At 69.7% G+C, this 44014-nt stretch carries 49 protein-coding genes and 1 tRNA gene; 21 read left to right on the top strand and 29 right to left on the bottom strand.

What is annotated here, in order from left to right; translation table 11 throughout:
* Positions 1-126 precede the first annotated feature (126 nt).
* The gene (locus ACTZQ5_RS02870) at positions 127-471 is read left to right on the top strand and encodes a helix-turn-helix transcriptional regulator (protein ID WP_443583641.1); all 345 of its coding nucleotides are present in this window, start codon (positions 127-129) and stop codon (positions 469-471) included.
* Here the strand turns inward: ACTZQ5_RS02870 and ACTZQ5_RS02875 are convergent.
* Together ACTZQ5_RS02875 and ACTZQ5_RS02880 are read right to left on the bottom strand one after the other, a co-directional pair.
* Positions 452-1489 (bottom strand): ferritin-like domain-containing protein, encoded by a 1038-nt coding sequence (locus tag ACTZQ5_RS02875; protein ID WP_443583642.1) that lies wholly within the window; start codon positions 1487-1489, stop codon positions 452-454. The genes ACTZQ5_RS02870 and ACTZQ5_RS02875 overlap by 20 nt on opposite strands.
* A 17-nt stretch (positions 1490-1506) precedes the next feature.
* Positions 1507-2508: a ferritin-like domain-containing protein gene (locus ACTZQ5_RS02880; protein WP_443583643.1), complete on the bottom strand. Its 1002-nt coding sequence runs from the start codon at positions 2506-2508 to the stop codon at positions 1507-1509.
* A gap of 207 nt (positions 2509-2715) precedes the next feature.
* Between ACTZQ5_RS02880 and ACTZQ5_RS02885 the strand changes: the two genes are divergently transcribed.
* The gene (locus tag ACTZQ5_RS02885) at positions 2716-3300 is read left to right on the top strand and encodes a sigma-70 family RNA polymerase sigma factor (protein WP_443583644.1); all 585 of its coding nucleotides are present in this window, start codon (positions 2716-2718) and stop codon (positions 3298-3300) included.
* A complete protein-coding gene (locus ACTZQ5_RS02890; protein ID WP_443583645.1) occupies positions 3290-4048 on the top strand; it encodes an anti-sigma factor in 759 nt (252 codons plus the stop codon). Before ACTZQ5_RS02885 ends, ACTZQ5_RS02890 begins: the two co-directional genes overlap by 11 nt.
* A 34-nt stretch (positions 4049-4082) precedes the next feature.
* Here ACTZQ5_RS02890 and ACTZQ5_RS02895 read toward each other — a convergent pair whose 3' ends face one another.
* The 4 genes from ACTZQ5_RS02895 to ACTZQ5_RS02910 form a co-directional block, all read right to left on the bottom strand.
* The gene (locus ACTZQ5_RS02895; RefSeq protein ID WP_443583646.1) at positions 4083-4967 is read right to left on the bottom strand and encodes a MipA/OmpV family protein; all 885 of its coding nucleotides are present in this window, start codon (positions 4965-4967) and stop codon (positions 4083-4085) included.
* 67 nt (positions 4968-5034) lie between these two features.
* The gene (locus ACTZQ5_RS02900) at positions 5035-5478 is read right to left on the bottom strand and encodes a DUF2141 domain-containing protein (protein ID WP_443583647.1); all 444 of its coding nucleotides are present in this window, start codon (positions 5476-5478) and stop codon (positions 5035-5037) included.
* Positions 5390-6199: a sterol desaturase family protein gene (locus ACTZQ5_RS02905; RefSeq protein WP_443583648.1), complete on the bottom strand. Its 810-nt coding sequence runs from the start codon at positions 6197-6199 to the stop codon at positions 5390-5392. The genes ACTZQ5_RS02900 and ACTZQ5_RS02905 overlap by 89 nt, the downstream gene beginning before the upstream one ends.
* A gap of 187 nt (positions 6200-6386) precedes the next feature.
* The gene (locus ACTZQ5_RS02910) at positions 6387-6893 is read right to left on the bottom strand and encodes a GNAT family N-acetyltransferase (RefSeq protein ID WP_443583649.1); all 507 of its coding nucleotides are present in this window, start codon (positions 6891-6893) and stop codon (positions 6387-6389) included.
* Positions 6894-7150: 257 nt separating this feature from the next.
* Here ACTZQ5_RS02910 and ACTZQ5_RS02915 point away from each other — a divergent pair, with 257 nt between their 5' ends.
* From ACTZQ5_RS02915 to ACTZQ5_RS02935, 5 genes are all read left to right on the top strand, one after another.
* Positions 7151-7621, top strand: coding sequence for a DUF3885 domain-containing protein (locus ACTZQ5_RS02915; RefSeq protein WP_443583708.1), 471 nt, complete (start codon positions 7151-7153; stop codon positions 7619-7621).
* Between the two features lie 157 nt (positions 7622-7778).
* Entirely contained in the window at positions 7779-8945 is a 1167-nt protein-coding gene (crtY, locus tag ACTZQ5_RS02920; RefSeq protein WP_443583650.1) for a lycopene beta-cyclase CrtY, read from the top strand.
* Positions 8946-8994: 49 nt separating this feature from the next.
* Positions 8995-10470 carry a phytoene desaturase gene (locus ACTZQ5_RS02925; protein WP_443583651.1) on the top strand — a complete coding sequence of 492 codons (1476 nt, stop codon included), beginning with the start codon at positions 8995-8997 and terminating at the stop codon, positions 10468-10470.
* A gap of 159 nt (positions 10471-10629) precedes the next feature.
* Complete coding sequence (locus ACTZQ5_RS02930) at positions 10630-11211, top strand: LOG family protein (protein WP_443583652.1); 582 nt, start codon at positions 10630-10632, stop codon at positions 11209-11211.
* On the top strand, positions 11201-12151 hold the full coding sequence (locus ACTZQ5_RS02935) for a phytoene/squalene synthase family protein (protein WP_443583709.1): 951 nt from the start codon (positions 11201-11203) through the stop codon (positions 12149-12151). The genes ACTZQ5_RS02930 and ACTZQ5_RS02935 overlap by 11 nt, the downstream gene beginning before the upstream one ends.
* Positions 12152-12313: 162 nt before the next feature.
* On the opposite strand, the gene ACTZQ5_RS02940 is transcribed toward ACTZQ5_RS02935, so the two are convergent.
* Complete coding sequence (locus ACTZQ5_RS02940) at positions 12314-13219, bottom strand: prephenate/arogenate dehydrogenase family protein (protein ID WP_443583653.1); 906 nt, start codon at positions 13217-13219, stop codon at positions 12314-12316.
* Positions 13219-14313 (bottom strand): histidinol-phosphate transaminase, encoded by a 1095-nt coding sequence (hisC, locus tag ACTZQ5_RS02945; protein WP_443583654.1) that lies wholly within the window; start codon positions 14311-14313, stop codon positions 13219-13221. Before hisC ends, ACTZQ5_RS02940 begins: the two co-directional genes overlap by 1 nt.
* A 77-nt stretch (positions 14314-14390) precedes the next feature.
* On the opposite strand from hisC, the gene metX reads away from it, so the two are divergent.
* The 4 genes from metX to ACTZQ5_RS02965 all read left to right on the top strand — a co-directional run bounded on the left by metX (position 14391) and on the right by ACTZQ5_RS02965 (position 17028).
* Positions 14391-15521 carry a homoserine O-acetyltransferase MetX gene (metX, locus tag ACTZQ5_RS02950; protein ID WP_443583655.1) on the top strand — a complete coding sequence of 377 codons (1131 nt, stop codon included), beginning with the start codon at positions 14391-14393 and terminating at the stop codon, positions 15519-15521.
* Positions 15518-15949 (top strand): GNAT family N-acetyltransferase, encoded by a 432-nt coding sequence (locus ACTZQ5_RS02955; protein ID WP_443583656.1) that lies wholly within the window; start codon positions 15518-15520, stop codon positions 15947-15949. Before metX ends, ACTZQ5_RS02955 begins: the two co-directional genes overlap by 4 nt.
* Positions 15946-16533, top strand: coding sequence for a methionine biosynthesis protein MetW (metW, locus tag ACTZQ5_RS02960; RefSeq protein WP_443583657.1), 588 nt, complete (start codon positions 15946-15948; stop codon positions 16531-16533). The genes ACTZQ5_RS02955 and metW overlap by 4 nt, the downstream gene beginning before the upstream one ends.
* A gap of 90 nt (positions 16534-16623) precedes the next feature.
* Positions 16624-17028: a response regulator gene (locus tag ACTZQ5_RS02965; RefSeq protein ID WP_443583658.1), complete on the top strand. Its 405-nt coding sequence runs from the start codon at positions 16624-16626 to the stop codon at positions 17026-17028.
* A gap of 74 nt (positions 17029-17102) precedes the next feature.
* Here ACTZQ5_RS02965 and ACTZQ5_RS02970 read toward each other — a convergent pair whose 3' ends face one another.
* The 6 genes from ACTZQ5_RS02970 to ACTZQ5_RS02995 form a co-directional block, all read right to left on the bottom strand.
* A complete protein-coding gene (locus tag ACTZQ5_RS02970; protein WP_443583659.1) occupies positions 17103-18650 on the bottom strand; it encodes a sensor histidine kinase in 1548 nt (515 codons plus the stop codon).
* Positions 18651-18682: 32 nt separating this feature from the next.
* Complete coding sequence (gene ssb, locus ACTZQ5_RS02975) at positions 18683-19261, bottom strand: single-stranded DNA-binding protein (RefSeq protein WP_443583660.1); 579 nt, start codon at positions 19259-19261, stop codon at positions 18683-18685.
* Between the two features lie 20 nt (positions 19262-19281).
* Complete coding sequence (gene feoB / locus ACTZQ5_RS02980; RefSeq protein ID WP_443583661.1) at positions 19282-21138, bottom strand: ferrous iron transporter B; 1857 nt, start codon at positions 21136-21138, stop codon at positions 19282-19284.
* Positions 21139-21142: 4 nt separating this feature from the next.
* Positions 21143-21418: a FeoA family protein gene (locus ACTZQ5_RS02985; RefSeq protein ID WP_443583662.1), complete on the bottom strand. Its 276-nt coding sequence runs from the start codon at positions 21416-21418 to the stop codon at positions 21143-21145.
* A gap of 135 nt (positions 21419-21553) precedes the next feature.
* Positions 21554-22207 carry a COQ9 family protein gene (locus ACTZQ5_RS02990; RefSeq protein WP_443583663.1) on the bottom strand — a complete coding sequence of 218 codons (654 nt, stop codon included), beginning with the start codon at positions 22205-22207 and terminating at the stop codon, positions 21554-21556.
* Positions 22204-23154: a DMT family transporter gene (locus ACTZQ5_RS02995; protein ID WP_443583664.1), complete on the bottom strand. Its 951-nt coding sequence runs from the start codon at positions 23152-23154 to the stop codon at positions 22204-22206. Before ACTZQ5_RS02995 ends, ACTZQ5_RS02990 begins: the two co-directional genes overlap by 4 nt.
* A gap of 51 nt (positions 23155-23205) precedes the next feature.
* Between ACTZQ5_RS02995 and ACTZQ5_RS03000 the strand changes: the two genes are divergently transcribed.
* Entirely contained in the window at positions 23206-24279 is a 1074-nt protein-coding gene (locus ACTZQ5_RS03000) for an alkene reductase (protein ID WP_443583665.1), read from the top strand.
* A gap of 190 nt (positions 24280-24469) precedes the next feature.
* On the opposite strand, the gene ACTZQ5_RS03005 is transcribed toward ACTZQ5_RS03000, so the two are convergent.
* From ACTZQ5_RS03005 to recQ, 3 genes are read right to left on the bottom strand one after another with little or no spacing between them, the layout of a single operon-like run.
* Entirely contained in the window at positions 24470-24898 is a 429-nt protein-coding gene (locus ACTZQ5_RS03005) for a hypothetical protein (RefSeq protein ID WP_443583666.1), read from the bottom strand.
* 5 nt (positions 24899-24903) lie between these two features.
* Positions 24904-25338 carry a protein tyrosine phosphatase family protein gene (locus tag ACTZQ5_RS03010; protein WP_443583667.1) on the bottom strand — a complete coding sequence of 145 codons (435 nt, stop codon included), beginning with the start codon at positions 25336-25338 and terminating at the stop codon, positions 24904-24906.
* Between the two features lie 31 nt (positions 25339-25369).
* Positions 25370-27148 (bottom strand): DNA helicase RecQ, encoded by a 1779-nt coding sequence (gene recQ / locus ACTZQ5_RS03015; protein WP_443583668.1) that lies wholly within the window; start codon positions 27146-27148, stop codon positions 25370-25372.
* 144 nt (positions 27149-27292) lie between these two features.
* Here recQ and ACTZQ5_RS03020 point away from each other — a divergent pair, with 144 nt between their 5' ends.
* On the top strand, positions 27293-28183 hold the full coding sequence (locus ACTZQ5_RS03020; protein WP_443583669.1) for a hypothetical protein: 891 nt from the start codon (positions 27293-27295) through the stop codon (positions 28181-28183).
* Between the two features lie 4 nt (positions 28184-28187).
* Here the strand turns inward: ACTZQ5_RS03020 and ACTZQ5_RS03025 are convergent, their stop codons facing one another.
* Positions 28188-30035, bottom strand: coding sequence for an ABCB family ABC transporter ATP-binding protein/permease (locus tag ACTZQ5_RS03025; RefSeq protein ID WP_443583710.1), 1848 nt, complete (start codon positions 30033-30035; stop codon positions 28188-28190).
* Positions 30036-30132: 97 nt separating this feature from the next.
* Here ACTZQ5_RS03025 and ACTZQ5_RS03030 point away from each other — a divergent pair, with 97 nt between their 5' ends.
* On the top strand, positions 30133-30363 hold the full coding sequence (locus ACTZQ5_RS03030) for a hypothetical protein (RefSeq protein ID WP_443583670.1): 231 nt from the start codon (positions 30133-30135) through the stop codon (positions 30361-30363).
* 43 nt (positions 30364-30406) lie between these two features.
* Here the strand turns inward: ACTZQ5_RS03030 and ACTZQ5_RS03035 are convergent, their stop codons facing one another.
* The 4 genes from ACTZQ5_RS03035 to ftsE are packed head-to-tail and all read right to left on the bottom strand — an operon-like array spanning position 30407 to position 33243.
* Positions 30407-31123 (bottom strand): lysophospholipid acyltransferase family protein, encoded by a 717-nt coding sequence (locus ACTZQ5_RS03035; protein WP_443583671.1) that lies wholly within the window; start codon positions 31121-31123, stop codon positions 30407-30409.
* Positions 31120-31656 (bottom strand): YdcF family protein, encoded by a 537-nt coding sequence (locus tag ACTZQ5_RS03040; protein WP_443583672.1) that lies wholly within the window; start codon positions 31654-31656, stop codon positions 31120-31122. The genes ACTZQ5_RS03035 and ACTZQ5_RS03040 overlap by 4 nt, the downstream gene beginning before the upstream one ends.
* A complete protein-coding gene (locus ACTZQ5_RS03045; RefSeq protein ID WP_443583673.1) occupies positions 31653-32540 on the bottom strand; it encodes a cell division protein FtsX in 888 nt (295 codons plus the stop codon). Before ACTZQ5_RS03045 ends, ACTZQ5_RS03040 begins: the two co-directional genes overlap by 4 nt.
* Complete coding sequence (gene ftsE, locus ACTZQ5_RS03050; protein ID WP_443583674.1) at positions 32533-33243, bottom strand: cell division ATP-binding protein FtsE; 711 nt, start codon at positions 33241-33243, stop codon at positions 32533-32535. Before ftsE ends, ACTZQ5_RS03045 begins: the two co-directional genes overlap by 8 nt.
* Before the next feature lie 173 nt (positions 33244-33416).
* On the opposite strand from ftsE, the gene ACTZQ5_RS03055 reads away from it, so the two are divergent.
* Positions 33417-34172, top strand: a complete 756-nt coding sequence (locus ACTZQ5_RS03055) for an MJ0042-type zinc finger domain-containing protein (RefSeq protein WP_443583675.1) — start codon at positions 33417-33419, stop codon at positions 34170-34172.
* Here ACTZQ5_RS03055 and ACTZQ5_RS03060 read toward each other — a convergent pair.
* Positions 34144-35511, bottom strand: coding sequence for an MATE family efflux transporter (locus ACTZQ5_RS03060; protein WP_443583676.1), 1368 nt, complete (start codon positions 35509-35511; stop codon positions 34144-34146). The two genes, ACTZQ5_RS03055 and ACTZQ5_RS03060, sit on opposite strands and share 29 nt — an antisense overlap.
* A 132-nt stretch (positions 35512-35643) precedes the next feature.
* On the opposite strand from ACTZQ5_RS03060, the gene ACTZQ5_RS03065 reads away from it, so the two are divergent.
* From ACTZQ5_RS03065 to ACTZQ5_RS03075, 3 genes are all read left to right on the top strand, one after another.
* Positions 35644-35730, top strand: a tRNA-Leu gene (locus ACTZQ5_RS03065).
* Between the two features lie 109 nt (positions 35731-35839).
* Positions 35840-36832, top strand: coding sequence for a hypothetical protein (locus tag ACTZQ5_RS03070; protein WP_443583677.1), 993 nt, complete (start codon positions 35840-35842; stop codon positions 36830-36832).
* On the top strand, positions 36829-37155 hold the full coding sequence (locus ACTZQ5_RS03075; protein ID WP_443583678.1) for a hypothetical protein: 327 nt from the start codon (positions 36829-36831) through the stop codon (positions 37153-37155). Before ACTZQ5_RS03070 ends, ACTZQ5_RS03075 begins: the two co-directional genes overlap by 4 nt.
* Positions 37156-37216: 61 nt before the next feature.
* On the opposite strand, the gene ruvA is transcribed toward ACTZQ5_RS03075, so the two are convergent.
* The 4 genes from ruvA to ACTZQ5_RS03095 form a co-directional block, all read right to left on the bottom strand.
* Positions 37217-37816 carry a Holliday junction branch migration protein RuvA gene (ruvA, locus tag ACTZQ5_RS03080; RefSeq protein WP_443583679.1) on the bottom strand — a complete coding sequence of 200 codons (600 nt, stop codon included), beginning with the start codon at positions 37814-37816 and terminating at the stop codon, positions 37217-37219.
* Entirely contained in the window at positions 37813-38334 is a 522-nt protein-coding gene (gene ruvC, locus ACTZQ5_RS03085) for a crossover junction endodeoxyribonuclease RuvC (RefSeq protein ID WP_443583680.1), read from the bottom strand. The genes ruvA and ruvC overlap by 4 nt, the downstream gene beginning before the upstream one ends.
* A 154-nt stretch (positions 38335-38488) precedes the next feature.
* Complete coding sequence (locus tag ACTZQ5_RS03090) at positions 38489-39232, bottom strand: YebC/PmpR family DNA-binding transcriptional regulator (protein WP_443583681.1); 744 nt, start codon at positions 39230-39232, stop codon at positions 38489-38491.
* A 71-nt stretch (positions 39233-39303) separates the two neighbouring features.
* On the bottom strand, positions 39304-39834 hold the full coding sequence (locus ACTZQ5_RS03095) for a DUF1003 domain-containing protein (protein ID WP_443583682.1): 531 nt from the start codon (positions 39832-39834) through the stop codon (positions 39304-39306).
* A 130-nt stretch (positions 39835-39964) separates the two neighbouring features.
* On the opposite strand from ACTZQ5_RS03095, the gene ACTZQ5_RS03100 reads away from it, so the two are divergent.
* On the top strand, positions 39965-41431 hold the full coding sequence (locus ACTZQ5_RS03100) for an ATP-binding protein (RefSeq protein WP_443583683.1): 1467 nt from the start codon (positions 39965-39967) through the stop codon (positions 41429-41431).
* 39 nt (positions 41432-41470) lie between these two features.
* Here the strand turns inward: ACTZQ5_RS03100 and ACTZQ5_RS03105 are convergent, their stop codons facing one another.
* Positions 41471-41737: a DUF2312 domain-containing protein gene (locus tag ACTZQ5_RS03105; protein ID WP_443583684.1), complete on the bottom strand. Its 267-nt coding sequence runs from the start codon at positions 41735-41737 to the stop codon at positions 41471-41473.
* A gap of 136 nt (positions 41738-41873) precedes the next feature.
* Complete coding sequence (locus ACTZQ5_RS03110; RefSeq protein ID WP_443583685.1) at positions 41874-42251, bottom strand: DUF1244 domain-containing protein; 378 nt, start codon at positions 42249-42251, stop codon at positions 41874-41876.
* A gap of 78 nt (positions 42252-42329) precedes the next feature.
* Here ACTZQ5_RS03110 and pyk point away from each other — a divergent pair, with 78 nt between their 5' ends.
* Entirely contained in the window at positions 42330-43784 is a 1455-nt protein-coding gene (gene pyk / locus ACTZQ5_RS03115) for a pyruvate kinase (protein ID WP_443583686.1), read from the top strand.
* The last annotated feature ends 230 nt before the right edge of the window (positions 43785-44014 follow it).

The raw sequence follows: 44014 nt of genomic DNA on the forward strand, positions 1-44014 counted from the left end.
AATCGGCCGGTCGGAGGCGATGAGCGGCACGATGGACGCGTCTGCCGCCCGTTTCGCAGGCACGCCGGCGCCTTGACACGCTGCTGCCATGGCATGGCAGGATGCCGGACGGGAGGACGATGGCCGATGTCTCGCGCGCAGCGACTGCTCGATCTGATCCAGGCGCTGCGCCGGCATCGCCGCCCGGTGGCGGGCGCGGTGCTGGCCGCCGATCTCGGCGTGTCGCTGCGCACGGTGTATCGCGACATCGAGACGCTGAAGGCGCAGGGCGCCGATATCGAGGGCGAGGCGGGCCTGGGCTATGTGCTGAGGCCGGGCTTCCTGCTGCCGCCGCTCATGTTCTCCGAGGAGGAGATCGAGGCGCTGGTGCTCGGCTCGCGATGGCCGCTATCGGGCCGGCTGAGACGCCGAAGGCTGGAGGGACTATGCCCCTCCAGCCGTGAAGGTGTGGTTAGCCCAGGCCGACGGTGAACGCCGGATTGGGATTGTTGGTGCCGTTCGGGAAGAACCCGCCCTTGGTGCGGTTGGCGCCGCTGACGTTCAGATAGGCAATGTTGTGCACCTGTTGCGAGGTGCGGCTGTAGGCGATCGCATTGGTGTCAGCGGGCACGATGTTCGACACCGCGGTGGCGAGGACGCCGATGTTGGTGCCGGCGATGCCCTGGTCGTCGTCACCCGATCCGTCGAGCAGGTCGCGCGCGTCGGAGATCTTGGTGGTGGCGGTGATGAGGTCCCGATTGCTGACGCCGCGGGTGTAGAGCGCGGTGCGCACCAGCCCCGCGTGATAGGCCTCCGCCGCCAGGATTCCGGCCGCCGCGTCGAGATACATCGCCGAGATCGACGGCGAGGCGCCCTTGTAGGCGGTGACGCCGATATCCTCGAAGATATAGGCGGCGAGCAGGAAGTTGGTCGGGCTGGCATAAGGATCGAACGTGTCGCTCGCCCCGACCACCCCGGCGGCGCGGGCGGCGGCGGTGAAGGCGCCCGTCGCGGTGCCGGAAATGTCGATCGCCGGCTGTGCCACCGCGGACAAGCCCAGCGCATTGCGCAGGTAGATGACGTGCGCATTCTCGTCGCCCGCGATCTCGCGCGCGTACTGGCCGATCAGCGGATCGCCCGAGAAATCGACCGCGCGCGGGAAGCCGGCGCCGGAGCCCGTGACGACCGCGCCTTGCGTGCCGGTGCCGGTGAGGACGGCCGGTGACAGGCCGGCGCCAAAGGCGGCGTAGCTGTAGAATTGCGCCTCGAGATATTCGAGGTTGAGCGCGAAGTTGAGGATGGCGACGTCGGTGCTGGCCGTGGTCGGCGTGGGCGTCGGGGTCGGAAACGGCGTCGACATGGCGCCGTCGTCGTCACCGCAGGCGGCGAGCAGCGAGAGCCCGCCGACGGCGGCGGCGCCGCCGGCTGCGGCCTTGATGAAGGCCCGGCGCGCATTGCGGCGGGCGATGGTCGCGTCGACGATGTCGAGGACCGAGCTGTCCTGGGTCATGGTGCGTCCTCTTCCGATCAGTTCGCTGCGCTCGCGCGGAGCGCGGTGTTGCCGTTGTTGATGCCGTTGGGGAAGAATCCACCCGCGGTGACCGACTTCGGATTGAGGTAGACGACGTTGAGCACCTGCGCCGGCGTGCGGCTGAAGGCGAGGCCGCTGGGATCGAGCGGCGCGATGTTGGCGACGATGCCGGTCGCGTTGGTCGTCGGCGAGATGCCCTGGTCGAGATCGGAGGAGCCGTCCACCGAATCGCGCAGGTTGGAGATGGTGTCGGCGGTGGTGCGCAGCGACGGGGTGTTGAGCCCGCGCGCATAGAGCGCGGTGCGGACGAGCGCGGCGTGATACGCCTCTACCGCCAGGATGCCGGCGGCCGCCTCCAGATACAGCTTGTTGTTGAACAGCGCGCCGGCTGCGCCCTTGTAGGCGGTGACGCCGACGTCTTCGAAGACGAAGGCGGCGAGCAGGAAGCTGTTGTCGTCCGCATAGGGATCGAAGCCGGTGATGGCCGGGCTGGCGGCGGCTGCCGCGGCGGCGAAGGCACCGCCGGCCGACCCCGAGATGTTGATCTGCGGCATCGCGGCGGTCGAGGCGGCGCTGCCGATCGCGGTGCGCAGGAAGGTCACGTGCGCGACCTCGTCGGCCGCGATCTCGCGCGCATAGGCGGCGATCGCCGGATCGCTGAACTGCACCTGGCGGGCCGAGCCGGCGCCGGTGCCGGTGACCACCGCGCCCTGCGTGCCGACGCCGCCGGTCAGCAGGTTGTTGGGCAGGCCCTGGCCGGTGGCGGCATAGCTGTAGAATTGCGCCTCGAGATATTCGAGGTTGAGCGCGAAGTTGAGCACGTCGATCTCGGAGGGGCCGGTGGACTGCGCCTCCGCCTCGCTCGCCATCGACATCGCCGCCGCGCCGGCCGCGGTCACTGCCGCGACACCCATGGCGTTCTTGAAGAATGCGCGACGATCGTCGCGCCGCCTGGCGCGCGCGTCGAACGCCTCGATGATCTGGTCCGCCTGCGTCATCGTCAGCAACCTCCCACAACCTAATTCCGTCAAACGCCGCCGCCGTGCCACTGCACAGACCGACCCGGTTAACTTCGATCAGGTACGCGCAGACCCGGCAAAGGATGCGGAGGATGAAAAAGAAAAGCGCCGAACATCCGATCGAACCTGGATCAAACCGGCAAGATCGCAACCGGTTGTTGCCCGATGGTGCAAGTGACGTTAGCCATGGACGCCGTGTCCGCGACCGACCCCAACCCGGCCGATGCTGCCCGCGCCGCCCTGGTGGACGCCCTGATCCGCACCGGCGAAGAGGATCGCGACGCATTTCGTGCGGTGTACCAATCGACATCGGCGAAGCTTTTCGGGATCTGCCTGCGTATCTGCGACGACAGGCAGGGTGCCGAGGACGTGCTGCACGACGTATATCTCACCATCTGGAACCGCGCGGGCGCCTATCGACCGGGGCGGGCGAGCCCGATTTCCTGGCTGGCGACGATCGCGCGCAACCGGGCGATCGACTGGCGCCGGCGGCAGGGGCGCAGCCAGGCCGCGCCGGTCGAGGCGGCCGACGCGCTGCCCGATGCTGCGCCGGTGCAGGACGACGTGCTGCTGGCGGAGGAGGCGCGCGCCCGGCTGCACCTGTGCCTGGATGCGATCGAGGGGCGGCAACGCGCGGCGATCCGCAGCGCGTTCTTCGGCGGGCTGACCTATGCCGAACTCGCCGAACGGCAGGCGGTGCCGCTGGGGACGATGAAGAGCTGGGTGCGGCGCGGGTTGCTGGCGCTGCGGAGGTGCCTGGATGCCGCCTGATCCCGCCCTGCCCGATCCAGCGGGGACCGATCCCGACCTCGCCGCCGCGGAGCTGGCGCTGGGGCTGCTCGACGGCGCCGAGCGCGAGGCGGCGTTGCGGCGGCTGGCGCGCGAGCCCGGCTTCGCCATCGCGGTGGAATGGTGGCAGGCGCGGCTGGCGGCGCTGTTCGCGGCCTGGCCCGGGGTGGAGGCGCCGGCCGCGGTGGCGCGGCGGATCGAGGCGACGCTGGATGCGCGCGGCCGCGCGGCGAACGACGATGCCGCGCCGGTGGCTGCGCAGCGGGCGGCACGCTGGCGGGGCGTGGCGATCGGTGCCGCCATGGCCGCCTGCCTGTTGCTGGCGGTGACCGCGACGCTGCTGCTGCGCCCCCCGCCCGCTCCGGTGCGCGTGCCGGTGCCGGTGCCGGTCGCAGCGCCGCCGCCGCTGCTCGCCGCGATCGTGCCGAGCGGCGGCGGTGCGCCGATCGCGGCCGCCTACGATCGCACCGCCGGCACGGTGCGGATCGCGGGCGCGGTGGCCGCGCCGGCCGGGCGGGTGGCGGAGCTGTGGGCGATCCGGGGTGCCGAGCCGCCGCGCTCGCTCGGGCTGCTGCCGACAGCGGGCGCGGCGCGTATCGCCGTCTCGCCGGCGCTGCGCCCGGTGCTGGCGGCGGACACGGTGCTCGCCGTCTCGATCGAACCGGCCGGCGGATCGCCGACCGGCCTGCCGACCGGACCGGTGGTGGCGACGGGCAAGCTGAGCGGTTAGGCCCCCCTCCCCACGCAGGAGGGGACGCCCGGCGTCAGAAGGTGTAGGCGATCCCGACCGCGCCGAGCCACTGGTTCTTCGAACCGGCGATGCTGACCAGCGGGCTGTCGGCGAAGTCGTTGAGCATGCGGCGGTAGGTGGCGCCGGCGACGACCTTCCACCCCTGCAGCAGGTTGCCGGTCAGCGAATAGGTGGCGAGGCCGCCCAGCGTATAGTTCTTCCACCCGCCGCGCGCGTAATAGGTCGGCAGGCCGCTCGCGACCGTCTGCTGCGGCGATACCGAGAAGTAGGTGGTGGCATAGCCGCGGCCGGCGCGCTCCGCGGAGGCGAACAGGCCGACCGCCGCCTTGGTGCTGAGCGGCGTCAGATAGTTGACGCTCGGCTGCCAGATGCCGCTGTCGTGCGCGCCCGCCACGTCGTGGCGGTAGCTGACGGTCACCGACAGTTTGTCATAGGGGCTGGTGATGACGCCGGTCTTGCCGATGCCGACATAGCCGCCGAGCTCGATCGCGGTATCCACCTCGCCCAGCGCGCGGACGCGGCGATCGTCGATGCTCTTGACGCTGTTGCGGTTGAAGTTGACGACGCCGATCGGCCCGGCCTGCAGGTCCCACACCGGCCCCGGCTGGTTGCGGATGAGATCGACGCTGAGCCGGTTGCCGGCGAGGGTGAAGGCATAGCCCTTGACCGAGCCGATCGCCGCAGGCGCGGGCACGAAGCGATAATCGTTCGAGCCTTCGTAATCGGTCAGGTAGACGCCGGCGACACCCGCGGTGATCGTATCGCGGTCGACGTCGAGCTGCGCTGCGGTGGCGGCCGAACCGGTGTCGGGCGGCAGCCCCTGCGCATCCTGGGCGAAGGCGGGTGCAGCGACAGTGGCAGCCGCAACGGCCAGCGGCAGGAAAAACTTGGACGACAAAGGGTTGGCTCCGAACCTGTTACGTCGCCGTAACGCGGCGCGATCCCTTATGGCTCCACCGTTCGGACTAGAGGATGTAACGCATCGTGATCTGTTGCCGGTTTGCATCACCCGTCACCGCGAACCGGGCGGCGGCGAAGCGCGGCGGGCCGAAGCGGATCGCGGGATTGCGCGAAAAGCCGAAGCCTTCGCGCGGGATGCCGGCGAAGGTATCGAGCTTGGCATTGCCGTTCTCGTCATGGATCACCGCCACCGCGTAATTGCCCAGCGGCAGGCCGTCGAAATGCATGGCGTGCGCGCCGGCGGGCACCGAACGGGTGATGGCATCGGCATCGTCGACGCAGGCGGGGAAATTATCCGGATCGGCGGTCAGGCAGACGCGCAGCAGCCCCTTGGCCGAGCGCATATGGTCGACGCCGACGTCAAGCCGCGCGATCGGCGCCGCGCCGAGCACCAGCGCCGCCGCCGGCAGCAGCGCCGCCAGCCGGGCCACGCGCCGCCGCCCGGGCATGCGAGCGCGCGAAATCACCGACCCCCCGGTCGGTGCCGCACAGGCGATCCCAGAAGCGGAAATAGAGCCCATAGTTACACCCGTATTGCTCATGGTGGCGTTGATGATGGCTTGCGGTAATCAGCCATGCCCCCAATGGCCCCCGCCACATGAACCGCGGGAAAACCTCCCACCCCATATGATTGGTCACACCCATAACGGTCATCACCGCCAGCACGAAGCCCAGAGCGCCGACGTGGATCGGAATCAGCAGCACCAGTAGCGGAATTGCCACAGCCCCGGTCACCGCCTCGATCGGGTGGAACGCCATCGCCGCCCAGGCGGTCGGCGGGCGGCTGGCGTGATGCACCGCATGCGCCGCCTTGAACACCGCGGGCCGGTGCATCCAGCGATGCGTCCAGTAGAACCAGGTGTCGTGGAGGACCAGATAGGCGAGCACCGACACCGGCAGGTACCATAGCGGCCGGGCGTGCACGTTCTCGTAGATGCGCGTCCAGCCATGCGCCTTCCACCCCCAGGCGAGGACGCCGGCGGGAATGCCGTAGATCGCGGCGGAGGCGAGGCTCCAGGCGATCTCGCGCCGCATCTGCGCATCGAGGCCACGGTAGAGGCCGGGATGCCGCACCCGCGTCGCCGCCGCGAACGCGCCCGAGACGATGAGGTAGCGGACCCCGACGATCAGCGTCATCGCCAGGGCGGACAAGGTGATGGCGAGCAGCATGGGTGCGGTATAAAGGAAACGGGCCGGCGGGGGCAGGTGTTTATTGGGCGAGGCCAAAAGGCTCCGCGGCCTTTGCACGGACAGGAGCTTCGATATTCCTCCCCCGCCAGGGGGAGGTGGCGCCGCGAAGCGGTGACGGAGGGGGAGGTAAGCGACCAACATCTGGATCGTTACACATCGGCGCCGTTCACCGCTCCAGCACCACGACCGTCCGGCCATTGTACGCCGCATCGCGCACCGGCCGGTAGCCGAGCTTCGCCGCGAGCCGCAGCGAGGCTGCGTTGGCGGGATCGATGATGCAGGTGGTGCGCGCGATGCCCTGCGCCGCCGCCCAGGCGAGGATCGCGGTCAGCGCCTCCCCGGCATAGCCCCGGCCGTGCGCGGCGGGGGCGAGCACCCAGTTCGCTTCGGGCAGCATCAGCGGCGGATCGATCGCGCGCCGTGCCTCCATCAGCCCGCCCTCGCCCACGATTGTGCCGGCGGCATCGCGCCACACCCAGCTGCCATAACCGAACGCCTGCCATTGCCCGATCGAACGCAGCAGCCGCAGCCACACCTCTTCACGGCTCCGCGCCACGCCGCCGATCATCGTGTAGACCGCGGGTTCGGCCCACATCGCCGCCAGCGCGTCGAGATGCTCGGGGTGGTGCGCGACGAGCGAGAGGCGATCGGTGGTGAGGGTGGGCGCGGTCATGGCGAGCAGGCTAGGAGCGGCAGGAAGGGATTGGAACGGTGCACGGTCGCGGGGTGGCCTGGCAAAGCGGCTTTCGGGTGAGTGAAGCGTGTATGGCGCTACACAATCCCAATTGGAATCATGAAGAGCAATGACCGGTTTTGGGGGTTAGCGGACGTTCATTGTAAGTAGCAGCGATGACCAGAGACCGCGCCCCTGCCGAACAGTTTCGACGCGATTGGGCGCGGTGTCATCCGACGTGCCTGCCACTCGGATGGATGCTCCGTAGCTGCGCGAGAGCGCCGTGGGTCCGGTTTCACGCTCTCCCCAATTCGAAGAGATACGCAGACGATCAAGTCGAGCGAAGCATCATCCTTTCGCGAGCAAATGCTTTGGCCGACTGGTTGCTCGGCGAGGACGAGTGGTGTTGGGTCATCGAGGGCGACCCTGATGATCTGATGGCGGGAGGCGAGGTGGCGCTCTCGGGCCGAGAAACCGATGATCCCGACGATCCCGTCTGGAGATTTTACGTCCGCCACGAACGTTGGCGGGCGGGAGCGAGCAACGCAAAGCTGCTGTCGATTGCCGACGATGAGCCTCGGCGTGCGGTTTGGATGAGGTGCGACAACGGTGCGGTGTTCGCCCCTTATGACGGCGGCTTCGACCTGTTTCCGGCCTCGTGGGAAGCCGTTCACCAGTTGAAGGCAGCATGGCCCGAGTGGCTTTCCGATCATCCTGCGGGGCTGTGAGGTTTGCTCTGAAACGTCCGCTATTGGGCGGCAGCGGAACGGCCGCCAGGTATGACAGCGGACCGAACGTCATCGACAAACGTGATCGATCCACCCGCCTACCCGGCCCAGAAATCCCGGTTCTCGCCCGCTCCGCTTTCGGCTAGGCGCTTCAACGATGGGTAGGACGATCCCTTGCGACGTGGCGATCGTCGGCGGCGGGCTGGCCGGTGGGCTGATCGCGCTGGCGCTCAAGGCGAAGCGGCCCGATTGCGACGTGCGCGTCATCGAATCGGGGGCGGCGTTCGGCGGCGATCATGTCTGGTCGTTCTTCGGCAGCGACGTGGAGAGCGCGGACCGCTGGCTGGTCGCGCCGCTGGTGGTGCATGGCTGGCGCGGCTATGACGTCGCCTTTCCCCGGCTGAAGCGGCAGGTCGACGCGACCTATTATTCGCTGACCAGCGAACGGCTGGACGCGGTGCTGCGCGAACGGCTGCCGGCGCAGGCGGTGATGACGGGGCGCAAGGTGCTCGCCGCCTCCGCCACCGCGGTGGTGCTCGCCGACGGCGACCGGGTGGAGGCGGGCGGCGTGATCGATTGCCGCGGGCCGGGCGACCTCGCCACGCTGGACCTCGGCTGGCAGAAATTCGTCGGGCAGGAGCTGGCGCTGCGCGAGCCGCACGGGGCCGGCGGGCCGACGGTGATGGACGCGACGGTCGCGCAGATCGACGGCTATCGCTTCGTCTACTGCCTGCCCTTCGCCGAGCGGACGATGTTCGTCGAGGATACCTATTACAGCGACACGCCCGACCTGGACGGCGCCGCGATCGGCGCGCGCATCGCCGATTATGCCGCGCAGCGGGGCTGGCAGGTGGAGGCCATCGTCCGCGGCGAGGCGGGGGTGCTGCCGATCACGCTGGGCGGCGATTTCGACGCCTATTGGCGCTCGACCGGCGGCAACATCGCCAAGGCGGGGATGCGCGCCGGGCTGTTCCAGCCGGCGACGGGCTATTCGCTGCCCGATGCGGTGCGGCTGGCGGTACGGATCGCCGGCCTGACCGACCTGTCGGGCGGGGCGCTCGCCCGCTTCACCCACGATCATGCGGCGGCGGCGTGGAAGCGCGGCGCCTTCTACCGGATGCTGAACGCGATGATGTTCCGCGCCGGCGATCCGGCGGAACGCTGGCGCATCATCGAGCGCTTCTACCGGCTGGACCCGACGCTCATCACCCGTTTCTATGCCGGGCGATCGAGCCTGAGGGACAAGGCGCGGATCCTGACCGGCAAGCCGCCGGTGCCGGTCGGTGCCGCGATCAGGGTATTGCGGACGACGCAATGGCGGTGACGGTGTGGCCGGGGACGGTGTGGCGATGACGAAACAGGGAATGGACAGCATGCAATCGGCAATCGTCATCGGTTCGGGCTTCGGCGGTTTGGCGCTGGCGATCCGGCTGCAATCGGCAGGCGTGCAGACGACGATCGTCGAGGCGCGCGACAAGCCGGGCGGCCGCGCCTATTATTGGGAGCGTGACGGCTTCACCTTCGATGCCGGGCCGACCGTCATCACCGATCCCGCCTGCCTGAAGGAATTGTGGGCGCTGACCGGGCGCGACATGGCGGAGGACGTGACGCTGGAGCCGGTGTCCCCCTTCTACCGGCTCAACTGGGCGGACGGCACCAACTTCGACTATTCGAACGACGAGCCTGCGTTGCAGCGCGAGATCGGCAAGCTCAACCCCGCCGACGTCGCCGGCTACCACCGCTTCCTGGAATATGCGGAAGGGGTGTATCGCGAGGGCTACGAGAAGCTGGGGCACGTCGCCTTCCTCGACTTCGCCTCGATGGTGAAGGCGGCGCCGGCACTGGCCAAATACCAGGCGTGGCGATCGGTCTATTCGATCGTGTCCAAATATGTCGCCAACGAGAAATTGCGCGAGGCGCTGAGTTTCCACACCCTGCTGGTCGGCGGCAATCCGATGACGACCAGCGCGATCTATGCGCTGATCCACAAGCTGGAGCGCGACGGCGGCGTCTGGTTCGCGCGCGGCGGCACCAACCGGCTGGTGGCGGGCATGGTGGCGCAGTTCCAGCGGATCGGCGGCACGCTGCGGCTCGGCGATCCGGTGACCGCGATCGAGACGCTGGGCGACCGCGTCACCGGCATCACGACGCAAAGCGGCTGGTCGCAGACCGCCGACGCGGTGGCGGCGAACAGCGACATCATGCACACCTATCGCGACCTGCTGTCGACGTCGCGCAGTGCGCAGCGGACGCGCGGCAGCCTCGAAAAGAAGCGCTATTCGCCGTCGCTGTTCGTGGTGCATTTCGGCATCAAGGGCGCGTGGCCCGGCATTCCGCACCACATGATCCTGTTCGGCCCGCGCTACAAAGGGCTGCTGGAGGATATCTACGACCATGGCGTGCTGGCGCAGGATTTCTCGCTGTACCTGCACCATCCGACGGTGACCGACCCAAGCCTGGCGCCCGAGGGGCATTCGACCTTCTACGCGCTGGCGCCGGTACCGCACATGGGCAAGTTCCCGGTCGACTGGGACGAGGTCGGCCCGATCCTGGAAAAGCGCATCCTCGACGAGGTCGGGCGGCGGCTGATCCCCGACATCCACGAGCGGATCGTCACCAAGTTCAGCTATGCGCCGAGCGATTTCGCCACCGACCTCAACGCGCACATGGGATCGGCGTTCAGCCTGGAGCCGATCCTGACGCAGAGCGCCTATTTCCGCGTCCACAACCGCGACGACCATATCCCCAACCTGTATTTCGTGGGGGCCGGCACGCATCCGGGCGCGGGGATTCCGGGCGTGGTCGGCAGTGCGAAGGCGACCGCGGCGTTGATGCTGGGCGGGCGGTAGGCTGTCCTGCCGTCATCCCGACGAACGTCGGGACCCATGGTTGCGTGCGGCTGGTGGTGCGCGCCGACGCTCGCCGGCCGGGTCCATGGATCCCGGCATTCGCCGGTATGACGAGGGGAAGGCTTGTCCCTCTCCAGATGCTGGCGTAGCGCCGGCGCCATGAAACGCCTCGCCATCTATTGCGGCTCCGCGACGCCGGCCGACCCCGTCTACATCGAATCCGCCCGCGCGATCGGGCGCACCCTTGCCACACGCGGCATCGGCGTCGTCTATGGCGGCGGCCGGCTGGGGCTGATGGGGGCGATCGCCGACAGCGCGCTGGAGGCGGGCGGCGAGGTGATCGGCGTGATCCCGCAGGCGCTGGTCGATGCGGAGGTGGCGCACCGCGGCCTCACCGAACTGCACGTCGTCGCCGGCATGCACGCGCGCAAGGCGGCGTTCACCGATCTCGCCGACGGCTTCGTCACCATCCCCGGCGGCACCGGCACGATGGACGAATTGTGGGAAGCCTTGTCCTGGGCGCAGCTTGGCTATCATGCCGATCCGGTCGGGCTGCTCAACGTCGCGGGCTATTACGATCACCTGATCGCCTTTTGGGAGAAGTCGGCGGAGGTCGGCTTCCTGCGGCCGCAGCATCGCGACCTGCTGATCGTCGACGATACGCTGGACGGGCTGCTCGCCAAGATGGACGCCCACGTGCCGACGCAGCCGATCGTGCGGATGAAGACGTCTGACCTCTAGCGCCCCCTCGCCCAGCCGCGACGCGATCGTCGCCACCGCACATGAATCGATCGCGCGCGGATCGAAGAGCTTTGCGGCGGCGAGCCTGTTGTTCGATCCGCGCACCCGCGAACGGGCGTGGCTGCTCTATGCCTGGTGCCGCGCCTGCGACGATATCGCCGACGGGCAGGATCATGGCCACGACCTGCGCGCGGTGGACGATGCGCCGCGGCGGATCGCGGCGATGGCGACGCTGACCGAAGGCGCGCTGGCGGGAGAGACGATCGGCGTTCCGGCGTTCGACGCGCTGCGCATCGTCGCGGGCGAGACCGGGCTGCCGGCGCGGTTCGCGCGCGACCTGATCCAGGGCTTCCGGTTGGACGGCGAGGGCTGGCGGCCGTGGTCGGAGGACGACCTGTACCGTTATTGCTACCATGTCGCCGGCGTCGTCGGCTGCATGATGGCGGTCATCATGGGCGTGGCGCCGGACGACGAGGCGGTGCTCGACCGCGCCTGCGACCTCGGCATGGCGTTCCAGCTCGCCAATATCGCGCGCGACGTGGACGAGGATGCGCGCGGCGGGCGCTGCTACCTGCCCGGCGCGTGGCTGGCGGAAAAGGGCATCCCTGCGGATGCGGTCGCGGCGCCGGAGCATCGCGAGGCGATCGCCGACCTCGCCCGGCGGCTGACGGATCGCGCCGCGGCGTTCGAGGCGAGCGCGCGGCAGGGGACGCGGGCGCTGTCGTTCCGCTCGGCCTGGGCGGTGCTGGCGGCGGCGGCGATCTATGGCGCGATCGGGCGCAAGGTCGCACGCCTGGGCCCGCGGGCGTGGGATGCGCGGGTGACGACGTCGAAGGCGGACAAGCTGCGCTTCATCGCGCGGGCGGCGGTGGAAGCGCGGGGGCGGGGGGCGTTGCCGTTCGTGGCGCGGGATGCGGGGTTGTGGACGCGCCCTCGTTAGCGAATCGCCCTCACCCTTCGGCCGCTTCGCGGCCTCTTCCCTCTCCCAACGGGCGCGTCGGGTAAACAGCGCTCCGCGCTGTTTAGGCCATGCCGGGGGCATGGCCGACCCGCCGCGGGAGGGAGCGGCGTAGCCGCGGAAGGGTGAGGGTGTCCCCTCCCCTCAATGACTCCGGCCGAAGTCGGGCTTGGCGTCGTCCTGGCCCTGTTCGATGATCGAGCGGCGGATCGCGCGGGTGCGGGTGAAGAGGTCGAATAATTGGTCGCCGTCGCCCCAGCGGATCGCGCGCTGCAGCATGGTGACGTCCTCGGTCAGGCGCTGCAGGATCTCCAGCACCGCCTCGCGATTGTTGAGGAACACGTCGCGCCACATCGTCGGGTCGGAGGCGGCGATGCGGGTGAAGTCGCGGAAACCGCCGGCAGAGAATTTGATGACCTCGCTCTGGGTCACCTCCTCGAGGTCGCTGGCGGTGCCGACGATCGAATAGGCGATCAGGTGCGGCACGTGGCTGGTGACCGCGAGGACGAGATCGTGGTGCCGGGGCGTCATCACCTCGACCGCGGCGCCCAGCGCTTCCCAGAAGGCGCGCAGGCGGGCGACGGGGGCTTCGGGCGTCCCCTCCTCGGGCGTCAGGATGCACCAGCGGCCGCGGAACAGCGTCGCGAAGCCCGCCTCCGGCCCGCTGTGCTCGGTGCCGGCGACGGGGTGGCCGGGGACGATCGTCGCGTGCGGCAGCACGGCGCGCAACGCGGCGAGCACGCTCTCCTTGGAGCCGCCGACGTCGCTGACGATCGCGTCCGCAGGCAGATCGTCGGCGAATTCGGCGGCGACCGCGCCCATCGCACCGACGGGGACGCAGAGCATGACGAGATCGGCGTCGATCACCGCCGCGCCGGCGCTGTCGGCGATATCGTCGGCAAGGTCGATGCGGGTCGCGATGGCGCGTACCTCCGGCGAGAAGTCATAGCCGGTGATCCGCACCGTCGGCATCGCCTGCCGCACCGCGCGCGCGACCGACGAGCCGATGAGGCCGAGGCCGATGATCGTGACGCGTGCGAAGGGGAGCATCAGCCGGCCCGGTCGGTCTCGGCGCGCAATACGGCGACGACGTCGCGCATCTCGGCTTCGGTGCCGATGGTGATGCGCAGGCCGTGGGGCAGGCCCTGCCCGGGCAGCCAGCGCGTCGCATAGCCCGCCGCCATCAGCGCCTTGTAGGCGTCTTCCGCGGTCAGCCGCCCTTCGAACAGGACGAGCACGAAATTGGCCTTGCTCGGCACCGCGCGCAGGCCGGGTAGCGCGTCGACCTGTTCGCTGAACCACGCGCGCCATTGCCGGTTGTGTTCGCGGCTGTGCGCGACGAACCCGGCGTCGCCGAGCGCGGCGATCGCGGCGGCCTGCGCGCCGATGCTGAACGCGAAGGGCGCGCGGATGCGGTGCATCGCGGCGATGATCTCAGCGCCGGCATAGCCCCAGCCGACGCGTTCGGAGGCGAGGCCGAAGATCTTCGAGAACGTGCGCGTCACCAGCACGTTGGGCTGGCTGCGGGCGAGTTCCAGCCCGCCGTCGTCATCCTCGGGATCGAGATATTCGGTGTACGCCTGGTCGAGGACGAGCAACACCGATTTGGGCAGGCCGGCGTGGAGGCGCGCGATCTCTTCGCGGGTCGAATAGGTGCCGGTCGGGTTGTTGGGGTTGGCGACGAACACGACTTTGGTCTGCTCGGTCACCGCGGCGAGGATCGCGTCGACATCGGTCGCATAGTCGCGGTCCGGCACCACGACCGGCGTCGCGCCGACGCGGCGCGTCGCGATCTCGTACACCGCGAAGCCGTAGCGGACGTGGATGATCTCGTCCCCCGGCCCGGCGAAGGTGCCGGCGGCGAGGTGCAATACCTCGTCCGATCCGGTGCCGTAGATCAGCCGGTCCGCCTCGACGCCGTAATGCGCCGCCAATGCGGCGCGCAGGTCGACCGCGGCGGCATCCGGATAGCGTTCGAGATGCGTCGCGGCGTCGCGATAGGCGGCGCGTGCACCCTCGGGCGTGCCGAAAGGGTTTTCGTTCGACGACAGCTTGGCGACCTTGCGGCCGTCCTCGCTGGTGGCGCGGCCGGGGACATAAGGCGCGATGCCGAGAATCCACGGCTTGGGGGCAGGTGCGGTCATGGCTGCGGCCATAGCGGCCGCGACCGAACGTTGACAACTTGCTTCCGCGCCGCGCGGGCCGTAGCGGACGCATCACGATGACCGACGACCAGCGCTTCGGATGTGGCCGCCACGTGACGCTGCCGGGGCCGCTGCGGCTCGACGGCGGCGTGCTGCTGTCGCCGGTCGAGATCGCGTACGAAACCTATGGCACGCTGGCCGCCGACGGCGGCAATGCGATCCTGATCTGCCATGCGCTGACCGGCGACCAGCATGTCGCATCCGCGCATCCGCGCACCGGCAAGCCCGGCTGGTGGACGCGCATGGTCGGCCCGGGCAAGCCGATCGATCCGGCGCGCGATTTCGTGATCTGTTCGAACGTGCTGGGCAGTTGCATGGGATCGTCCGGCCCGGCGAGCATCAACCCGGCGACGGGGCGGCCGTGGGGCATGGCGTTTCCGGTCATCACCATCCGCGACATGGTGCGCGCGCAGGCGCTGCTGCTCGACCATCTCGGCGTCGGCCGATTGAAGGCGGTGGTCGGCGGGTCGATGGGCGGCATGCAGGCGCTCTCCTGGCCCGCGACCTTCCCGGATCGCGTGGCGGCGGCGGTGGTGATCGCCTCGACCGCGCGCCACACCGCGCAGAACATCGCCTTCCACGAGGTCGGGCGGCAGGCGATCATGGCCGATCCGACCTGGGCCGGCGGCGATTATTACGGCGGCGAACCGCCGGCCGCCGGCCTCGCCGTCGCGCGGATGGCGGCGCATATCACCTACCTCTCCGAAGCGGGGCTGACCGAGAAGTTCGGCCGGCGGTTGCAGGCGCGGCCAGGAAAGCAGGATGGGGCCAAGAGCTTCGGCTTCGACGCGGATTTCCAGGTGGAAAGCTATCTGCGCCACCAGGGATTGAGCTTCGTCGACCGGTTCGATGCCAACAGCTACCTCTATATCACCCGCGCGATGGACTATTTCGACCTTGCCGAGGAGCATGGCGGCCTGCTCGCCAACGCCTTCCGCGCCAGCGCCGCGCGCTTCTGCCTGGTCAGTTTCGATACCGACTGGCTGTATCCGACGATCGAATCGCGCAGCATCGTGGCGGCGCTCAACGCGGCGGGCGCGCCGGTCAGCTTCGTCGAGCTGTCCAGCCCCTATGGCCACGACGCCTTCCTGCTCGAAGCGCCGGAGATGAACCGGGTGGTCGACGGCTTCCTGAAGGGGGGACGATGATCGCACTGGACGACGACCGGGCGCGGCTCGACGTGGCGCGTATCCACGGCTGGCTGGCATCGAGCTATTGGTCGCCGGGGATCGACCGTGCGCTGGTGGAGCGCGCAATCGCCGGGTCGCACTGCCTCGGCGCCTATGCGGATGGCGGGCAGGTCGGCTTCGCGCGGGCGATCACCGATCACGCCACCTTCGCCTGGATCGCCGATGTGTGGGTGGACGAGGGCGCGCGCGGCCGCGGGCTGGGCCGGCGCATGGTCGGCTGGTTCGTCGACCATCCGCGCTTCGCCGGCATCCGCCGCATCGGCCTGGTCACCGCCGACGCGCACGGCGTCTACGAAGCGCTGGGGTTCCACGCCCCGCTGCGGCCGGACCGCTATATGGAGCGGCTGTCGCCGGACGCGGCGGCGCAGCTGCGGGCGGCACCATGAGCCTGCGGCCCGACCTGGCGGTGATCGCCAGCCACGTCGCCACCGGTGCGCGCGTGCTGGATATCGGCTGCGGCGACGGCGCGCTGATGGCGGCGCTGCGCGACACCCGCGGCTGCGACGCGCGCGGGCTGGAGATCGATGCGGGCAACGTCGCGGCGGCGGTGGCGCGCGGGCTGTCGGTGATCCAGGGCGATGCCGACGTCGATCTCGCCGCCTATCCCGACAAAAGCTTCGACTATGCGATCCTCAGCCAGACGCTGCAGACCGCGCGGGCGCCCGACGTGGTACTGGAGCATCTGCTGCGCATCGGCCGGCGGGCGTTCGTCAGCTTTCCCAATTTCGCGCAATGGCGCGTGCGCCTGTCGCTGCTGTGGGGCGGGCGGATGCCGGTGACGCGGCAGCTGCCCGAGCAATGGTATGACACGCCCAACATCCACCATGTCACCATCGACGATTTCCGCGCCTTCCTGAAAGAGCGGCGGGTCGTGGTGGAGGATGCCTGGTTCCTGTCGGGCGATCGCGAGCGCAGTTCGGCGGCCGCCAACCTGCTCGCGCAGCATGCGGTGTTCCTGTTGCGGCGCTGACACGCGCGTGTCGAATTCGGACACACCGGCGAAAAATCGTGGAACCAAAGCGACTAACCTGGGTTTGGCTATGCCAAGCCAGGATGCACGATGACCAAAACAGCCCTGATCGTCGAGGATGAGATTTTCGTCGCTCTTGACCTTGAACGTATCCTGCTCGACGCGGGATATGCGGTTGCCGCCATCGCCGCCGACAGCGCGAGCGCGATCGAGGCGGCGCCGGGATGCGGCTTCGCCTTCGTCGACGTGAACCTGCGTGACGGGCCGACCGGCCCCGGCATCGCCGAGCGGATGGCGCGCGATTATGGCGTGAAGGTCGTGTTCGTCACCGCCAACCCGTCGCAGATCGATTGCAGCAGCGATTGCGCGATCGGCTACATCCGCAAACCGTTCAGCGAAGCCGCGATCCTGGCGGCCGCCGCGATGGCGACCGAGCCCGAGGCGGCGCCTCCCGCCAATGACGATGTCGTGGTGTATCGTTCGACGGGCAGCTGATCGGCGCGCGGCGGCATAACGAAGGCGGGTAGATCGACCCGCCGCCGGGGTGTCACCCCGTCACGCCGATGCCATCACGTCCGGCTGAACGCGGCGAGCGGCACGCGGATCGTCGCGACCAGGCCATCCGGCCGCCAGTCGCGATCCACCGCGCCGCCGAGCTGGCGCACCGCGGATAATTCGATGAGCTGGCTGCCGAACCCGGCGGACAGATCGGGTTTGATGACGGCCGGGCCGTGCCGTTCCACCCAGCACAAGGTCGCCTCGCGCTCGGCGCGCGTGACCGTCAGCTCGACCTCTCCGGCATCGGCGGACAGCGCGCCATATTTAGTCGCGTTGGTGGCAAGCTCGTGGAACAGCAGGGCGAGCGGCGTCGCCGAGCGATCGTCGATCTCGATCTCGTCGCCGCGGATCACGATCGGATGGCGATCGGCGCGGCGATAGGGTTCGAACAATTCGCCGAGCAGGCCGTGCAGGCTGTTCTGCTGCGCCGATGGCCGCGACGCCGGGCTGTGCGGGCGGACGAAATCGTGCGCCCGGCCCAGCGCGGTGATGCGCTGGCGCAGGTCGCTCGCCGCCGACGCGAACTCCGGCCGGCTGCGCGCGGCAAAGGAGATGAGGCCGGAGATCACGGCAAAGATGTTCTTGATCCGGTGCGACAGTTCCTGGCTGATGATCTCGCGCTCGTGCAGCGCGAGCTTTTGTTCGTGGATGTCGGTGCAGGTGCCGAACCAGCGGGTGATCCGCCCGTCGGCGTCGCGGATCGGCAGCGCACGGCCCAGCACCCAGCGATAGCTGCCGTCGAAATGCCGCAGCCGGTATTCGATCTGATAGGGATCGCCGGTGGCGAGCGAATGGCGCCACACCTCCCACGCCCGTGCCTGGTCCTCGGGATGGAACACGCCGTTCCACCCTTCGCCGTCGGTCGATCCGGGCGGGGTGCCGGTGAAGTCGTACCAGCGCGCGTTGTAGTAATCGTGATAGCCGTCGGGCAGCGTCGACCAGACCATCTGCGGCATGGTGTCGGCGAGCGTGCGGAAGCGATCCTCGCTGTCGGTCAGCTGGCGCTGCACGTCGCGTTCCGCCGAGCGATGCGCCGCCGCCTCACGACTGCCGCGCAGCCGCGCCATCACCGCGTCCGCCAGCGTCGCGAGCCCCTGTGCCTGCAACGGGGTCAGCCCGGCGGCGCGCGGCACGGTGTCGATGATGCACAAGGCGCCCAGCGGCACGCCGTCGTCGGCGATCAGCGGCGCGCCGGCGTAGAAGCGGACCTGCATGTCGCCGGTGACCAGCGCATTGTCAGCAAAGCGGGGATCCTGCGTCGCATCGGGGACGACCATGATCCCGCTCTGTCGCATCGCATGCTGGCAGAAGGACAGGTCGCGCGTCGTTTCGGCGAGCACCAGCCCGCTGCGCGCGAGGAAGCTCTGCCGCGTTTCCTCGACCAGGCTGACGAGCGCGATCGGCGCCTCGCACAAGGCGGCGGCGAAATCCGTGATGCGCTTCAGCGCCGCGCTGCCGCGCAGCGTATCGACGTCGTGCGCCGCGATGGCGGCGGCGCGCGTCTCCTCGTCGATCGCAGCCTCCGGCGTCACCGCGCAGAGCGCCCCCGGTGCCGTCATCTCCGGCGCCGTCACATCGGGCGGGGGCGTGCTCAGAACGGCACGTCGTCGTCGAGGTCGTCGGCAAAGCCGCCGCCCTGGCCGAAGCCACCGCCGCCGCCACGGCTGGCGCCGCCGCCCGACGAACCGCCACCACGGCTGCCGCCGCCATAGCCGCCACCCGACGAACCGCCGCCGCCGCCACCGAAGTCGCTGCCGCCGCCGCCCCAATCGTCGCCACCGCCGCGGCTACCGCCGCCGCCGCCACCCTGGCCGCCGCCCGCGCCATCGAGCATGGTCAGCACGCTGTTGAAGCCCTGCAGCACGATCTCGGTCGAATAGCGGTCCTGCCCCTGCTGGTCCTGCCATTTGCGGGTGGTGAGCGCGCCCTCGATATACACCTTGGAGCCCTTGCGCAGGTAGCGTTCGGCGACGTTGGCGAGGCCTTCGTTGAAGACCTTCACCGTGTGCCACTCGGTCTTTTCCTTGCGCTCGCCGGAATTGCGGTCCTTCCAGCTTTCCGACGTCGCGATGCGCAGTTCGACGACCTTGCCGCCGTTCTGGAACGACCGCGATTCGGGGTCGCGCCCCAGGTTGCCGACGAGAATGACCTTGTTGACGCTGCCCGCCATGCCTTGCCTTTACGAAGATGCTAGAGGCCGGCGAACACCGCCAGCCAGTATGTGAGTCCGGCCATGATGTAGGCGGCGGCGAACAAATAGCCAACCATGAACAGCGGCCATTTCCAGCCGTTGGTCTCGCGCCGGGTCACCGCGATCGTGCTGATGCACTGCGGCGCGAAGACGAACCATATCAGGAAGGCGAGCGCGGTCGGCAGCGTCCAGCGGCCGCGGATCTGGTCGGTGATGCGGTCGGTGCCGCTGCCGTCCTTGTCGTCGATCGCATAGACGGTGCCGATCGCCGACACCGCGACTTCGCGCGCCGCCATCGCCGGCAGCAGCGCCAGCGCGATGTCGCGGTTGAACCCGATCGGCTTCACGACATATTCGATGGCATGGCCGATGCGGCCGCCGACCGAATAGTCGACCGGGCTGATGCCGCTTCCTTCCGGCGGCTTGGGGAAGCTGAGCAGCAGCCACAGCACCATCGTGGTCGCGGCGATGATCGTGCCGGCGCGCTTCAGGAAGATCACGGCACGCTGCCAGAGCCCCAGCGCGACGTCGCGCATCCGCGGCATCTGGTATTTCGGCATCTCCATCATGAAGCCCGACGACGCGCCCTTGGTGACGGTGCGGCGCAGCACCAGCGCGGCGACATAGGCGCCGGCGATGCCGACGACGAGCAGCCCGAACATCACCACCCCCTGCAAGCGCACGAAGGGGGCGAGCGGCGTGTTGGGGATCATCGCGCCGATGATGAGCGTGTAGACCGGCCAGCGCGCGCTGCACGTCATCAGCGGCGCGATCAGGATGGTGGTGAGGCGATCCTTCTCATCGTCGATGACGCGGGTCGCCATGATCCCCGGCACCGCGCAGGCGAAGCTGGACAGCAGGGGGATGAAGGCGCGCCCCGACAGGCCGACGGTCGCCATCAGCCGGTCCATCAGAAAGGCGGCGCGGACCATATAGCCCGACGATTCTAGCACCAGGATGAAGAGGAACAGGATCAGGATCTGCGGCAGGAACACGATCACCGCGCCGACGCCGGCGATCAGGCCGTCGGTGAGCAGCGAGCGCAGGAAGCCGTCGGGCATCGCCGCCTGGATCGCATCGTGCAGCCAGCCGAAGCCCGCATCGATCGCATCCGCCGGCACGCTCGCCCAGGTGAACACCGCCTGGAACATCACGAACAGGATGGCGACCAGCAGCAGCGGCCCGGCGACGGGATGCAGCGCGACGGAATCGAGCAGGTGCGCCCAGCGCCGGCCCGCCGTTTCCGACACGGTCGCCGCCGCGGCGATCTGGCGCGCGCGGCGTTGCAGGTGGACGATATCGGCCTGCGTGCCCGCGCCGGGAGCGGGCTTGCGCGCCGCGCCGCCGACCGCCTCGCCCAGCGCGGCGCGCAACCCGTCGAGCCCGCGCTTGCGCACCGCGACGGTGGCGATCACCGGCACGCCCAGTTCCCGCTCCAGCACCGCGGCGTCGAGCGTCAGCCCGTCGCGTGTCGCAAGATCGACCATGTTGAGCGCCACCACCACCGGCAGGCCCAAGGCGATCAGCTGAAGCGTGAAGCGCAGGTGATTGTCGAGGTTGGCGGCGTCGACCACCACGACCAGCGCGTCCGGCAGCCGTTCGAGGCTGCTGGCCCCCGTGACGACGTCGCGGGTGACCCGCTCGTCGGGGCTGGAGGGTTCGAGGCTGTAGGCGCCGGGCAGGTCGATCAGCTCGACCGGGCGGCCATCGTCCAGCACCATGCGGCCCGAATGGCGCTCCACGGTGACGCCGGGATAATTGCCGACCTTTTGCCGGGCGCCGGTGAGCGCGTTGAACAGCGCGCTCTTGCCGGCATTGGGATTGCCGACCAGCGCGACCAGCGGGGATGCGTGCAACGGCTTATCCGGCGACGGCGGGGCTTACGTGAATGGCACCGGCGACGCCGCGGCGCAGCGCCACCGTCATGCGGCCGATGCGGCAGGCGATCGGGCCGCTGCCGAGCGAGGCACGGTGCAGCACCTCCACCGCGACGCCTTCGTCGAAGCCCAGTTCGCGCAGGCGCCGCGCCTCCGGCACCGCGAGTCGCGCCCAGTCGATGCCGGCGACGGTCGCCCGCTGGCGACGGGGAAGCGACACGAGATCGAGGGCGGGGACGATGCTACGCGACATATCCATGCTGCGAGTGATTATCATTTACGCAGGGGGGAGTAAAGCGGGCCGGCGCTCGGTTCGACGTGGAAATGTCGGCTTTGGTGGAGTTTGCGCTCCCCCTCCTCCGTCATCCCCGCGATGGAAGCGTCGGGCTGAGCGTCACACCACCGGATAGCGGAGGCGGCCGACGAAGCGCGACAGGCTGGGGCGGTGTTCGTAGCGTTTGACGAAACCCGCCTTGGCCTTTTCGAAGCGCATGATGCCGTCGATCCGCCGCGACAGGAAGGCGCGGGTATCGGCATGGTCCTCGCTCTCGTCGTCGAGGAAGACGGTGACGGTCGCGCCATAGACCGCGAGCAGCATCGCGCGCTTGGTATAGTGATTGTAGTCGGTCGCGGTGTCGCCGGCGAGGCGCCACATCGTGTCGGCGCTGCGCCAGCCGAGCCGCGCGCCCCGCGCGACATTCTGCGGCAGGGCGAGGATCGCGAGCGCCCGGCGCAGCGATTCGCGATTGGGGGCGACGGCGGCCAGCCGCGCCTCGACCAGCGCGGTGATGCGCGCGCGGATCTTCATCGCGGCCAGCGCCTCGGGCGGCAGGGCGGCCGCCATCGCATCGTCGACATGCGCGAACCAGGCGTCGATCATCGCCACCGCGCCGTCCGCAAAGGCGAGGCGGGCGAGATCGCGGTCGATCCCCGCCGCGTCGGCCGCCATGTCGCGTGCGGCATCGCTCCAGCCATCGAAGGCGGCATTGTCCGCGATGCCGGGGGCGAGCGCGGCGCGGATCTCGTCGAGGGTCAGGTCTTCGCTCATGGCACCATCTCCTGCTCCCGGCCGCGCGCCGGCGCAACCTCCGCGCGGCGTACCAGCACCAGCGCCACCGCGACCAACGCGACACCGATCCAATCCGCTCCCTGCAGCCGCTCGCCATAGGCGATCCAGCCGACCGCGCCGGCCACCACCGGCTGGATCAGCAGCGCGATGCCGACGACCAGCGGCGACAACTGGCCGAGCGCGAAGATCATGCATCCCTGCCCCAGCACCTGGCTGACGAGCGCGAGGCCGATCAGCGGCGTCCACTGCTGCGGCAGCACCTGTTCGTGCAGGGCCAGCGCGAACAGCAGCAGCGGCAGCGCGGTGGCCGCGCTCGCCAGCGCCAGCGCCGGCAACGGCCGCATCGCCCCCCTCACCCGCGCCATCAGCACGATATAGACGGTGTAGAGGATGCCGGCGAGGATGCAGAGCAGATCGCCCGCGAGGTTGCGCGGATCGAGCTGGTAGGAGCGCCCCATCAGCAGCCCCGCCCCGATCGCGGCGAGCAGCAGCGCCACCCCTTGCGTCCGCGACGGCCAGGCGCGCGCGGCGATGAAGCCGTAGAGCGGGTAGATCAGGATCGCCGAATTGCCGAACAGCGTCGCATTGGCCATGGTCGTGCGGACGATGCCGAGATGCCAGCTGCCGAGATCGGCGGCGAAGGCGACCCCGCCGATCGCGATCATCACCCACAGCGCCGGCGGCATCCGCACCGGCCGCGCGCCCGTGCCGACCGCCAGCGCGGCGAGGAACGGAATGGCGATGGTGATTCGCCAGAACCCCGCCGCGACCGGTCCGACGTCGGCGAGGCGGACGAACCACGGGCCGAAGGCGAGCGCGACATTGGCGACGACGAGTGCGGCGAAGGCCAGACCGGTGGATGCCGTAGCGGCAGGCGCCGGCGTTGCGTCCGGGACAGTTTTTCTTGTGGCGGCGCGCGCGTGCATGCCGTCCTGTAGCCGCCTATCTCCGCCGCGTCAGGCTTTTAAGGAGTTCTCATGCCGAGCCTTTTTGATCCCATCCGATTGGGTGACATTCCCGCCGCCAACCGCATCCTGATGGCGCCGCTGACCCGCGGCCGGTCGACCGACGACCATGTGCCGACCGACATCATGGTGGATTACTACCGCCAGCGCGCCGGCGCCGGCCTCATCATCAGCGAAGGCACCGGCGTCAGCCGGCAGGGCCTCGGCTGGCCCAACGCGCCGGGGCTGTGGACCGAGGCGCAGGTGGAGGCGTGGAAGCCGGTGACCGACGCGGTGCACGCGGCGGGCGGACGGATCGTCGCCCAGATCTGGCACATGGGCCGGCTCGCCCGCCCGGATGTGATCGGCATGACGCCGCTGTCCTCGTCGGCGACGCGCGCGCCCTATCACAAGCCCGAGAATCCCTATGCCGAGGCGCAGGCGGCGACGCTGGACGACATCAGGCGCGCGCAGGACGATTACGCCACCGCCGCGACCAACGCGATCCGCGCAGGCTTCGACGGCGTGCAACTGCACGGCGCCAATGGCTATCTGATCGACCAGTTCCTGCGCGACGGCACCAACCTGCGCGACGACGATTACGGCGGCAGCCCCGAAAACCGCATCCGCTTCATGCGCGAGGCGGTCGAGCGGGTGATCGATGCGATCGGCGCGGGCCGCACCGGCATCCGCCTGTCGCCCAACGGCGAGACGCAAGGGGCGGACGACAGCGATCCCGCCAGCGTCTTCGTCCCCGCCGCGGCGGCGCTCGATGCGCTCGGCATCGCCTTCCTCGAACTGCGCGAGCAGGCGCCCGACGGCACCTTCGGCAAGAGCGACGTGCCCAAGCTCAGCCCGCAGATCCGCGAGGTGTTCAAGGGGCCGCTGATCCTCAACCAGGATTACAGCCTGGAGGGCGCGCAGGCGGACCTCGATTCGGGGCTGGCGGACGGCATCGCCTTCGGCCGCAAGTTCATCGCCAATCCGGACCTGGTCGAACGCCTTCGCCAAGGCGCGCCGCTCAACACGGACAACCAGGCGACGTGGTATTCGAAGGGGCCGGAGGGCTATACCGACTATCCGGCGCTGGAGACCGAGGCGGCGTAGGAGCTGGCGGCGCGCTGTTACGAAGCGCGTCGCTTACCTGCACCTCAGTCACGCCTTCGGCGGCCACCTCCCCCTGGCGGGGGAGGAATGGTTCAAGTCCTCCCCCGCCTCAGCGGGGGAGGGGGACCGCTGGCGTAGCCGGTGGTGGAGGGGGCGGCTCCGCGGGCGAGACGCTGGCCGTCTCGCGAAATCAACGCCCCAGGTCGGGCACCAGCCGCTTGAGGTCCGCCGGCGCCAGTCGCCGCACGTCGAGCGCATCGACGCCCGCGACCAGGATCTCGCCGAGGCTGCGTTCGCCGGTGTCGATCAGGATGCCCTCCGCCGTCGAGCGCAGCGCGCCCCAGGCGACCTCTCGTACCGCGATCCGCTTGCCGCGCCGCTGCATCACCGCGACGCGGCCGGCGCGGTCGATCGCCAGCGCGCCGCCGCCATCGGCGCCGACCACCGCGCCCTGCGTCTCGAATCCGGCCAGCGACGCCTCGGCCGCCTCCGCCGCATCCTCGGGCGTGCCGATCCGTTGCGGCCGTGCGCGCAGGCGCAGCAGCGCCCATCCCCCGACGGCGACGAGCAGCAGGATCGCTGCCGCGACGCCGGCCAGCAGGCGCGGATCGCTCTCCATTGCGGTCATTGCGCGCCGGCGAGCGCATCCAGCGTCGGCCGCATCGCCGACAAATCGTAGCCGGCCGCCCTCGCCTGATTCACCAGCAGTTCGGGATTGCGCCCCGCCTTTGCCGCGGCGAGCGCCCACAGGTTGCAGCTGCGCGTGCCCGAGCGGCAATAGGCGAGCACCGGACCGTCGGCGTGGACCAGCACGTCCGTCATCGCATCGATCTGCGGGTGCGAGAAGCCGGCGTGGGTGACCGGGATGGCGGCATAGCCGAGCCCCGCCGCCTCCGCCGCGGCGCGGATCGCCTCGCCGGCGGGCTGGCCCGCCTCTTCCTCGTCGGGGCGGTTGTTGACGATCGCGACGAAGCCTGCCGCCTTGATCGCGGCGACGTCCTCCGGCGTGATCTGCGGGGCGACGCTGATGGATTCGTTGACGGTGCGGATGTCGGCCATCCGGTGCCGATACGCGATCGGCCGAGGCGCGTCAGCCGTTTTCGGACGTATCGCGGATCACTTGCAGGAACGCATCGCCATAGGCGTCGAGCTTGCGCGCGCCGATGCCGGAAAGGTGCATCAGCTCGGCGCGGCTGGCCGGCCGCTGCGCCGCCATCTCGCGCAGCACCGAATCGTGGAAGATGACATAGGGCGGCACGCCGGCCGCCTTGGCGAGATCGCGCCGGCAGCTGCGCAGCGCCTCGAACAGCGGGTTGTCCGCCGGATTGATGGCGATGCCGGCATCGCGCTTCCTGCCCCGCGTGCGCTTGGGCGGCAGCACCAGCATCACCCGCGCGCCCTCCTTCAGGATCGGCCGCGCGCCGGGGCCGAATTCCAGTCCGCCATGCTGGTTGGTCCTCAGTGCGTCGCGCAGCAGCAGCTGGCGCGCGACCGGCTTGACCAGCGTCGCCTCCTCGCCCTCGACGATGCCCCAGACCGACAGCGATTCATGCCCGCGATCGATGCTGCGGTCGGTCGACTGGCCGAGCAGCACCTGCTCGATATAGCCGACGCCGAACAGCTGACCGGTGCGGAACACCGCCGACAGGAATTTCTGCGCGACCGTCGTCGCGTCGACCGCATCGGGCGAGCCGAGGCAATTGTCGCAATTGCCGCAATCCTCTTGAGCGTCCTCGCCGAAATGCTTGAGCAGGATGCGGCGGCGGCAGCCCGCGGTTTCGACCAAGGCGCCGAGCGCGGCGAGGCGGGTGCGTTCGCCGGCCTGGCGCTCCGGCTCGACCTCGCCGATGCGCTGGCGGGCGCGGGCGAAATCCTCCGCCCCCCAGAAGAGGTGCGCGACCGCCGGATCGCCGTCGCGGCCGGCGCGGCCCGTCTCCTGATAATAGGCCTCGATCGATTTGGGCAGGCCGGCATGCGCGACGAAGCGGACGTCGGGCTTGTCGATCCCCATGCCGAAGGCGACGGTGGCGCAGATCACCATGTCTTCCGACGCGACGAAATCGGCCTGGTTCTTCGCGCGGATATGCTGGTCGAGGCCGGCGTGGTAGGCGCGCGTCGGCCGGCCGGTGCGGGCGAGCGCCTCGGCCAGCTTCTCCGTCGCGGCGCGCGTCTGCGCATAGACGATGCCGGGGCCGGGCGTCGCGGCGATGATGTCGGCGATCTGCTTGTTGGTATTCGCCTTGGGGGTGATCGCGTAGCGGATGTTGGGCCGGTCGAAGCCCGATACGATCAGCCCGTCCTGCGGGATGCCGAGCTGTTGCAGGATATCGCTGCGGGTGTGCGCATCGGCGGTCGCGGTCAGCGCAAGGCGCGGCACGTCCGGAAAGGCGTCCATCAGCGGCGCGAGCAGGCGGTAATCGGGGCGGAAATCATGGCCCCATTCGCTGACGCAATGCGCCTCGTCGATCGCGAACAGGCTGAGCGGGGCCTGGCCCAGCAGATCGCGGAAATGCCCGGTCGAGGCGCGCTCGGGCGCGATGTAGAGCAGGTCGAGGTCGCCGCCCTTGAAGCGCGCGATCGTCTCGGCCCGGTTCTGGTCGGCGCTGGTCAGCGTGCCGGCGCGGATGCCGACCGCCTCGGCCGCGCGCAGCTGATCGTGCATCAGCGCGATCAGCGGCGAGACGACGACGCACGTCCCCTCCAGCATCACCGCGGGCAGCTGGTAGCAGAGCGACTTGCCCGCACCGGTCGGCATGACGCCCAGCGTGCGCTCGCCCGCCAGCACGCGCGCCACCACATCCTCCTGCACGCCGCGGAACCCCGCAAAGCCGAAGACGCGGGACAGGACGGGCAGCGGATCGGGGATCATCGCAGGCCCATGTAGGCGCGCGAGGCGGCAGCGTCGAGGCACGCCGTCGCGTCCATGCCCGAATCGGCCTTGATTGCGCCATTGTAACGACATGCTGCCCGCCTCTGGTCGTGGCCTCACGAGGGGGCGCGAACGATGCGGCGGATGATGACGGCGATCATGGCCATGGCGGCGATCGGCGCGACACGGCCGCCGCAGGAGCGACTGATCGCCGCCGACGGCGTGGTCACCGGCCGCATCGGCGACACCCCGCTGCGCCTGCGCATCGATCCCGCCGCCCCCGCGATGCCGCTCGTCACCACCGCGATCGCCGAACGCGCCGGGTTGAAGGGCGGCATGTTCGGCACGCTCTACGGCGTCGGGCCGCTGCGCATTCCGGGGCGCACGGCGGTGACGCGGATCGATTTCGGCACCGGTGCGGTCAAGCGGCGGGTGTCGTTCGCCCCCAGACCCTATGCCGCCGGCTTCGACGGCGTGGTCGGACCGGGCGGGCTGGAGGAGCCGGTGGTCCGCTTCGTGTTGCGCGGGCCGCTGCCGGGCGAACGCACGGTCGCGCTGCCGATGGTCGATCAGGGCGGCATGATGGGCGGCTCGGCGGAGCGGTTCGCGTCGATCACCGTCGGCGGCGAGCGGTTGCGCGTCCGTTTCGACCCGCATCATCCGCGCACGCTGGCGACGGCGGCCGCAGGCGTGCGGCTGGCCTCGGCGTTCGGCGGCACGGTATCGGGCACGATCGGGGAGGAGGAGATCGCCTTCGGCATCCGCCGCCCGGTACGCGCGCTGACGCTTTCCCGCCCGCTCGACATCGGGCCGATCGCCATCCGGACGCTGGGCGTGCGAACCACCGACAATGGCGACGCCTCCGCCATCGCGGAAGCGGGCGTGGAGCCCGATCCCAACGAGATCGTCGTCACCGCCAAGGGCAAGCACGATCCGGATCGCGATCGCCTGTCGCTCGGCGCGGACGCGCTGGCACGCTGTTCCTCGATCGTCTTCGACAAACCGGCCAAGGTGATCCGGCTGACCTGCGCCTGACGCGCTATTCCGCTGCCAGCGCGCCCTCGCCGGTGCCCGCCACGTCGGCGGCGTCGCGCTCCTGTGCCTGGCGTGCCCACATTTCGGCATAGAGGCCGCCCTGCCGCAGCAGCTGCGCATGCGTGCCGCGCTCCGCTACCCGGCCGCCGTCGAGCACGACGATCTGGTCGGCGTGGACCACCGTCGACAGGCGGTGCGCGATGACGATGGTGGTGCGGCCGCGCTCGATCGCCTGCAGCGTGTCGAGGATCTCCGCCTCCGTCCGGCTGTCGAGCGCGCTGGTCGCTTCGTCGAGGATCAGGATCGGCGGGTTCTTGAGCAGGGTGCGCGCGATGGCGACGCGCTGCTTTTCGCCGCCGGACAGTTTGAGGCCGCGTTCGCCGACGCGGGTGTCATAGCCCTCGGGCTGGCGCTCGATGAACCCGGCGATCGCCGCGCCTGCCGCCGCCGCCTCGATCTCCGCCCGGCTTGCGCCTTCGCGGCCATAGGCGATGTTGTAGCCGATCGTCTCGTTGAACAGCACCGTGTCCTGCGGCACGATGCCGATCGCGTGGCGCAGGCTCGCCTGCGTCACGGCGCGGATATCCTCGCCGTCGATCGTGATCCGGCCGCCGCCGACGTCGTAGAAGCGGTACATCAGCCGCGCGAGCGTCGACTTGCCGGCGCCCGACGGGCCGACCACCGCCAGCGTGCTACCCGCCGGCACGTCGAGGTCGAGGCCGTCGAGGATCGTGCGATCGGCATCGTAGCCGAAGCGCACGCCCTCGAACCGCACATGCCCCTTGCCGATCGCGAGCGGCGATGCGTCCGGCGCATCGACGACCTCGGCCGGCATGTCGATCAGGTCGAACATGCTCGCCATGTCGATCACCCCCTGGCGGATCGTGCGATAGACCATGCCGAGCAGGTCGAGCGGACGGAACAGCTGCGACAGCAGGGTGGAGACGAACACCACGTCGCCCGCCGAGAAGCGCCCCTGGCTCCACCCCCAGGCGACGAACGCCATGCCGCCGCCGAGCATCACGTTGGTGATGAGCGCCTGCCCGACGTTGAGCCAGGCGAGGCTGTTTTCGGACTTGGTCGCCGCCGCGGCATAGGCGGAGATGGCGGCATCGTAGCGCCGCGCCTCGCGCTCCTCGGCACCGAAATATTTCACCGTTTCGAAATTGAGCAGCGAATCGACCGCATGCGCGACCGCTCCGGTGTCGAGGTCGTTCATCCGCGCGCGCAGCGCGTTGCGCCAGTCGGTCACCCGCTGCGTGAAGAGGATATAGACCGCGACCATCACCACCGTCGCGGCGACCAGCGGCCAGCCGAAGCTGGTCCAGAAGATCGCCAGCACCATGGCCAGTTCGAGCACGGTCGGCGCGATGTTGAAGAGCAGGAAATACAGCATCGTATCGATGCTCTTGGTGCCGCGCTCCACCACCTTGGTGACCGCGCCCGTCCGCCGTTCGAGGTGGAAGCGTAGCGACAGGCCATGCAGGTGACGGAAGACGTTGGCCGCCAGCCGCCGAGTCGCGTCCTGCCCGACGCGCTCGAACACCGCGTTGCGGAGGTTGTCGAACAGGGTGGTGGAAAAGCGCGAGGCGGCATAGCCGACCACCAGCAGGATCACGATCGTGGCGAGGCCTCGGTCCCCCACGGCCATCCGGTCGACGACGTATTTCAGCGTATAGGCGGCGCCGAAGACCTGGACGATCTTGCTCGCGACGACGAGCGCCATGGCACCGACGATGCGCGCCTTCAGCCCCGTCTGCCCGGCCGGCCAGAGGTAGGGGAGAAAGCGGCGGAGGGTCGGCAGCAGCGGCTGGTCGGCGCGGGTCTGGTTGGTCGGATCGGCGGGCGGCATCGCCTGCCATGTAGTCACGGCACGCCCCACGCGAAAGCGACGCGGCGGAACATAATGCGCCCTCCACGGATTTTACCGGACAAGAGCGGAGGGACGTATGGAACCGTTGTTCTACGTGATGGCGATCATGGGCTGTGCCGACGGCAACGTCCAGTGCACCGAAGCTCGGATCGTCCCGGCCCGCTACCAGACCATGGCACAATGCCGGGCGGCGCTGCCCGCGCAACTCGCGCGCAACACCGACGTGCCCTACCCGATGATCGGCGCATCCTGCCGTACCGCAGGCGCGCAGGTCGCCAAGGCCGACGGCAAGATCCGGCGGTCCTGACGGTTCCGGTAACCGGCAGACAGCCGCATCTATCCGGTCAGGCTCAGCCCCGCATGATTCCGCTGGCTGCGCCCAACCCATCGTCCAGCACGTTGATCGCCTGATACACCCGCGCCTCGATCTCGCCGCGCGGCAGGCCGGGCGGGATGACCTCACCCAGCCGGATCGTCACCACGCCCGACCGCTTGGCACCGTGCTTCGGCCACACCCTGCCGGTATCCAGCGCGATCGGCACCACCGGCATCGCCAGCGTCCGATAGAGGCCGGCGAAGCCCGCCTGCAGCGGCGGCCGCTCGCCGGGCGACACTCGCGTGCCCTCGGGATAGATCAGGATCGAGCGGCCTTCCGCCTTCAGCGCCTTCGCATCGCGCATCATCGATCGCAGCGCGGCCGCCGATGCCTCGCGATCCGCGACGATCCCGCCGTAGCGCCGCGCCGCCCAGCCCCATAACGGGATGCGGCTCAGTTCGCGCTTCAGCACCATGGCCGGGCCGCCCAGCAGCAATTGCAGCTCCAGCGTTTCGAACATCGCCTGATGCTTGGCGGCGTAGAACACCGGCCCGTCCGGCACGTGCCCCTCCACCCGCACCCGAATGCCCATGATCGTGCGGTAGAGCAGGCGGTGCATCTTCGCCCAGACGTGCGCGTGCGCGATCACCGCCTGCCGCCCGAACAGCGCCGATACCGGCACCGTCGCCACGATCGGCACGGACAGGCCGTAGAAGAACAGGCCGAACAGGAGCGTGCGCAGCCGGTTCATACCCCCACCCCCAGCCACAGCGCGATCCGGCGCAGCAGCAGCTTGTTGTATTCGTTCACCAACGTGCCGAGCCGCGGCGTGCTGGGCACGCCATCCCCCAGTACGATCACCCCCGGCCCCATCGCCGCAGCCAGTTCCATGCGCGCACGCGGCACATGCCAGTCGGAGGTGACGAGCCGCACGGTGCGATAGCCGTGCGCCTTGACCCAGGCGGCCGTTTCCTCGGCATTGGAGCGGGTGTCGACCGCGTCCGCGCCCAGATCGATGCAGCAGGCGAACAGCGCCGCGGGCGCGCGATATTCGCGCACCAGATCGGCCGAGCGCACGCCGGGGGCGACCCCCGTCACCAGCATCCGCCGCGCCTGGTGCGCCTGGAGCAGCGCGATGCCGCGATCGATCCGGCCCGCCCCGCCGGTCGGCACCACGATCGCATCGGTGGTGTTGCCGCCGAGCGGCTGGGGCAGCAGCAGCATGAACGCGGCAAAGCCCAGGCACCAGCCGAGCGCGGCGAGCCCGATCAGCCGCGCGATCACAGCGACCGCCTCAGCGCCGCGATCACCGTCACCCGCGCCGCGACCGTCGCCAGCGCGACGAAGCCGAGCGGCAGCAGCACCAGCAGCGCCCAATCGCCCGCAGCCAGCGTCAGCCCGCCGAGCAGCTCCGATCCCAGCGCCGCGACGCGGGTGCCGACGAACGCCAGCACCGCCAGCGCCGCCAGCCCGCCGCCGGTGCTGCCGAGCGCCGCGTCGAGCGCGATCCGCCGCTGGAACAGGCGCGCGACCTGCACGTCGGTGGAGCCCAGCATGTGCATCACCTCGATCGTCGCGCGGTGCGTCTCCAGCCCCGCGCGCGCCGCCAGCATCACCACCGCCGCCGTCGCCGAGAGCATCAGCACGACGAGGGCGAGCGCCAGCCAGGTCAGCGTGTCGAGGAAAGCGCTCACCGGCGACATCCAGCGCTGATGCCGGTCGATGCGCGAGGCCGCGCTGACCTGCCGCACCGCCGCGACGACGCGGCTTGCATCGGCGCGGGGGGAGAGATCGACGTCGATCATCGCCGGAATCGGCAGATCCGCATCGGCACCCGCGCGGCCCAGCCACGGTTCGAGCAGGCGCATCAGCTCGGCCCGGTCGACCGGCGTCGCGCGCCGCACCTCGGGCAGCGCGCGCAGCACGGTGAGCGTGCGCGCCGCCAGCGCATCGCGCGTCACCGGGCTGCCCTCCACCACCTGCACGGTCAGCCGGCCGGCGAGCTGCCGTTCCAGCGCCGCGGCGGACTGGCGCGTGCCCAATCCCGCGGCGGCGGCGAGCACGGTCAGGAACAGCATGATCGCCATGACCCAGGTCATCGCGCGCAGGCCCCCCGCCTCGTCCAGCACCCGCCGGTCCGCGCCGCTCACGCCCCCCTCCTCACGCATGCCCCCGCGCCGACGGCGGATAGCGCAGCACGCCGGTGGGATCGAGCAGCCGCCCCTTGTCGAGGCGCATCATCTGCGCGCCGGGCACCCGGCTGAGCAGCTGGAAATCGTGGGTGGCGACGACCACGGTGGTGCCGAGCTTGTTGAGCGATTCGAACAGGTGGATCAGCCGGTCCGCCATGTCGGGATCGACGTTGCCGGTCGGCTCGTCCGCCACCAGCACCTCCGGCCGGCCGATCACGGCGCGCGCGATGGCGACGCGCTGCTGCTCGCCGCCGGACAGCGTCGCGGGCCGCGCCTGCGCGCGTTCGGCCAGGCCGACCCAGGCGAGCATCTCGCGCACCGGCTGTTCGATATCCGCCTCCGGCACGCCCGCGACGCGCAGCGGCAGCGCGATATTGTCCCACGCCGACAGATGGGGGACGAGGCGGAAATCCTGGAAGACGACGCCGATCCGGCGGCGGAACCCGGGCAGGCGGCCGCGCGGCATCGTCACCGCATCTTCGCCGAACAGGCGGATGATGCCGCGGCTGGGCCGCTGCGCGAGATAGAGCAGCTTCAGCAGCGACGTCTTGCCCGCGCCGCTCGCGCCGGTGAGAAAGTAGAAGGCGCCGCTGCCGAGCGTGAAGCTGATATCCGACAGCGTTTCCTGCCCGGTGCCGTACCGCAGCCCAACATTTTCGAACTGCACGATATTTGCCATGCGCGCGGCCGCGATCGCTCCAGAAGATGATGGTCGGGCCGCTTCGCCCCTCCCGAACAGCCTTCGCATGGCCGGCGCGCGGCTTCAAGCTTGCCACGCGGGGCGCCGACGTGCTTAGAATCGCGGCGGCTCGCCGGTATCGGTCGGCGGGCACCGTCCATGAAGCGTTGCGCATGATCCTCGAATGCCCCGAATGCAGCACCCGCTATCTGGTGCCCGACAGCGCGATCGGGGCCGAGGGACGCACCGTGCGCTGCGCCAATTGCCGGCACAGCTGGTTCCAGGACGCCGCCCCGCCACCCGCTCCACCGCCACCCGCAGCTGCGCCGTCACCCGATCCGGCCGCGGATCGGATCGACGACGATGACGAGGCGACGCCGCCGTTCCTCGAACCCGCCGCCATCCCTTCGCTGCGCACGCCCGCTGCGGCGGCGCCCGAGCCCGTGGTCGCCGCGCCCGGCTACGACGCCTTTGCGCACCGGCCGCCGTTCCGCCCGCGCCGCAACACCGCGCGCCGCTGGACGGTGATCGCGGTCGCCGCCGGGCTGCTGATGATCCTGGGGGTCGGCGCCATCCTGTTCCTCGGCGCGCCCGGGCTGCTCGCGCGCGTCGGCCTGCCCGTGGGGGCCGAGGAATCGCCGCTGCGGCTCAAGGACAATCCGATCGAGCGGCGCGAGCTGGAGAATGGCTCCGAACTGTTCGCGGTCAGCGGGCAGGTGACCAACCCGTCGGGCGAGCGCCAGCGCGTGCCCGACATCCGCGCCGAATTGCGCGATGCGCAGGGCCGCATCGTGTACAGCTGGACGATCACGCCGCAGCAGCGCACGCTCAATCCCGGCGGATCGATCGACTTCAATTCCGCCAAGCTCGACGTGCCGGCCAATTCCAAGCGGCTCGAACTCAGCTTCGCCGGCGAAGACGCCAGCTGAGGATCGCGAATCGGCCGCCGTGCAGCAGCGCGGCGGCCAGCATGCCGATCCCCGATGCCCAGGCGAGCGCCATCGGCCCCCAGCCGTGATGGACCAGCCACCAGCCGATGCCGCCGGTGACCAGGAAATAGGCGATGATGCTGTTGATGCCCGCCACCACCTGATCGCCCAGGCTGCGCAGCGTATAGACGAGCACCACCTGGATGCCGTCGAAGACGATGAACGGCGCCCAGATCGGCAGCATCGCCGCCGCGATCCCGTGCACCTCGCGCGTCGCCGGGAACAGCGCGACCAGCCGCCCGGCCCCGGCCGCCAGCAGCCCCGCACCCAGGCCCAGCGCACCGACGGCCAGGCACAAGGCGATCGCGGTGCGGCGGATCGCCGCCTGCGGCCGCCCCTCGCCCACCGCATTGCCGGCGCGCACCCCCGCCGCCGATCCCAGCCCCAGCGCCACCGCGAAGGTGACGTTGTGCATCGAGAACACGATCTGGAAGGCATGCGCGGCCGCATCGCCCAATTGCGTCGACAGTGCGATCAGCACCGAAAATCCGGCCAGTTCCAGTCCCGACGCCACCGCCGGCACGATGCCGAACACGGCCAGCGCCACCACCCCGCGCGGCACGCCCGCCCAGGCCGCACGGTCGACCCGCCGCACGCCGCGCTCGCGCGCCCGCGGCAGCGTGACCGCACTCGCCACCATGCCCGCCGCACCCAGCAGCGAGGCGATGCTGGTCGCCAGCGCCGCCCCGACCGCGCCCAGCGCCGGAAGCCCCAGGTGCCCCGCCGACAGCGCCCAGGCGAGCAGGGCGTTGACCGGCAGGACCGCAAGGTTGACCACGGTGACCCGCCCCGGCCGGCTGACCCCTTCGAGGAAGAAGGCGGCGGCGACGTTCACCAGCTGAAAGGGATAGGCGACGGCGAAGGCGCGCACGACGCGCGCGCTCTCGTCGATCCGGGCCTCCGCGACGCCGATCATCGCGAGCAGCGGCTCGGCAAAGGCGAGGAACGCCGCACCGATCGCCAGGCCGAGCAGCAGCCCCAGCACCAATCCTTCGCGCAGCACGCCGCCGGTGCGCGGCAGGTCGCCCGCCCCGTCGGCACGCGACGCCATCACCAGCACGCCCGACAGCCAGGCAAGCCCGGTGACGATGCCGACGAAGCCCAGCGCCCGGCTCGCCCCCAGCGCCGCCACCTCCTCGGTCGAGACGAGGCCGACGACCATCACGTCGGTGACCTGCAACAGCGTCCAGTTGAGGCTGGTCAGCACCACCGGCCAGGCAAGGCCGAGCAGCCGCCGCGTCTCGGCGCGCGTCGTCGTCGGGGGCAGCGCACCGGTCATGCCACGGGCGCTACCCGCTGGCGCGGCATAGGAAAAGCGCAGGCCGCGCAAAAAGGGGCGTTGCGGAGCGGAAAAGCCTTTGCTAGGGGCCTGCGCCTGCCAGATGCCGGCTTCGCCCGGCGTTCTTCACGTGCGGCCGTGGCGGAATTGGTAGACGCGCAACGTTGAGGTCGTTGTGGGCGAAAGCCCGTGGAAGTTCGAGTCTTCTCGGCCGCACCACTCATCCTGATCGATGAACCAGCCTGCAATCCAATGGGTTGCGGGTTTGCGCTTGCCTTGTTGCAAGATGTTGCTCCTATGTTCTCGTCACATCGGCAGGTGAGGCGCTATGATAGAGGCAACGGACGACAGGCAACGGCGGGCGTTTTCGCACTGGCTGCGCACGGGTAGAGTGCCTCCCGCGCTCGGTCCCGACGGGCTCGAACTGAAGTTCAACCCGTGGCATGATCCGGCAGACGGACGGTTCACCTTTGCCGGCGCGGGCAGCCGGCACGGCACCGGTGGTAAGCAGCGCTTGCGCGCCGGCACGATCGGCCACATCCCCAGGAAACCGGCACCCGCGGTCAAGGCGAAGACGACGGCCACGCCGCGTCGACGGCCGAATCCGGCGCTCGCATTCGTCGGTGGTGTCGCGGAAGGGCTTCGCGACGTCGCCAAGGACACGGCCGCAGGGATCCGGTCGACGCTGACGACCAACCCCATCACGACATTGCGCGACACGACCCAGGGCATCGCTGCCATGATCGATGGCGCGATCGCCGCGGAGGACACGCCGGCGCGCATTCAGATCGCACGGGCGCGGCGCGCCGTTGCCAATGCGTCTGCGCGCTACCTCGGTCATGCGACGGGGTCTGCGATCGGCAACGGCGCGCTGACGGTCGCGCCGGCGGGTGCGATCACCAGAGTCTCGCGGGCGCGCTATCTCCGCAAGATCGGGCCACGCCCGACCTTCGAACCGATCAAGATCGATTGGGTCAAGGAGAATCTCGGAAAGAAGGACACGGAGTGGAGGCGTTACAACGACGCCGCGGACGGTGCTCGCCCCGGTGAGGCGCCGGCGCTCAAGCGCACGATGCCAAACGGATCGAAGCGACCGGTCAAGTTCGACGGCATACGCGCCGATTACGTCATCGATCGAAAGTGGGAGGTCGTCGGCAAACCGAATGCACGAGCACAGGTGTTGAGACAGGCGCAGGCGTTGGCCGAAAACGGTCAGATCGGGGTTTGGGAGGTCCCCACCCCCCTACAAAAAACCAAGGCGCTCAAGCTGCTTAGGAAATTGAACGTCACCAACATCAAAGTAAGGATCGTCAAGCCATGATAGCCGAGCAAGTCGCCCGCATTATCGCAGCCTTCATCGTTTTCCTGGAGACGACCGATGAAGATAAACTGGACCCGGACGAGGCTGTCGAAATTATGGAGTATACCGCAAAGCTAATAGACGAATTTGATAAGGACTTCCTACGTGAACTGGTCGACGCTTTTCCAAAAATCGCGCTGGAGTATAAGGGCGCCTCACAGCAGATGGTGCGCGACATCCCCTTCGATTTCTACCTCGAAGAAACGCTTGCCGCCGATGATCCGGTGAGAATGGCCGAACTGGACCGGCTGCGCGACGAGCGGGACGAGGCGAGCCCGGTGTGAACAACGGCGATCGAGGCCCTCGTTCGCGAACACGCGCGCCTTCAACGGCGGCACCCGCCGCTCAGCTCTTCGCCGCCTTGCGCAGCGCGAGCCGGACGAGCGCGTCGAGCGTCGCTGCGGGGCCCAGGTCTTCCTCCGCCGCGCTGACCGCGCTCGCCGCCTCGGCGGGACGGAAGCCGAGGTTGAGCAGCGCCGACACCGCGTCCGCACTCGCGCCGACCGGCATCGCCTGCGCCGCCGCGGCGGGGCCGAGCGCGACGCTGCCGACCTTGTCCTTCAATTCTCGCACGATCCGCTCGGCGAGCTTGGGGCCGACGCCATTGGCCCGCGCGATCATCGCCTTGTCCTGCGCCGACACCGCGCGCGCGATCTCGGCGGTGTCGAGCGCGGACAGGATGGCGAGCGCGACGCGGGAGCCGACGCCCTGCACCCCGGTGAGCAGGCGGAACCAGTCGCGCTCCTCGGCGCGGGCGAAGCCGACCAGGCGGATCGAATCCTCGGCGACCAGCATCTCGGTGTGCAGCATCGCCGCCTCGCCCACCGGCCCGATCGCGGCGAGCGTGCGCGCCGAGGCGCCGATCAGATAGCCGACGCCGCCGACGTCGATCACCGCATAGTCGACGCCCGTCGCGTCGAGCCGGCCTTTCAGGTGCGCGATCATGCCGTGATCCCCTTGCTCGAACCCAGGGCCCGCCGCGCCATGCCCTGCGCGCTCGCCAGATGGTGCGCGTGGGTGATCGCCACCGCCAGCGCGTCCGCCGCATCGGGGCCGGCGAGCTTCGCACCGGGCAGCAGCACCGCCATCATCGCCTGGATCTGCCGCTTTTCGGCGCCGCCGGTGCCGACCACCGCCTTCTTGACGGTGGAGGGATGATATTCGCCGATGTGCAGCCCCGCCGAGGCGGCGGCGAGCAGCACCACGCCGCGCGCCTGGCCGAGCTTCAGCGTCGATTGCGCATTGGTGTTGCCCAGCACCTCCTCGACCGCGGCACCGTCCGGGCGCTCGGCAAGGATCACGTCGGTCAGCGCCGCGTGCAGGTTCGACAGGCGGCGCGGCAGCGGCATGGAGGGATCGGTGCGGATCTGGCCGTTGGCGATATGCGACAGGCGGTTGCCGTCGGCATGGATCACGCCCCAGCCGGTGGTGCCGAGCCCCGGATCGAGGCCGAGGATAATCACCTCCGGTCCTCCCCCGCTTCAGCGGGGGAGGGGGACCGCTCGCCGCAGGCGAGTGGTGGAGGGGGGCCGCCGTGGAACGGCGGCTGCGCCGCCGCCCCCTCCACCATGCTGCGCATGGTCCCCCTCCCCCGCTGCGCGAGGGAGGACTGGATCATCAACCCAGCTTCTCCATCACCTCGTCGGACACTTCGTAATTGCCCCACACCGTCTGCACGTCGTCGTCGTCGTCCAGCGTGTCGATCAGCTTGAACAGCGTCGCCGCATCGCCCTCGTCGACCGCGACCATCGTCTGCGGGCGCCAGGCGAGCTTCGCGCCCTCGGGTTCGCCGAGCACCGGCTCCAGCGCCTTGGCGACTTCGTGCAGGTCGCCCTGCGCGGTCCAGATCTCATGGCCCTCGTCGCTCGAGGTCACGTCCTCCGCGCCCGCCTCCAGCGCCGCCTCGAACACCTTTTCGGCGTCGCCGGCGGTGGCGGGATAGCTGATGAGGCCCATCCGGTCGAAGGCATGGCTGACCGAGCCGGAGGCGCCGAGATTGCCGCCGTTCTTCGCCACCGCGGTGCGCACGTTGGTGGCGGTGCGGTTGCGGTTGTCGGTCAGCGCCTCGATGATGAGGCTGACGCCGCCGGGGCCGAAGCCTTCGTAGCGGATTTCCTCGTAATTCTCCGTATCGCCCTTCGACGCCTTGTCGATCGAGCGCTGGATATTGTCCTTGGGCATCGACTGCGCCTTGGCGGCGTTCACCGCGGCGCGCAGGCGCGGGTTCATGTCGGGATCGGGCAGGCCCATCTTGGCCGCGACGGTGATTTCGCGGCTGAGCTTGGAGAACATGCCGGAGCGCTTCTTATCCTGCGCGCCCTTGCGGTGCATGATGTTCTTGAACTTGGAATGGCCTGCCATGGGAACCTTCGCAAAGTGGTACTTTGCGGGGACCCCGGCGAAGGGGTGCAACCCGCAAACGAACGCGTCCTCTAACCCCGCGCCGCGAGCCTGTCGATCTTCTCCTCCAGCGCGGCGAGCCGATCGAGCACCACGCCGTCGAGCTTGTGGTGGAGGCGCAGGATGTCGAGCTCGGCGCGCAGGTTGGTTTCGTAATCCAGGCTGGCGGCGAGTCGGTCCTTCGCCGCCTGCCGGTTCTGGCTCATCATGATGACCGGCGCCTGGATCGCCGCCAGCGTCGACAGCATCAGGTTGAGGAAGATGTAGGGATAGGGATCGAAGGCCGCCCCGAAATGGACGAGCACGTCCGAATTGAGCAGCATCCAGCCGAGCAGCACCAGCGTGAAGGCGATGATGAAGCCCCACGACCCGCCGATCGCCGCCACCCGGTCGGCCAGCCGGTCGCCCAGGCTGGCGCGGGCGTCCGCCTCGTCGGCGGCGTCGCGGCTGACGATCGTGCCGTCGTCCAGGCTGGCGAGCACGCGCCGCTCCTCGGGATCGAGCGCGTCGGGCGTCTTGCGCAGCAGCCGCAGGGCGAAATCGGCGAGCGGGATCTGGGCCATGCGCGGGCGTCCTGTAGGCTGGGGCGGGCGGCGGTGCCGTACCGGACCCGTTGCGCGGCGGCAACCGGTGCGGGAACCACCGCAAAGCGCTTGCCCCTGCCCGCGCGGATCGGCAAACGCCTGATCCATAATGACCGTCAGCGTAGACATGGGCAGCGACGAGCGCGGCGCGCCCGTGACCATGGACCTCGAAGAACTGCTCGCCACCCGCTTGCTCGTCCAGGGCAATTCAGGGTCGGGCAAGTCGCACCTGCTGCGCCGCCTGCTCGAAGGATCGGCGGGCCAGGTGCAGCAGGTGGTGATCGATCCGGAGGGTGATTTCGTCACGCTCGCCGGCCCGTACGGCCATGTCGTGATCGAGGCGGCGGATTATTCGGTGCCGGAGATCGCGCGCATCGCGACGCGGCTGCGCGAACATCGCGCCAGCGTCGTGCTGAGCCTGGAGGGACTCGAGGCGGAGGGGCAGATGCGCTGCGCCGCCGCCTTCCTGTCGGCGCTGTTCGACGCCCCGCGCGAACATTGGTACCCGGCGCTGGTCGTGGTGGACGAGGCGCAATTGTTCGCGCCGACCACCGGCGGCGAGGTGGCGGAGGAGGTGCGCCGCGCCTCGCTGTCGGCGATGACCAACCTGATGTGCCGCGGCCGCAAGCGCGGGCTCGCCGGGGTGATCGCGACGCAGCGTCTTGCCAAGCTCGCCAAGAACGTCGCGGCGGAGGCGTCCAACTTCCTGATGGGCCGCACCTTCCTCGACATCGACATGGCGCGCGCCGCAGACCTGCTCGGCATGGAGCGGCGCCAGGCGGACGGCATCCGCGATCTTGCCCGCGGCACCTTCCTGGCGCTGGGGCCGGCGGTGTCGCGGCGGCCGATCACCGTGAAGATCGGCCAGGTCGCGACCTCGGCACGCTCGGGCAGCCCCAAGCTGACGCCGCTGCCGACCGCGCCCGTCGAGAATTTGCAGGAGCTGATCTTCGCGCCCCCACCGGAGGAGGCGCCGCAGCTGCCGATGAGCTTCGAATCGCGCCCGCGCCGGGTGCCGGCCGACGAACTGCTCGGCACGATCGAACGCCCTGCGCCACAACCGGCGACGCTCGCGCCGCTGCCCGACAAGTCGGATGGCGAGGTGGAGGCGATCTATGCCGCGGTGCTGGAGGCGATCGTCGCCGATCGCGAATCGGCGCTGCGCCCGCCGTCGGTACTGTTCCAGGATTTCCAGGTGCGCTGCCGGATGGCGGGGCTCGCCAGGCCGCCGCTCGACCTGCCCGCCTTCACCCGGCGGCTGTCGGCGGCGCGCGCCGGCATCTTCGACGTCACCGATCCCGAATGGACGGAGGCGATGGAGCTCGCCAACACGCTGCCCGACGACATGGCCGGCGCCTTCCTGCTGATCGCGCGCGCCGCCAAGGCGGGCGAGCCCTGCCCGTCGGACGTCGCGCTGGCGGAAACCTACGGCACCAGTTCGCTGGGCCGGGTACGCCGCCTGATCGCCTATATCGAAAGCCGCGAACTGATCGTCGCGCGCGTCGACCTCTCCGGCAAACGCTCGATCACCGTGCCGCGCCTCGGCTGGACGACGGCGGCGAGCGAAGCGGCGTGAGCCAGGTCCTCCCTCGGCGCAGCCGGGGGAGGAACGGGATCAGATCATCCCCAGCGCCTGCATATAGACTTCCAGGATCGCTTCCTCTTCCTGATACTCTTCCTTCTTCTTCTTGCGGATGGAGAGGATCTTGCGGATCGCCTTGGGGTCGTAGCCGCGGCCCTTGGCCTCGGCCATCACGTCCTTGATGTCGTCCTGGATGCCCTTCTTCTCTTCTTCCAGCCGCTCGGCGCGCTCGATGAGCAGGCGCAGTTCGTCCGCTGCGACGTGCCCGCCGCCCATGCCTTCTTGCCGGTCTTCCGCCATCGTCCCACCCCGCCGCAGGTCCTGCGGCCCTTCTTGCTTCGCGTGAAAAGGATACCGGCGCGATCGCCGGCACGTGAATCAGATGCCGGCGCAGCCGCCGGCAGGGGCGGGCGTTTAGGCGTTTACCACGTCCGGCTCAACCCCGACCGGGCTCGGTCATCGCCGGCGGATCGCTCGCGGGGAAGCTTTCGTCGAGCGCCTCGTCCAGCGCCTCCTCGCGCCCCTGGTTGCGCTTCAGGCTCTCGTCCATCCGCGCCAGCTGTTCGGGCGTCGCCTCGGTCTGGTAGCGCGCCTTCCACTCCGCCTGCGGCATGCCGTAGATCGTCTCGCGCGCCGCCGCCTTGTCGAGCCCGCCCGCCTCCTCGATCCAGTCCGACAGGCAGTTGCGGCAAAAGCCCGACAAGCCCATCAGGTCGACGTTCTGCGCATCGGTGCGGTGGCGCAGATGGCGGACGAGGCGGCGAAACGCCTGCGCGGCGACCGCATCGGGCAGGGTATCGAGGGGATCGGTCATGCGGCGTCCTTTGCGAAAGGTTGATCGCGGACAGATAGTATCTAGAGGAAGGCACGGCCATTCCCCAGGAGCCTATCCATGACCACTGCCATTGCGCCCCGTTCGCGGAAAGTGCGCGTGCTCGCGACCCTCGGTCCGGCGAGCAACACCCCCGAGATGATCGCGACGCTGTTTCAGGCCGGTGCCGATGCGTTTCGCGTCAACATGAGCCACGGCGACCAGCAGTCCAAGGTCGCGGTGATCGCGGCGATTCGCGGGCTTGAGAAGGAATTCGGTCGGCCGACGACGATCCTCGCCGATCTGCAGGGTCCCAAGCTGCGCGTCGGCAAGTTCGACGGCGGCCGCACCGTGCTGGAAAGCGGCAGCACCTTCATCCTCGATCGCGATGCCACGCCGGGCGATGCGACCCGCGTCGAGCTGCCGCACAAGGAGATCTTCGAGGCGATCGAGCCGGGCGCGCGCCTGCTGCTCGACGACGGCAAGCTGGTGCTGCGCGTCACCGACCACGGTCCCGACCGGATCGAGACGCAGGTCGAGATCGGCGGCCCGCTGTCGAACAACAAGGGGCTGAACGTCCCCGACGTGGTGCTGCCGATGGCGGCGCTGACCGAAAAGGATCGCAGCGACCTCGCCTTCGCGGTCGAACAGGGCGTCGACTGGATCGCGCTGTCGTTCGTGCAGCGGCCTGAGGATCTGGCGGAGGCGCGCAAGCTGATCGGCGGCAAGGCGGCGCTGCTCGCCAAGATCGAGAAGCCGGCGGCGATCGATCGCCTCGAGGAAATCGTCGAGATGTGCGACGGCGTGATGGTCGCGCGCGGCGACCTGGGCGTCGAGCTGCCGCCCGAATCGGTGCCGCCGCTCCAGAAGCGGATCGTCGAGACCGCACGCCGCCTCGGCCGGCCGGTCGTCGTCGCGACGCAGATGCTCGAATCGATGATCCAGAGCCCGTCGCCGACCCGCGCCGAAGTGTCCGACGTCGCCACCGCGATCTACGACGGCGCCGATGCGATCATGCTGTCGGCGGAAAGCGCGGCCGGCGCCTGGCCGGTCGAATCGGTTGCGATGATGAATTCGATCGGCATCTCGGTGGAACGCGATCCGATGCACGGCGACCGCGTCCACTTCACCGTGATGCGGCCCGATCCGACCACCGCCGACGCCTTGTCGGAGGCGGCGAAGCAGATCGCCAAGACGACGTCGGCGACCGCGATCATCTGTTTCACCACCTCGGGCTCCACCGCGCGGCGCATCGCGCGCGAGCGGCCGTCGGTGCCGATCCTGGTGCTGACCCCCAGCCGCGACACCGCGCGCCGGCTCGGCCTGCTCTGGGGCACGCACGCCGTCCACACCCGCGACGTCGAATCGTTCGAGGACATGGTCGGCAAGGCGAAGCGCATGGCGCTGCGCACCGGCATCGCGCATGCCGGCGACCGCGTGATCGTGATGGCCGGCGTCCCCTTCCGCACGCCGGGGTCGACCAACGTGCTCCACGTCGTGCGGATCATCGGCGACGAGCTGAAGGATTACAGCTGAGCGGGGGAGGTTCCTCCAACCGTCACCCCGGACGTGTTCCGGGGTCCACCGTGCCGCGAAATCAATAGATTATGGGTATGCGGCACGGTGGATGCCGGACCAAGTCCGGCATTGTCTGTTGGAAAGGGTGTAGGGAGGGGACGTTCCGCGATGAGCGGGATGCCCGGGTCGGGTGGCCACCCGACCCGGGCGCGGACAGCGTGACCGTTCCGGCATAGGGCCACAAGGCC

Origin of the sequence: Sphingomonas cellulosilytica, assembly GCF_052321755.1 — a bacterium.
Lineage (GTDB): Bacteria > Pseudomonadota > Alphaproteobacteria > Sphingomonadales > Sphingomonadaceae > Sphingomonas.

What these genes read in the sequence shown, in the direction of transcription:
- ACTZQ5_RS03045 (WP_443583673.1), bottom strand. Translation starts at nt 32,540, where the DNA reads ATGCGTGAGGAGGGGGGCGTGAGCGGCGCGGACCGGCGGGTGCTGGAC.
- ACTZQ5_RS03100 (WP_443583683.1), top strand. Translation starts at nt 39,965, where the DNA reads ATGACCGTCAGCGTAGACATGGGCAGCGACGAGCGCGGCGCGCCCGTG.
- ACTZQ5_RS03090 (WP_443583681.1), bottom strand. Translation starts at nt 39,232, where the DNA reads ATGGCAGGCCATTCCAAGTTCAAGAACATCATGCACCGCAAGGGCGCG.
- ACTZQ5_RS02970 (WP_443583659.1), bottom strand. Translation starts at nt 18,650, where the DNA reads ATGACGGCACCGGGGGCGCTCTGCGCGGTGACGCCGGAGGCTGCGATC.
- ACTZQ5_RS02925 (WP_443583651.1), top strand. Translation starts at nt 8,995, where the DNA reads ATGCAATCGGCAATCGTCATCGGTTCGGGCTTCGGCGGTTTGGCGCTG.
- ruvA (WP_443583679.1), bottom strand. Translation starts at nt 37,816, where the DNA reads ATGATCGCGCACCTGAAAGGCCGGCTCGACGCGACGGGCGTCGACTAT.
- ACTZQ5_RS03110 (WP_443583685.1), bottom strand. Translation starts at nt 42,251, where the DNA reads ATGACCGATCCCCTCGATACCCTGCCCGATGCGGTCGCCGCGCAGGCG.
- ACTZQ5_RS03025 (WP_443583710.1), bottom strand. Translation starts at nt 30,035, where the DNA reads ATGCCGCCCGCCGATCCGACCAACCAGACCCGCGCCGACCAGCCGCTG.
- ACTZQ5_RS02965 (WP_443583658.1), top strand. Translation starts at nt 16,624, where the DNA reads ATGACCAAAACAGCCCTGATCGTCGAGGATGAGATTTTCGTCGCTCTT.
- ACTZQ5_RS03105 (WP_443583684.1), bottom strand. Translation starts at nt 41,737, where the DNA reads ATGGCGGAAGACCGGCAAGAAGGCATGGGCGGCGGGCACGTCGCAGCG.
- metW (WP_443583657.1), top strand. Translation starts at nt 15,946, where the DNA reads ATGAGCCTGCGGCCCGACCTGGCGGTGATCGCCAGCCACGTCGCCACC.
- ACTZQ5_RS03095 (WP_443583682.1), bottom strand. Translation starts at nt 39,834, where the DNA reads ATGGCCCAGATCCCGCTCGCCGATTTCGCCCTGCGGCTGCTGCGCAAG.
- ACTZQ5_RS03035 (WP_443583671.1), bottom strand. Translation starts at nt 31,123, where the DNA reads ATGAACCGGCTGCGCACGCTCCTGTTCGGCCTGTTCTTCTACGGCCTG.
- ACTZQ5_RS02995 (WP_443583664.1), bottom strand. Translation starts at nt 23,154, where the DNA reads ATGCACGCGCGCGCCGCCACAAGAAAAACTGTCCCGGACGCAACGCCG.
- ACTZQ5_RS03010 (WP_443583667.1), bottom strand. Translation starts at nt 25,338, where the DNA reads ATGGCCGACATCCGCACCGTCAACGAATCCATCAGCGTCGCCCCGCAG.
- ACTZQ5_RS03005 (WP_443583666.1), bottom strand. Translation starts at nt 24,898, where the DNA reads ATGGAGAGCGATCCGCGCCTGCTGGCCGGCGTCGCGGCAGCGATCCTG.
- ACTZQ5_RS02930 (WP_443583652.1), top strand. Translation starts at nt 10,630, where the DNA reads ATGAAACGCCTCGCCATCTATTGCGGCTCCGCGACGCCGGCCGACCCC.
- ACTZQ5_RS03000 (WP_443583665.1), top strand. Translation starts at nt 23,206, where the DNA reads ATGCCGAGCCTTTTTGATCCCATCCGATTGGGTGACATTCCCGCCGCC.
- ACTZQ5_RS03020 (WP_443583669.1), top strand. Translation starts at nt 27,293, where the DNA reads ATGATGACGGCGATCATGGCCATGGCGGCGATCGGCGCGACACGGCCG.
- recQ (WP_443583668.1), bottom strand. Translation starts at nt 27,148, where the DNA reads ATGATCCCCGATCCGCTGCCCGTCCTGTCCCGCGTCTTCGGCTTTGCG.
- ACTZQ5_RS03030 (WP_443583670.1), top strand. Translation starts at nt 30,133, where the DNA reads ATGGAACCGTTGTTCTACGTGATGGCGATCATGGGCTGTGCCGACGGC.
- ACTZQ5_RS02900 (WP_443583647.1), bottom strand. Translation starts at nt 5,478, where the DNA reads ATGCCCGGGCGGCGGCGCGTGGCCCGGCTGGCGGCGCTGCTGCCGGCG.
- ACTZQ5_RS02915 (WP_443583708.1), top strand. Translation starts at nt 7,151, where the DNA reads ATGCTCCGTAGCTGCGCGAGAGCGCCGTGGGTCCGGTTTCACGCTCTC.
- ACTZQ5_RS02885 (WP_443583644.1), top strand. Translation starts at nt 2,716, where the DNA reads ATGGACGCCGTGTCCGCGACCGACCCCAACCCGGCCGATGCTGCCCGC.
- crtY (WP_443583650.1), top strand. Translation starts at nt 7,779, where the DNA reads ATGGGTAGGACGATCCCTTGCGACGTGGCGATCGTCGGCGGCGGGCTG.
- ACTZQ5_RS03055 (WP_443583675.1), top strand. Translation starts at nt 33,417, where the DNA reads ATGATCCTCGAATGCCCCGAATGCAGCACCCGCTATCTGGTGCCCGAC.
- ACTZQ5_RS02880 (WP_443583643.1), bottom strand. Translation starts at nt 2,508, where the DNA reads ATGACGCAGGCGGACCAGATCATCGAGGCGTTCGACGCGCGCGCCAGG.
- ACTZQ5_RS02990 (WP_443583663.1), bottom strand. Translation starts at nt 22,207, where the DNA reads ATGAGCGAAGACCTGACCCTCGACGAGATCCGCGCCGCGCTCGCCCCC.
- ACTZQ5_RS02870 (WP_443583641.1), top strand. Translation starts at nt 127, where the DNA reads ATGTCTCGCGCGCAGCGACTGCTCGATCTGATCCAGGCGCTGCGCCGG.
- ftsE (WP_443583674.1), bottom strand. Translation starts at nt 33,243, where the DNA reads ATGGCAAATATCGTGCAGTTCGAAAATGTTGGGCTGCGGTACGGCACC.
- ACTZQ5_RS03075 (WP_443583678.1), top strand. Translation starts at nt 36,829, where the DNA reads ATGATAGCCGAGCAAGTCGCCCGCATTATCGCAGCCTTCATCGTTTTC.
- ACTZQ5_RS02875 (WP_443583642.1), bottom strand. Translation starts at nt 1,489, where the DNA reads ATGACCCAGGACAGCTCGGTCCTCGACATCGTCGACGCGACCATCGCC.
- ACTZQ5_RS03070 (WP_443583677.1), top strand. Translation starts at nt 35,840, where the DNA reads ATGATAGAGGCAACGGACGACAGGCAACGGCGGGCGTTTTCGCACTGG.
- ACTZQ5_RS02910 (WP_443583649.1), bottom strand. Translation starts at nt 6,893, where the DNA reads ATGACCGCGCCCACCCTCACCACCGATCGCCTCTCGCTCGTCGCGCAC.
- ACTZQ5_RS02955 (WP_443583656.1), top strand. Translation starts at nt 15,518, where the DNA reads ATGATCGCACTGGACGACGACCGGGCGCGGCTCGACGTGGCGCGTATC.
- ACTZQ5_RS03060 (WP_443583676.1), bottom strand. Translation starts at nt 35,511, where the DNA reads ATGACCGGTGCGCTGCCCCCGACGACGACGCGCGCCGAGACGCGGCGG.
- pyk (WP_443583686.1), top strand. Translation starts at nt 42,330, where the DNA reads ATGACCACTGCCATTGCGCCCCGTTCGCGGAAAGTGCGCGTGCTCGCG.
- ssb (WP_443583660.1), bottom strand. Translation starts at nt 19,261, where the DNA reads ATGGCGGGCAGCGTCAACAAGGTCATTCTCGTCGGCAACCTGGGGCGC.
- ACTZQ5_RS02940 (WP_443583653.1), bottom strand. Translation starts at nt 13,219, where the DNA reads ATGCTCCCCTTCGCACGCGTCACGATCATCGGCCTCGGCCTCATCGGC.
- ACTZQ5_RS02905 (WP_443583648.1), bottom strand. Translation starts at nt 6,199, where the DNA reads ATGCTGCTCGCCATCACCTTGTCCGCCCTGGCGATGACGCTGATCGTC.
- hisC (WP_443583654.1), bottom strand. Translation starts at nt 14,313, where the DNA reads ATGACCGCACCTGCCCCCAAGCCGTGGATTCTCGGCATCGCGCCTTAT.
- ACTZQ5_RS02985 (WP_443583662.1), bottom strand. Translation starts at nt 21,418, where the DNA reads ATGGATATGTCGCGTAGCATCGTCCCCGCCCTCGATCTCGTGTCGCTT.
- ACTZQ5_RS02890 (WP_443583645.1), top strand. Translation starts at nt 3,290, where the DNA reads ATGCCGCCTGATCCCGCCCTGCCCGATCCAGCGGGGACCGATCCCGAC.
- metX (WP_443583655.1), top strand. Translation starts at nt 14,391, where the DNA reads ATGACCGACGACCAGCGCTTCGGATGTGGCCGCCACGTGACGCTGCCG.